Here is a 57,671-nt window from a genome sequence, read left to right on the forward strand (position 1 = left end):
TGAAAAGCCCGCCTTTACTTTTATACATCTAGATGAGCCAGATCATACAGGTCATGCTATTGGCCACGATACTCCTGAATATTACAGCGCTGTATCTCGTATAGATAAGCTGGTAGGAAACCTTTTAGAAGCCTTGGAAAAGGAAAATTTAATGCAAGAGACTATCATTATTTTTACCGCAGACCATGGTGGAATAATTACTGGCCATGGAGGAAAAACTTTATTAGAAACTCAGATTCCTTGGATCGCCTATGGAAAAGGAATATTGGGGAAAGGCGAACTTAAAAACACTATTGTTACCTATGATACGGCAGCTACCATTGCATATCTATTAGGGTTAAAAGTTCCAGAATCATGGCGTGGAAAACCGGTAACCGAAATTTTTACCCCCTAGATATTATATCAAAAAATAGTATTATAAAATAAGTATGTCGGAAACTAATTTAATTTAGGAGTTAAGATATGTTAGTTGCACAGGACGATAAAAAATCAATAAATAGGATATATATGAAAAATAAATTTTTAAAATTACCCTTTTCCCTAATGTTGGCAGGAATAACGATGATTCCTATGGGATGCAAACAGAAATCCATAAAAACAGAGAAACCGAAAGAAGCTACCTTTAAGGTAGAAACTCCCATAATTTCTGGTGAATGGGAACATATATTTAATCCAAATGATACCCGTTCTGAAATCGATACGACTTGGTACACCAACGACCATTGTTTTGCCAAGGGGCCAGACGGCAAATGGCATGCCTATGGTATTATTGGTCATAAACCCATTAACCCCTGGACCGGAGAAAATAAACTTTTCCATATTTCTGCTGATAGCATTTCCCAATTAAAGTGGGAAGACCACGATTATGCTCTTAAGGTAAAGCCTGGAGTTGAACGGGTGCTATGGGCACCCCATGTCTTTCAGGAAAACGGTAAAAATTACATGTTCTATAATATAGGCAATTTACAGGAAAATGCACCAAATTATGCCAGTTGGGGACAGTTGTGTATGGCAGAATCCGATGATATGTTTAATTGGAAACGGCATGAATTAAACCCTTTGTTTAGCGACCCTGGGCATGCCCGAGACTCGTATATTTTTAAAGACAATGGTATGTACTACTTTTATTATACCCGAACCTTCAATGAAGTGGATATTCGATCTTGTGTAGCAGTTAGAACCAGTCCGGATCTGAAACATTGGAGTGGACCAAAAATTGTTCACACCCAACCCTATGAAGCGGATTGGGGAGGTGATTCCGAGAGTCCCTTTATAGTAAAAAGAGATGGTTTATACTACCTATTTGTGTGTCTTGCACTCACCGATTATAATGAAACCCATGTATATTGGTCAAAAGACCCTACAAATTTTCCCATAGAAAATTTAGTGACCTCCCTGCCTTTGCATGCCCCTGAGGTAATTAAGGTTAGTGAAGATGAATGGTATATCTCCAATACTGGTTGGGATAAAAAAGGATTATCCATAGCTAAATTGGAATGGAAATAATTTTAGTATGAAGGATAATATAGATAGAAGAAGTGTTATTAAAAAATTAGGAATCGGAGCAGGTGCAATGTTGATGCCGCAACTCGGGAATTCACAAAAATTTGATGAGGAAGGCAATGGTAAAAAAGTGTTGACAATTGCACATATTACCGATATTCATATGCGACCAGAATTGAATGCTCCAATGCGATTTAGGCAATGTATGGCCAATATTAAATCACATAAAATTGACTTCTTTCTCAATGGGGGTGATACAATTTATGCTGCGGATTATGTTGATATTAGACGAGAACGGGTAGAGGAACAATGGAACCTATGGCAAGAATTAAGAAGTGAATTATCTGAATACGAAATTTATAGTTGTCTAGGGAATCATGATATGTGGTGGGCCGCTCCGGATAATATGGATAGAATGTATGGAAAGGATTATGTTGTGAGTCAATTGGGAATACCCAACAGGTATTATAGTTTTGACAAAGAAGGATGGCATTTCATTATTTTGGATAGTAATAATGGCAAGGCTGGCTCATTGGATGAAGAGCAGCGCGTTTGGTTACAGGAGGACTTAAAGTCGCTTGATCAAGGAAGCAATGTTTTAATAATGTCACATTATCCGATTTTGGGGGTTTGTACAATATTAGATGGTGGAAATCATACGGACAGTGCTGAAATTGCTTCCTTGTTTTATGAGCATCGGGACAAGAAGATAAATTGTCTAAGTGGACATGTACATTTGTTGGATACTGCTCAGTATAATGGAGTAAATTATTTCTGCAATGGAGCTCTTAGCGGATTTTGGTGGGAGGAAGGCAATGAGCAATCCAAAGGAAAATATTGGTATAAAGAAACGCCCCCAGGGTATGCAATTGTCAATCTATACCATGATGGTCTCATCGAAAATAAGTATTATCCTCATTCTTTCTAAGGCTAAAAATTATAGAGGTGAGATATTTTTAAGAACAATAGGGTACCTAATGAAAAAACCCAAAGGTTAAATTTTAATATATTTTTAGTAAAATATTATTGTTTTAATTTATTTTTTATACATTAGCTAAATCGAATTAGCGTAAGATAAGAGTATTTAACCGGATCTAACTACATAGATATTTTTTTAATTATTTTGCTAAATCGAATTAGCTTTATAATTAAAGGCTATTTATTATTAGGGTGTTTTTTTTTAAACTATTCGCTGAAACGGTTAAACTAAAATAGCGGTTTATTAAAATATCTGCGCGCCAGATAAAATTAAATATTAACCTATGAATAATTATATATGACATAAAATGTAAAAACAAAGGCCGATTCAAAAGAATAATGTGGCATGAAAAATTTGAAAATTATCAACCAACTACCAAAACTAAAATATGATGAAAAACTCTTGTTTTGATAAAAAATTACAATTCTTGCTAAACCAAGTAATAAGAAAGGGTATTCTCTTTTTATCTATCGCTTCGTTGACAAGTTTCAATGCACATGCAGAAAGCAATGTGAATATTCCGGTATTACGACAAAATTTATTGGTCAGTAATTCCATTTTAACAGACGCATTTAGCCTTTCTGACAATGTTCAAGACGGTATCGTTAAAGGTTCTATTACCGATGGAAGTGGAATGCCATTACCTGGTGCAAATGTTGTTGTTATAAGTAGTAATATAGGTGCAGTAGCAGATTTTGATGGTAACTACTCTATTAAGGCGAAAAGAGGTGATGTTCTGGAGTTTTCATATTTAGGAATGCATAAAAAATCTATTACTGTAGGAGACACTAATACTATTAATGTTGTTCTAGAAGAAGATGCCAACGCCTTGGAAGAGGTGATTGTGGTTGGGTATGGGACACAAAACAGAAAGACTTTAGCTGGTGCTGTGGACCAAATTGGTTCTCAAATTATTGAAGATAGACCAGTAAATAACATAACTACCGCATTGCAGGGGGCTATACCGGGACTAACAATCACTAAGAGCAGTGGACAACCTGGTAGAGAGAACTTTAATATTAACATTCGTGGTTTTTCATCTATTAATGGAGGTAATAATCCATTGGTTATTATTGATGGGATTCCTGGAGATTTAAGTTTGTTAAATCCTAATGATATAGCGAATGTTACGGTATTAAAAGATGCAGCAGCCTCTATTTATGGAGCTCGTGCTGCTGGTGGTGTCCTTTTAATTACAACTAAAAAAGGGAAAAAAGGAGGTAAACCAAAAATTGAGCTCAATTCTACTTACGCTATTAGCTCGCCAGCAAACCTATTTGAATTGGTAGATGTTAGGCAGTGGGCAGAAATGGAGATTGATGCCATAGCAAATGCTGGAGGAAGGTCTGATTGGGAAGATTGGATTGATGATATTGGTCCAGATACACCACCGTTATACTTAGATGCGGCTGGTAATGCTATCTTCTTCCAAACTACTAACTTAAATGATATTGTGTTTGAAAATGGACACCAACAACAGTATAACGCTAGCATAAGCGGAGGTGGAGAACATTCAGATTATTTATTTTCGGCGGGGTATGTGTTTACAGATGGTATTATTGCACCAGCATCAGACGATAATGAAAGATTAAACTTAAGAATGAATTATGGGTTTGATATTTCAAATAAATTAAGAATAGATACCCGTATATCTATAGAAGATAACAAAAGAAGAGAGTCTGCCGATGTACATACAGGAGCACGAACAAGTTCTATAGATAGAGCTTTAGAATCGGTTGTCTCAAATTATGTTTGGTTTCCTGCTTTAACTCCAGAAGGAAGACCGTTTGGTCAATGGGGTTGGGGTAGCCCGATTGGACAGTTTGATAATGGTCTTAAACAACAAAATACCAATGTTATTAGAACCAATGCCTCTGTTAAGTGGAAACCCATTAAAGGACTTACTGTAACTGGACAGGCAGGCATTACAAGTACAAACAGAAATACCAGTAATAGAACTAAGCAAGTGCCATTATATAATGGAAGAGATGAATTTGCTTATTTTGAATGGGGTACTAATATTCCTTTTGCGTATAAACAAAATGAAAAAACTACGTACAGAAACTATACTGGTTTTTTTGATTACGAAACTACGTTTGATGATAAGCATGAGATTAGTGTAACAGCAGGAGCAAGTCACGAAGAGCAAGAATTTCAGTGGTTTTTTGCGCAAAGACAAGATTTTTCTCAAGAGGAGCTATTTGCTTTAAGTTTAGGAGGGTCAGAAAATCAACAAGCTGCTGGTGGTGGTAACCACTGGGCAATTAAATCTTTTTTTGGTAGAGCTAGGTATGTGTTTGATTCCAAGTATATTCTTGAAGGAAACTTTAGAAGAGATGGAACGTCTCGTTTTTCGCCAGATCAAAGATGGGGTAATTTTTATGGAGTATTTGGAGCCTGGGTACTTTCGGAAGAAAGCTTTATGGCAAATCAAAATGTTTTTGATAACTTAAAGTTAAGGGCTTCATGGGGGCAAACAGGTAATCAAAGTGCTGGTGGACTATACGATTACTTGCCAAATATTAATTTAGGAATTAATAATTACCCATTTGGGGCTTCTCCATCAGCCACATTAGGTGCTGGCGAAGCTGGATTGGTTTCAACTATAAGAACATGGGAAAACCTTGAAACAACCAATCTTGGTATCGATGCTTCTTTCTTAAATTCAAGATTAAATGTAGGTTTCGATTACTTTATTAAGAATAACGATAATATGTTGGTAGGGGTTAATTTACCAGCTGTTTTAGGAGGTACACCACCAGCTCAAAACATAGGTGAGTTAGAGACTAAAGGTTGGGAATTAAACTTAGGTTGGAACGACCAAACAAGCTCTGGTTTTTCTTATGGTGTTAAGTTTAATTTGGCTGATAACACAAATAAGCTAATAGATTTAAATGGTGCTGATTTAGCTCGTTCAGGTTTAAATGGTGTTAGGGAAGGTTTTCCGATTAATACCTATTTTGGATATAATTTTACCGGTCTAATACAAAATCAGCAGGAATTAGATGCTTTTTCAAGCCTTGAAAACGTGCCGTCAAGTCAGTTAGGTCTGGGAGATTCAATGTTTGAAGATATAAATGGTGATGGAAAACTGTCTGCTGTAGATGACGATGGTAATGACGCTGATATCGTGCCTTTAGGAACCATACAACCAAGATATACCTTTGGTGTAAATTTAACAGCTGCTTACAAAGGCTGGGATTTTAGTGCCTTTATACAAGGGGTTGGCAAGCGAACACATTTCTATCAAGGTGATTTTGCCATACCATGGTCACAACCTTGGAGACCACCACTTAAAAGGTTCTATGGTAATACTTGGACACCAGAAAACACTGGTGCCCCATTCCCAAGATTAATACAAAACGATGTAAGATGGCATAACTGGAGACATTCTACGTTGTTCAAGGTAAATGGTGCTTATGCGCGATTAAAAAACGTAACTATAGGCTATACATTACCTAGTGATGTTATGAATAAAGTTGGAATTGAAAAAATGAGAATTTACTTTAGTGGAGAAGATTTATTCACAATAGATCATTTAGATGGAGGTTATGATCCGGAGAATAATGGAGCTTCTAATATTTATCCATTTACGAAGCGATACGCTTTTGGAATAAACATAACACTTTAAAATTATGAAAAAGATGATAAATAAAATTAAAACAATAGCGGTAATAGTTTTAGCTATAGTCTTAAATTCATGTGACAAAGACTTAGACTTGGCTCCTTTAGATCAATTGTCTCCCGCTACATTTTGGAAAAGTGGTGATGATTGGAGATCTTGGGCTAACAATTACTATGGGAACTTAGGAAGTCATGCTAGCGGAACCTTAGATCTTAATTCAGATTTTAGCATGGGACAGGGTTCTAATGGTGTAAGTTCAGGTAATATTCTTTTATCTCAATCAGATGGTGCTTGGAATGGTTCATACGAGGCTATTCGTTCTATGAATATTGCCATAGCGCAATATGATCTGGTTTCACCAGAAATTCAAGATGAAGCAGAAAGATATGTGGCAGAGATACGCTTTTTCCGTGCTTGGACCTATTTTGGACTTCTAAAGCGTTTTGGAGGTGTTCCTTTAGTAGATAAACCTTTAGATATCGATTCAGAAGAATTATTTGCTCCAAGATCAACTAGAGGTGAGGTGGCAGATTTTATAATAGCTGATTTGGATTGGGCCATATCAAGATTGCCTGGTCATAATGAAATAGGTGATAGCGAATTAGGTCGTATTTCTGCTGATGCTGCACAAGCCTTTAAATCTAGAGTAGGGCTTTTTGAAGGAACATGGCAAAAATACCATGGCGGTGGTGATAGTGGTCGCTTTTTAGATGCAGCTATAAATGGAGCTAATGCTGTTATTAATGGTGGTAACTTTGGTATCTATGATGATATGGGAGCAGACAGTTACTATTTCTTGTTTTTAGATGAAGGACAAGGTAGTTCAGAAACTATTTTAGCACGTAGATATGATGCTGGTTTAAACCAAACACATAATACATCGCGTTGGGTAGATACACAACATGCTGCACCAACTAAAAATTTAGCTGATTTATATGTGTGTACAGATGGATTACCAATAGAGGATTCTCCTTTATTTCAAGGCAAAGCTACTTTGAGTTCTGAATTTGAAAATAGGGATTTAAGAATGTTAGGAACTATCATGAAACCAGGTACTATTAGAAATGTTGACGGGAATGATGTTGAGCAGCGTCCGGTAATTGGAACAGGTAATGGGTTAACACCAACAGGATACCAGTCCAGAAAGTTTCTTGCTAATGGTGCCAATGCGACTTCTGGCCAACAAACTTATGATTGGATGGCTATTCGTTATGCTGAGGTACTGCTTAACCTAGCTGAAGCATTATACGAAAAGGACGGCAGTATTTCTGATGCAGATCTTAACAGATCTATTAACCATTTAAGAGCCAGAGCAGGTGTTGCCGATTTAACAAATGCTTTTGTAACTATTAATAGTCTCGATATGTTAGAAGAGATTAGAAGAGAAAGAAATGTTGAATTAGCTTACGAAGGATTTAGATACGATGACCTTAGACGTTGGAAAACGGCTCAGGATGTACTGCCAATGGCTTTAAGAGGCGTGCAGTTTGATGGAACCGAATTTGAGACAGAATATCCAGATGTTGTTGTTAATACGGATGGCGATGGATTTATTGTTGTAGATCCGGCGGCTACTAGATCATTTGTAGATCCTAAGAATTACCTATTTTCAATTCCTACGGATGAAATACAGCTAAATGACAATCTAGAGCAAAACCCAGGTTGGTAAAAATTTTAAATAATAGTAAAAGTTGTTTTAGTTTTTTTAATTGAGTTGAGTTTAGTTTTACGTTTAGTTAGCGTGAATATTAGGGAGCCGAAAGGCTCCCTATTTTTATAACTGATGTATACCATTTATGTCATAGAATAGTTGTGAAAACCAACTGGATATACATAAGTGTTAAATATTTACATATAATATAAAAATTTAAATACTAGAACTATATTGCTAAATCTATTTAGCAAATTGAATGTTATTGGGTCAAGCTATGAATATAATGACTATAGAGTGCAGTTAACGGATAAGTCATTTTGGCATTTGTCATTCTTTTCATCCATAAACTATTTTAGAATGAAGATACATATAGCTGTTCCGTTTTTATTGTTAATAGGTTCCGTTGCAGGACAAGAAATTGTTGCCAATCCGGATATAACCATAGCTACTCTTTTAGATGAAATGGTTAATAAGGATGAATTGGCAACGCTTCCCATGTATTCCTTTAAAACCTTACAAGCCAGTAGTTACTCGCGTCAGTCGATTGCAAAAAACAAGGAGGGTTGGTTTGATAATGCAGATGCTAGTCAGTTTGTACGTGCTGAAGTTAATGAAGGTCGTAAAGAACATGTTCTTATGGATGCGGAAGGTCCAGGAGCCATTGTAAGGTTTTGGAGCACTTGGCATGCACAAAAATTTTCTATGGGTACCCTTAGGATTTATTTTGATAATGCGTCAAGTCCACAGATAGAAGGTAGGATAGATGAAATTATCTCTTCAAATAAATATGTAGGTGCCCCTCTGTCGCAACGAGTAGCCTCGTTTCAGGAGAACGGGGGTTGGTTTGAAGGGCATAACCTATATTTTCCATTGCCCTATGCCAAACATTGTAAAGTAACGTACCAGAAGGAAGATGAAAGTGTAGACGATGTGCTTTATTATCAAATTAATTATCGGTAGTATACCTCTGAAGTATTGATGAAGTCTTATATAAAAGGAGATTGGGAAAATGGAAAATTTCAGAAGAACATAAGTATTACATCTCAAAAATTCGGACTTCACGAATCGACTATCAGCAACGGAAAGAAATCTTCATTTAGCGGTGTTTTAAAGGCAGGTGAATCCATATCAACTAGGGTCAATGGAGGTAGGGCAATAAGGAAGTTAGCTGTAAAGTTAAATGCAGTACATATGGAACAAGCCTTACGTGCTACAGTAATAGCTATGGAGTTTGATGGAAAAAACACTGTTTGGGTACCCGTAGGAGATTTATTTGGAACTGGTTACAAGATTTCACCATATAAAGGTTTGCTGAGTGAAGTAAATGAAGAGGGGGGAATGACATTGTATTTTCCGATGCCTTTTCAGGAATCAGCAAAAATTACGATTCATAATTATGGAAAAGAGGCTATTGAATTGGTGAAAATGGATGTGCACCATGCTTCTTGGGAATGGGATGAAAGAAGCCTTTATTTTCATGCTAACTGGCGTAATTATCCAAATATTGAAACTTCAGAAAAAAAGGATGTCAATTTTATTACTATTTCAGGAAAAGGCAAATATGTTGGAGATGTATTGACACTTTTTAACAATAGTTATCATTGGTGGGGAGAAGGTGATGAAAAGATTTTTGTGGATGGAGAAAAGTTCCCTTCTAATTTCGGAACAGGTACAGAAGACTATTATGGCTATGCTTGGTGTAGTGTTGCTGATTTTGAAGCACCATTTATTGCCCAACCTATTGGAGATGGCAATAGAAGCCCAGGGTTAACGGTCAATAGTCGTTGGAGATCGTTGGATGTAATTCCCTTTGAGAAATCGTTAAAGTTTGATATGGAAATTTGGCATTGGGCATCCACCCACATGGACTATGCGCCTACTACATTTTGGTATGGAACTAAAGATGCTAAAGCAGAATTTTCAGAAAGCGTAAAAAATGTTCAAATCCCGGTAAGATTTGCTGATAAATTCGAAGCCGAAGGTTTTGCTATTAATGAGGTAAGGGGAGGAGAAGCGATCATTCAAGCTTTTCTTTTGTTTGATTGGAGTGCTCGTAATCATTTGTTATGGAAGGGTATTAAAAAGAATGACGTATTAAAGACTGGTTTTTACTCTGAAAATGAACGTTTGGGTGAATTGACCATGGTATTTACCCATGCAGCCGATTACGTAATAGTTGACGTAATGTTGAACGATGAATTAATTTTTGAAAACTTGGATTTATATAATGAAAAGCTGAGTATTAAAAAACACCCTTTAAGGAATGGAAAAATAAAGAAAGGAAATAATACACTAAAACTAATAGTTAAAGGAGCTAATAAAGCTAACCCTAAGGCAGATAAATTGGGAGTCGATTATTTAATTGTAGAATAGTTTAAAAAATATATATAGGAATACTAAAAAGAGGTAGTTATGGGTTTTGATGGATTAAATATGTCATTAGGGAATTTAAGTCTGCTTTCAAATGCGCAATCACGCTGTATTACCGCAGAAAACCCTACAGGAGGAATTGGAGCAGGTGGAAGAGCAAAAAAAGGTTTTGCTGAAAAACAGGCCAGTGAGTTAGGACAAGGCTGGAAAGTAAACCCTGCAATCACAATTGCTCCGAAGGAAACTGTTGTGATAGCAGATATTCAAGAGATGGGTAATATTCAAAGTATTTGGATGACTGGTCTTATATCCAGAGATCTGATTATTAGAATCTATTGGGATAATCAAGAACATCCATCTGTAGAAGTGCCATTTCCAGATTTTTTTGCGAGTGGTTATATTGATAATACTGATATGTTGTTGGGTGGTGAATTCGACCCTTTGGTTTCAATTCCAGTAGCAGTAAATCCTTCAAATGCATTTAACTGTTTTTGGTCTATGCCGTTTAAGGAACGGTGTTACTTCACCATAGAAAACAGAAGTGATATTGATAGGGTTTTATATTATCAGATCAATTACCAATTAACACGAATACCTGAAAAATGTGCCTACTTTCATGCTTCATTTAGAAGATCAAACCCTGTTAAAAAAAATGAGGTTCATACTATTATAGACAATATAGAAGGAGAAGGTCATTATGTCGGTACAGCCATGAGTGTTGGTTTAAACGGTGCCGGTGGATGGTGGGGAGAAGGTGAAGTAAAGTTTTTTATCGATAAGGATGATGAATTCCCTACAATTTGTGGTACTGGCTTGGAAGATTATTTTTTAGGAGCCTTTAATTGGGAAACAAATAAAGGATACACAATGTATAATTCACCTTATGGAGGCTTCCATAAGTATGAAGCTCCAGATGGTTTATATAAAATTCAACCACGATTTTCATTGTACCGTTGGCATATACAAGATCCTATTCGGTTTAAAGGAAAATTAAAAGTTACTGTACAGGACCTTGGCTGGAAGAATTTCAATACAAAACAGTTTGACAACGTTGAAGAACGAAAGTATTTAATGCGTCAAGATGATATAGCTACAGTTGCCTTTTGGTACCAGACATTACCAAGTATTCAATTGAAAGCATTACCAAATAAAGAAGGACTGTCTATTCAATAAACATTTATAATAAATAATGAATTTGAACAAAAATAAAGATCAGGTAGGATTGCTTGAAAAAATAGGATATGGATTGGGCGATACTGCAGGTAACTTTGTGTATCAATCAGTATTATTATTACTTGGTTTTTTCTATACAGAAATTTATGGACTGAGTACAACTACAGTAGCCACCATTTTTTTAGTGGTAAGAATTGTAGATGCCGTTACAGATCCCATAATGGGGGCTATCGTTGATAGAACTAATACAAAATGGGGGAAATACCGTCCATATTTAATCATATTAGCGGTTCCTTATGCCATAGCCAGTGTGCTGGTTTTTACAGTTCCGGATTTGGGTCCTGAAGGAAAAGTTATTTATGCTTACGCCACATATACCACCTTAATGTTATTATTTACGGCTACTAATATACCTTATGGAGCCTTAACCGGTGTCATGACAAGTGATCCTAAAGAGAGAGCATCAATAAATGCAACTAGATTTATGTTTGCTACAGGAGGTGGGCTTATTGTAACATCCTTAGTGCTTCCTTTAACGAACTATTGGAGCGATCCGGCAATAGGATATAGAAATGCCATGATTTTAATGGCTATTTTATCTGTTATACTGTTTGTAATCTGTTTTGCTACAACCAAAGAACGTGTTAAAGGGCTGGCTTCAGAAAAAGGAAAGGGGAATTTTATTAAGGATATCAAATTTGTTTTTAAAAATGATCAATATCGTTTGGTAGCTCTGGCAACACTATTAATGGTGAGTGCACAAACAATTAAAAATACAACACAATTATTCTACATAACCATTTATGTTGAAGACGCAGTGGCCTATTCAGCTTTATTTTTATCCATTTGGATGGTTGGAGGAATGATAGGAGCACAGCTAGCAACAAAAGTGCTGGATATAATGGATAAAAGAAAGGCATATATTATGTTATTGTATATATGTGCTATTATGTCTGCAATTTCCTATTTCGTTGGAAACACAAATATCATTTTAATTATGGTAATACAGTTTTTTGTAGGATTCTTTAACCAAATGATTGCTCCTATATGGTTCACATTTACAGCAGATGCTGTTGATTATGGTGAGTTGAAATTTTACAAACGAATGGACGGATTAACACTTTCATTTACCTTGTTTTCTTTAAAATTAGGACTTTCGATAGGAGGTGCATTAGCCATGACGATTATGGGCTATTATGGATATGTAAGTGGAGGAGTTGAACAAACCCTTAAAGCTACGAATGGTATTCTATTTGTCTTCGCAATTGTCCCAGCAATTGTATTTGTATTAACTGCGTTGGTGGTGAGTTTATTTAAATTAAATAGCAAAACAATAGCTCTAAATGCTTTAAAACTTCAAGAGTTAAGAATTAAATAAAATGAATAATTAAATAAAAAATATATCAATAATGAATGTAAAAAAACAAAGAAAAATAAGCTTTTTATTAGTCTTGTTATTAGCAGGTATAAATAATGCGTTTGCACAATATACACAGTTTTATGTATCTCCTTTGGGTAGTAATTTCAATGTTGGTTCTAAAGAAAAACCATGGAAAACTTTAGAATACGCAAAAGATCAGGCAAGAAAAGTAGAAGACTATGTTGTAATAAACCTTTTTGATGGCATTTATACATTAAATAAATCATTAACACTAAGTAGTGAAGATTCTAATATTTCGTTTAAAGCTGTTGATGGTTCAAAACCAATAATTAGTGGTGGGGTAAAGATTACTAGATGGAAGGACACCAATAAAGATGGGATATGGACAGCAAAAGTGTCTTCAGGTTTAGAAGGAAGGCACCTATATATTAATGGTAAAAGAGCTATAAGGGCACGAACCGTTAATGCCGATGGATGGGAAAGAATAGCACACACACCTAAACAATGTGGATCTGTATCATGTAGAGATGATGAAAATACACCAAATGGATTTAAGGTGCCAAAAGATTTTCCTAAGCTGTCAAATGTAGCAGATGTTGAAATGGTGAACATTATGCGTTGGAAAATGTATAGAGGTAAACTTCATAAAATAGAAGATAATATCGCTTATGTCGATCAGAAATATTGGGATCTTGCCAAAATTGGACCTTTTGGACTTTTGAACAATAAGGCCACAGAAGCAGTTAACTGGTTGGAAAATGCCATTGAATTTTTGGATGAAGATGGAGAGTGGTATTTAGATAAAAAGAATGGTACTCTTTACTATAAACCTAGACAAGGAGAGCAATTAAATGAGTCTGATGTGGTCATCTCGAATGTTGAAAAACTTGTTAATGCTGACGGAGTAGAAAATGTATCTTTTGAAGGAATAACGTTTGCTTATGCAAATTGGAATCAACCTTCTACATCTCTTGGTTATGTGAGTATCCAATCTGGTGCTGTTCTCGCAGATCCAGATTACCAGTCTATCGAAGATGCTTTTGAAGGTTTGGTTGATATTCCAGGGAATGTTCATTTTAAAAATTCAAGAAATGTAGTGATGAAAGGAAACACCTTTCAGCATCTGGGAGGAACGGCTTTGAATTTTGATACGAATAACCAATATGTTAATATTTTCGGTAATACCTTCAACGATATTTCAGGTTCGGCCATTACGATTGGGAATTTACAAGATCATCATATTGTAAATGAAAAAATAAGCCGTGAAATTATTATCGACAATAATAGTATTAAAAATGTAGGTGTTGAGTACTGGGATGTTTGTGCTATTAAATGTTCGTTTGTGAAGGATGCAGCGATTGTTAACAATTCAATCAATGGATCTTCAGCAGGTGGAATTACCCTTGGATGGGGTTGGGGGCGTTATGACGTTGATAACTTCGATTTCTGGAAAGATGGTTCTGATAAAGCATACAACCATCCTACAGTTGCCGGCGGTGTTTTGGTAGCACATAATAAAATTACCAATGTAACTACAAAACTGGGTGATACTGCTGCTATATATAATTTAGGAGCTTCTCCAGACACAAAATGGTATGCCAATTATATTGAAAATGTGGCGCATCCAGAAGCTCGATTTTGTAGTGCCTATAGTCATGGAATCTATATTGACAATGGATCTAGAGGAATAGAAATTAAAGATAATATAGTAATAGGTAGTTCTCATGAACCTTATTTAGCAAACGGATCTCATGATTATAACATACGTGGTGAAGCCTACTATTATAAAGATGATGCTGGAGAATACCCGGCGTGGATAAAAGAAAAATCAGGTGTAAAACCTGAAATTTCAGAATTAAGGCATAGAGAGGAAATTGAAAAATTATTTCCTGAGGCCTTACCTGTCAATAATAAATTCTATATAGAAACAAAAGGTGTAGCTGTAGGTAGAAATATAATAGCTGTGGGTAGTGCTATAAACAGTAAAGCATCGTTTGCTACAGATGGCAAAACAGAAACTTACTGGAGAGGCAAAGGAAAAGAAGGAGAGTTGGTTTTAGATTTAGGTAAAGTATCTGATATATACTATGTGAATTCGGCTTTTGGCTACATTGAGCAAGGAACAAAAAAGGAAGTGTATTTCAAAAACGGTTACGAATTCGAGTATTTTACTTCTATGGATGGTATAAAATGGACTTCTTATGGTGAAGGGAAAAAAGTGTCAACACTTGCTATAAATCAACAATATGGTGAAGATCAAAAGCCCGTTGAAGCTAGATATGTGAAACTGAAAGTTCATAGTTCAGGAGATCATCAGTTAGGTGTATTACGATTTAAAGTGGTAGACCAAGAGCCTGTTTATGGAGGCCGTAAATTTGGACCACAATAGTGCAATTTTTTCTAAACAACATGTAAAAAAAATTATATAATCGGTACTATTATAAATTTTTAATTCCATCATATTATGTACAAACTCATATCATTATCATTAGTGATTGTTGTTTTCTCTAATGTTGGCTGTACATTAAAAAAGATACATGAAATAAATACTTATAAGATTATTCCTCAGCCTGTTAAACTTGTTATGGGCAGAAATTCAATTAATTAAATAGTTTAAATATTAAAATCAGATTAATGAAAAAAAAATTAAAAATTAAAGCGGTTTTTTTCCTGATTTCATTTGCTCTTTTTAGTGGAGTATGGGCGCAAAAGAAATCAAAAGTTAACATGGAAACACTTCTCAAGGAAATGACCTCTAGGGAACAGTTAACCCGCTTCCCAGATCCATCTTTCATTACTAAACACGTAAGTAGTTATGACCGTTCAAGTACCTCTCCTAAAGAGGGAAACTGGTTTCATAATTGGGATATGAATCAATGGGAAGGCATTGAGAAAACTAAAAATGGAAAAGAATATGTTCTAATGGATGTAAAATCACCAGGAGCCATTACCCATTTTTGGATGACTGGGGCTGGAGAAAATAGAGGACAAGGTATTTTACGAATTTATATTGATGGTAAAGAAGAACCAGTAATAAGTCAGACCATACGAAGTTTTATTGGGGAAAACAACGAAGTAGGCTATCCAATGAGTTGTTCTGTGTCTCCGGAGACTATAGCCGATGAACGAGGCCATAATTTATATTTGCCAATACCTTATGCAAAATCTTGCAAAATAACCTATCAGTCTGATTTGATCAAGGAAGGAAACCCTTGGGAAACAAAAAGTGAAATTTTATATTATAATATTGATTATAGAGAATATGCTGCAGGAGCAAAAATTGAAAGTTTCACTAAAAATTCCATAAGTCAAAATAAGTCAATTATTCAGGCAGCCAATCAAATGTTGTTAGATGGAAGGTTTAGTCAAGAAAGGAAGTTAAAGGAGCTTGATAATTTTCAAATAAAATTAACTCCTGGTGAAGAATTGGTTGTTTCTAAAAAAGATGCTGGAGCCGCTATTGAACAATTGAATATGCGTATTCAGGAAGATAACCCAACACAATCGTTAAGGTCTGTCATCATCAAATGTACTTTTGACGATCAACAAACAGTATGGGCTCCTTTAGGTGATTTTTTTGGAGCAGGTTATCGAATAGATGCTTTTGAAACAAGGTATAACAAAGTATCTGTAGACGGTAATTTGACCTCCAAATGGCTTATGCCTTTTAAAAATTCTTGTAAAATTACTTTAGAAAATATTGGAGAAACAACCATAGGAGTTAATGGATCGTTACAGTATTCTTCATATAAATGGAATAAAAACGCTATGCATTTTTATACATCATGGCACCAATATACAAAAGTAAATACTGGAGTTCCTAAAAATATGTTAGGAGGTGAAGGTGTTAGAGACGTAAATTTTGTAACTCTAAAAGGTAAAGGAGTATATGTGGGTGATGTATTAACATTGTTTAATGATAATTTGCCTATAGGAAAAACAAGTTGGACCAAAGAAGAGGGAACTTTTAATTATTGCTGGTGGGGAGAAGGAGATGAAAAAATATACATTGATGGTGAGCAATTTCCATCACATTTTGGAACAGGAACAGAGGATTACTATAATTATGCTTGGTGCAAGGGGGAAAAGTTTTCACACCCGTTTATTGCCCAGCCTTCAGGTGAAGGGAATATGACGCCAGGTTACACCGTAAACACAAGAGTTAGAGCCCTTGATGTGTTGCCTTTTAATACAAGTTTGAAGTTTGATATGGAGTTGTGGCACTGGAATAAGGCCACACTCAATTATGCTCCAACAACTTTTTATTATATGATGCCTGGTGGAGAATCTAATATAAAGTCCGATTATAAAGGTGCTAAAGAAGAAGTGTTATTGGATTTTGAAAAAATACACCCTGTTAAATAGTAAAAATTATTGGATAATAACTTATTCATGAAATAAAAAATTAAAGTTAAGGGTAATATAATTATTTGATAAGACAAAAATGATTATAGGTAAATAATTAATAATGTGATCGAGTTTATTAGGAATAAGAGATAAATAAGAGTTGTCAATAAATTATTTGCTAAATCGATTCAGCAAATAAATTATTTTTATTACATTTGAATCCTACGACGTTTATATAAGTTAAAAATTAAAGAAATTGGGATATATATAAGTTTAAAATGATGATAAAAATTAATTATTTATCGCTACTAATAGCTGTTTTATGTTTTAATTCTTGTAAACAAGTGCCTCCGCCTAAAGTTTTTGGGCCAGCACCTTCTGAGCGTCAAATGAAGTGGCATGAAATGGAGTATTATGCCTTTGTACATTTTAGCATGAATACCTTTACCGATATTGAGTGGGGCTATGGTGATAAAGATCCTGCTTTGTTCAACCCAACCAACCTTGATACACGGCAGTGGGTTAAAATTTTTAAAGAAGCAGGTATGAAAGGGGTTATCATCACAGCAAAACACCATGATGGATTTTGTTTGTGGCCATCAAAATATACCGAATATTCCGTTAAAAACTCGCCTTGGAAAGATGGTAAGGGAGATTTGTTAAAAGAATTATCTGAAGCTTGTAAAGAAGCCGGATTGAAATTTGGGGTGTATTTATCGCCTTGGGATCGCAATCATCCCGATTATGGCAAACCAGAATATATTACTTATTTCCGAAATCAGTTAAAAGAGTTATTAACGAATTATGGCGATATTTTTGAAGTTTGGTTCGATGGAGCAAATGGAGGTTCTGGATATTATGGAGGAGCCAATGAAAACAGAAATGTCGATAGGAAAATCTATTACGATTGGGAGAATACTTATAAAATTGTACGAGAACTACAGCCTGATGCCATGTTGTTTAGTGATGCTGGACCAGACACACGCTGGTGTGGTAATGAAGAAGGGTGGGTTGGTGAAACCAACTGGAACCTATTAAGAAGGGATGAAGTATGGCCTGGGTACCCTCATTATAAAGAATTGAGGTATGGTCATAAAGATGGGACCCATTGGGTACCAGCCGAAGTGGATGTATCTATTCGCCCAGGTTGGTTTTATCATAAATCCGAAGACCATAAAGTAAAAACAGTGCCACATTTATTGGATATTTACTATAATTCCGTAGGTAGAGGAGGAAGCCTATTGTTAAACTTTCCGGTAGATCAAAGAGGGTTGATACATGAAATCGACGAAAAGCAAGTTCGAGGTTTAGCTTCGGTATTGAGCGAAGATTTTAAAGTAGAATTGGTTAAAAATAAAAATGTTGAAGCAAGTAGTACTAGAGGTAATTCCTCTATATATGCCGCTTCTAATGTAAATGATGGCAACTTGGAAACCTATTGGACGACCGATGATAGCATTACTACAGCTTCATTGACCATTGATCTAGAAGAACCCATGGCGATCAATCGATTTTTAATTCAGGAGTATATTCAACTTGGCCAACGTGTGGAAGCGTTTACTGTTGAAGGCTTTATTAATGGAAAGTGGAGTGAGTTGGCTTCTCAGTCAACAATTGGTTACAAAAGAATTTTGAGGCTACCAACAGTTACTGTTTCAAAACTTCGTTTAATTATTAAAAAATCAAAGGCTTGTCCTGTAATTTCTAATATTGAAGTGTATAAAGCGCCTAAGGTTGTTGTAGCGCCTATAATTAAGAGGGATAAAGAAGGTGTTGTCACCATTTCCTCTCCAGATAAAGAATTAGAAGTGTATTATACAACAGACGGTTCAGAACCTACCGAAAAATCCAGTACATACGATGAACCATTCGAGTTTGATAAGAAATCGGTAATTAGATCAATAGTAGTAGACAAGCAATCTGGAAAGTCGAGTCCAATCGCTTCAGAAAGCTTTGATGTGTCAAAGAAGCTGTGGAATATTTTAAACATAAAAGATGAAAATGTTTTAAGGGTATTGGATGGGGAAACGTCCACATCTTGGGTGCTTACTGGAGAGAACATGCCATTAGACCTTATTGTAGATTTAGGTGAAAGTCATAGAATAAAAGGGTTCAAATATTTGCCCGATCAAAATAGGTGGTCATCCGGTATTATATTTAATTATGAATTCTATACGTCAAATAATGGTAAGGATTGGAGTTTACAAAGCAAGGGGGAATTTTCTAATATAAAGAATAGTCCTATTTGGCAAACTAAATTGTTTGATATAACCAATGCCCAATATATAAAGTTACGGGCCATTAACAATACAGATAATAATAACAAAGCAGGATATGCTGAACTGGAAATAATCACAGAATAATAAATAAATGATGAGAAAAATAGTTTTTAAAGCTTTAGTTATATGTTTGGTAGGAATCCAAACTAATTTTGCCCAGAAAAAGTATGAGGCAACTTGGGAGTCCATAGATAGCCGTCCGATAGCGCCATGGTTTGAGGATGCTAAATTTGGGATATTCATTCACTGGGGACCATATTCGGTTCCGGCATGGAGTCCTAAAGGAACGTATTCAGAATGGTATCAGCATTGGTTACAAAGTAAATCCCTTTTTGGTAATGGTAAGTTTACAGGAACTGAGGTATACGATCATCATGTTAAAACCTATGGACCTCATTTCAGCTATTATAATTTTGGAGAAATGTTTACTGCTCGAAGTTTTGATGCAGATAAATGGGCTAGGTTATTTGTAGATGCTGGAGCCAAATATATGATGATTACGTCTAAACACCATGATGGTTTTACACTATGGCCTAGTCAGGAAGCTAATAAAACTTGGGGTTTCCCTTGGAATGCAAAAGATGTTGGAGCAAAAAGGGATTTATTAAAAGAATTAGAAGTAGCAGTTAAAAAGACTGATGTAAAATTCGGAACCTACTATTCTTTATATGAATGGTTCAATCCATTGTGGAAAAAAGATAAAGAAAAATTTGCCTTGGAACATACGCATCCTCAATTCAAAGATTTAGTTGAAAATTACAAACCAGACCTAATTTGGTCAGACGGAGACTGGGATGCTAAACCCGAAACTTGGCATTCGCCTGAGTTGCTAAAATGGTTGTTCAATGAGTCAGCAGTGGCAGAATCTGTTGTGGTGAATGATCGTTGGGGAGATGGAATACGTTTTAATCATGGAGGTTATTATACAACTGAATATGGTTCAGAATTGGATGGAAGTAAACCATGGGAAGAATGTAGAGGAATTGGCTTTTCTTTTGGATACAATGCCAATGAAGATTCTTGGGATTATGCTTCAGACAGAACGCTAATTTATTTGCTATTAAATGTAGTAAGTAATGGGGGGAATTTATTGCTTGATATTGGTCCAGATGCAAACGGTAACATTCCACCAATTATGCAGGATAGATTATTAGCAATTGGTGATTGGTTAAAGGTGAATGGAGAAGCTATTTATGGTACAAGGAAATGGGAACGTGCTTGCCAATGGTCTAAAAATGGGAAAAAGGATTGGAAACCAGAAGGCGCTCATTACCTTCCTGCGGATTTCATTTTAAAACAAACCATTGATCCAGAGCCTGGATATGGGGTTCGTGAGATTTTCTTTACTAAAAAAGGAAAAGATGTATTTGCAATTGTACCAAAATGGCCTAAAGAAACATTGGTTATTAGAGATATTAAGGCAAGTTCAACTACCGAAATTATTTTAGTAGGAACTGATTTAAAAGTTGAATTTGTTCAAAAAGGAAAGAATTTAATTCTGAAAGTTCCAAATCTCACACCTGATGAATTACCATCAAAGTATGCTTATACCTTTAAAATTAGCAAAGTAGTAAAATAAAGAGGATAAAATTTTTGGTAGGGTTCTGTATTTGAGTGTTTACTAAGATTCAGAGATTAACAGAATTAAAATATTAATAAAGGAAAATAATAGATGTGAAGAAAGCAATAGAAAAATATATCATTCTTAGTTTCATTTTGATGCTAATATCGAATCAAGCATATTCTCAATCAAAAAAAGGTTTTTACAAGGGAGAAGGATCCAGACAAGTACATCTTGATTTTCATACTACTGAAAAACTGGAGAATATAGGAAGTAGCTGGAAGAAAGAAGAATGGCAACAAGCATTAAAAGAAGGGCATGTAAATTCCATAAATATTTTTGCCAAAGGGCATCATGGTTGGGCATATTATAATACAGAAGTTGGTAAACGACACCCCAATTTAAAATTTGATTTGCTTAAAGCTCAAATTGAAGCAAACAAAGAAATTGGAGTTTCATCTCAGGCCTATGTAACTGTTGGTTGGAACGTACTGGATGCAAGAGAACATCCAGAATGGGTATCGACAGGTAAAGATGGTAAAAATACTTTTGCTGAAATGGAGGCAAATTCAAAACCAGGAGAACATTTTTCTTGGGGATGGCCAACAATGTATCCAGAAGGTCCTTATATGGAACATTTGTTGAAGCATACTGAAGAAATTGTAAAGAATTATGATGTTGATGGTTTTTGGTTTGATATTGTACCTGTTGGAAATATCAATTACAATGCGTACAGTAAAAAAGATATGGAAGCCAATGGTATAGATTGGAATAATGAAGAAGAAGCATGGGCATATCATTGCAAAAAAATGCATAGGTATTTTCGGAAGACAAATGCACTTATAAAAAAATATAAACCTAACGCTACAATTTATTATAACTGGACGACTCCAATTAGCAATAAGCGCATTTTGGATGAACATTATGATCAATACAATACGAAACAAGATTTAGAAGATTTACCAACCACTTGGGCAGGTTATGATGTGTTTCCAGTAAGAGCAAAATATTATGCAAATACAGGTAAGCCTATTGTGGCGATGAGCGGTAAATTCCATTCGGCCTGGGGCGAGTTTGGAGGCTTTAAACATAAAGATGCTATCTGGTATGAAGCAGCGAGTATGCTTTCTTATGGCGCCATGGCTAATTTTGGAGATCAATTACATCCTACAGGGAAATTAGAAAAAGCAACTTATAATAATATTGGTCACGCTTATAAGTATATTGAAAAAATTGAAGATTATTGTTTAAACTCAAAACAGTTGGCTAAAACAGCCATATGGTTAAGTTTTACAGGAAGAGATAATGACTTGACCAAAATGTTGCTGGAAAAACAAGTGAATTTTGTGGTGGCAAATAATTTAAATGATTGGAGTGATTTAAAATTAATAATCTTACACAGTGGTGTTAAGTTAAATGAGGAAGAAACAATAAAGGTTCAAGCATTTATTGATAAGGGAGGGAAACTGTTTATTCTTGAAAAAGGAGCTTTTGAAAACGGGAAGTGGAAATTTGATATTGGAGCAACATATTTAGGAGATGCTATAACCGATGTTGATTATACATTAGTCTCAGATAAATTGACAGAAGATTTAGTACAATCACCATTTTTAAATCGTTTTCCTGCAGTTCGCGTTCAACCTGAAGTAACAACAGAAATACTGGCAAAAATTCACGAACCATATTTTAATCGAACCGTTGAGCATTGGACATCTCATGATAATACACCATATAATACAAAAGCAGCTGCTCATCCTGCAATTATTAGAAAAGGAAATATTGTATGGAGTGCCCATAGATTGGAAGAAAATTATGGAAAAGAAGGATCAAGAGTGCATAAGCAATTATTTTTTAACACCTTGAAACAGTTGCTTGAAGAACCTTTTGTAGAAGTCGATTTGCCAAGTAGTGGTCGTGTAAATTTATTACATCAATCGCAAGAAAATCGTTATGTAGTGCATTTAACATATGCTACGCCGCATCAACGCGGTCGAGCCCAAGTAATTGAAGATTTGGTGCCTTTATACAACGTGCCTGTACGTGTGGATTTTGAAAAAAAAATCAAAAAAGCGTATACCATTCCTGATATGAATAAATTAAAAATAAAAAAAGTAGGAAATAAATTAGAAGTTGTTGTTCCTGAATTTAGATGCCATACTGGTATTGTGTTTGAATATTAAAATCTAATAGCTTAGCTAGTAGTAAAATAAATTTAAGTAAGAATACTCTGTTCACAAATAATACATTAGAAATTAAATTGATTTTAATAACTACAGCAGAAACTGATGTAGTTATTGATTATAAGATAATAAATTAACAAATAAATAAATTACAATGAGACTATTAGTTATTCTATGCTTATATGTTTTAAGCATATCCTGTTCCAATAAGTATAAGGAGGCAGTTAATTCAGATAAAGATTATGCAATAATTCCAAAACCCTTAGCTATGGAAACAGCTAAAGGAAAGTTTTTAGTAGATAAAAATACCAAAATTTACGGAGAGGCATCTTTAGCAAAAGAAGGACAATTTTTAGCTGCTTTATTAGAAGCGGCTACTGGACAAGAAATTTTATTTACTGAAGGTAAAAAGGGAAATATTCAGCTTAAGTTAGATTCTTCAATTGATAATTCCGAAGGATATCACTTAGAAGTAACCTACAATAAAATTATAATAGCAGGTAAAAATGCTAAGGGTGTTTTTTATGGTATTCAGACCTTACGTCAATTAATGCCGGCGGCAATTGAGTTAGGTAATGGTAGTTTGAAAGAGTTAACGATACCAGCTGTAATTGTAAAAGATGCTCCAAGATATGTATATAGAGGCATGCATTTAGATGTAGCTAGACATTATTACCCCGTGGATTTCATTAAGAAGTTTATAGATTTAATCGCGATGCACAAAATGAATACCTTCCATTGGCACCTTACGGAAGATCAGGGATGGCGCATTGAAATAAAAAAATATCCAAAGCTTACAGAAATAGGCTCCAAACGCCATGGAACAATTATTGGCCATCACCCAGGTACAGGTAACGACGAAACGGAGTACGGCGGGTTTTACACTCAAGAGGAGGTAAAAGACATTGTTAAGTACGCTTCAGAAAGGCATGTAACCGTGATTCCAGAAATTGAGCTTCCAGGTCATAGTAGTGCAGCCATCGCTGCATACCCTTTTTTAAGTTGTTTTCCAGAAGAGCCAACAAAAATATATGGAGATATGGGGTCAAAAAAAAGTAAGCAATTCCAGGCCAATGGGACTCCTAAAGTTGTTCAGGAAACATGGGGAGTGATGGATGATGTTTACTGTGCCGGTAAGGATGAAACTTTTGAATTTTTACAAGACGTGTTGGATGAGGTGTTGCCGTTATTTCCATCCAATTATATTCATATTGGTGGCGATGAATGTCCAAAAAAGAATTGGGAAAGATGTCCGAATTGTCAAAAAAGAATTAAGGAAGAAGGTTTAAAAGATGAACACGAATTGCAGAGTTATTTTATTCAACGTATTGAAAAATATCTGAATTCCAAAGGAAAAAAAATTATAGGTTGGGATGAAATTCTTGAGGGCGGATTGGCACCCAATGCTACGGTAATGTCCTGGAGAGGCGAAGAAGGAGGAATTGAAGCCGCTAAGCAGCACCACGATGTGATTATGACCCCTGGACACTCCTGCTATTTTGATCATTATCAAGCTGAAGATAATGAAAATGAGCCTTTAGCTATTGGTGGAAAAACAACTGTGGCCGATGTTTATGCATATAATCCAACTCCAAAAGAATTAAACCAAGATGAACAAAAATATATTCTTGGAGCACAAGGTAATGTTTGGACTGAGTATATGAAAACAACTGATTATGTAGAATATATGATTCTACCACGAATGACTGCGTTGTCTGAGGTTGTTTGGTCTGATCTAGAAGTTAAGGATTGGAGTGATTTTAGAATTAGGCTCAAAGTCTTTTTAAATCGACTTGATGCGATGGGATTAAACTATGCAAAACATGTGGTTGAAGAGTAATCATATAGTGGTATTATATCCGTAATAATAATCCTCGAAATGGTTAAGTCTATACTAGGGTATATGGAGGTTGCGTTTATTTAAGTATAAATTGAAATCCTACTCCTTAAGTTTTATCGATTTAACTTTTTCGAGTTTTCAGTAATTAAATTGGACCATATAAAAGTAACAAAAAATTAGAGCAACAAGCGGCAGATAATATAGGAACCTAAGCTGTTGTCATGGTAGAAAGGCGAATGCGACGCCTAGAAGAACGCGGGTAGTTTCATCAACGAGATGTTGTGAAACAAGGAATGGCAAAGTTTAAAGCTTTTGCAAAAGCAGAGAAATTACATATTAATGAAATAACCCTCGATCTGCTAGTACGTTTTGAAGCCTATTTAAAAAATGAAAGGGGACGAGCACATAGAACTACGGTGAATTATATGATTGCTATTAGAACTATATACACTATTGCGATAGGAGAGAAGTGGGCAGAACGCAATCATTACCCATTTGGTAGAGGCGGTTATACAATTAAATTTTTGGAGTCTCTAAAAATAGGGCTCACTATGGAAGAAAAATAAATCTGTTTGAATAGAGCTAAAACTAAGAGACACCATCAATTCTTATGCTTTAGATATTGAGAAACTTAAAGCCCAGCCAATTAGTAGCACAATAATTCAAGAATATCTAATCGAACTATTAGATTATATATTTGGATTAACCGACAAGGATACATTAATTTTAAATACCAATTATTCACTTATTCATAATGAAGATATAGAACTTGTCAAATTTTTAAGACAAAAGGGGGAATTGAGAAAATATGTAATTATTGATGAACACATGATTACTTTAAAGCTCTCTGATCTTCAATTAAATTCTCAATTAGCAAAATTTTTAGTAGCAATTTTAAGTTATTCTCATTTCAGTCAGCCACATTTTAATTGTCTTTGTCATCCTGAATTTAGAGAGAAATATGAATTTGATTTATTATCTGAAGGAAGTAAAAAAATAACTAAAAAATTACCAGACCCAGAATACATTAGATGGTTGGTAAAAGGTGAATTATCAAATAGAATATCTGTTGAAGATTTTGAAGTCTTAAAAGAATACACTATTTATTATCCTCACTTATTTTTAAAACAACAGCATCAATCTTCCATTGACTACACTAAATTTCAGTCAATTCACTATCAAATGTTAACTCTTATTATTTACCCTGAAAAATAAGAGAGGAAGTAGAGTACAATATTAAAGTTTTAAACAAATGTTCAAATACTGATTTACAAATACAAAAATATTAAGTAGATTAGAATAGTCCCCCTTATCGAAAAAAAAAGATTATTTTTTCAAAATGTGAAAAGACTTATACTTTGGAGGATAGTCCACACTTCCAGCACATACTCCTTCCTTCGTTCCGCAGGCTACACTCCATCTCTTGTAAGAGCTTTCAGGATCACACATTACTCGTTGTAGCCATTGCGCACCTGTCTATCGGACAGACGCTACATGGCCACAACCAGTATTTTTTGCCTACGCGCAAATAGCGATTTCATGAAACATTTGAAAAGAGCCTATTAATTTAAATACGGACACAATTACCTTTCCCATAAAATTATAAAATTGATACCTAACGGATGGCATAATCAGGTTCATGCTTCACTCTTTTTATACATCCTTAATACGTATAAATTTTAAGTAGACGGCATTGGAAAAGGTAACAGTGAAGGCGCTATAGGAAGTAAGTGAATAAAATTGAAATGAGCCCTAATCTGTATCATTTTGATATAAATAAAACTTGGAGATAACTAGAGAACATACTATTCCACCCCAATTGAAAAGGAAAACGCTCAAGATATAATAAGTATGTGATTTTAAAAGAAAATAGATGTCAAATTATATCAAAATAAACCATCTTTTATGAAATATTAAAATGGTTTAATTAATTGATTGTCAAGTCATTGAAATTATGTAAGTTCAATTTATTACTAAAAAAGTTTAGGGTTAAATGTGCTTAAAATACCGTTCTAGCTTTGAATGAAAAGTAGGAACATCCCGAAAATGTAATGAAGGGATGGAGTAGCAAGAGGGTAACACGCTACGCGATGTTTCTACTCCTAATTTTTATGGAATCCCTTGCTATTGCTAGGATTCACTATTTTTTATTTTCATCAGCCTTCGACTTTTTTACTAAAAAACGAATTTAACCCAATGGAAGCAACATTTAATTTACTAAAAAATGGATAGAGGATACGAAAAAGAACGATTTGTGACCATAAAAATCAAATCCTCGGTAGCACGAAAATTTAAACAGTTTTCTAAACGAATGTCAAAATCACAATCGATGACCTTGCTTTTAATGCTCGATTTTTTTGAAGTGAATGGCATCTCACCATCAGAAGCAATTGGACCGCAAATGGTAACCTTAGAAGCTAAGCTTGCAATGCTTATTAAAAAGCGAATGAATGGCATGATTGCCATACTAAAAGACATAGAAAAAACGCAAACCAAACCTGCAGCAGCCATGCTATACGCTCTTTTTGAACAAGCAGAACAGCCCCAAAAGAAATTAATACTAGAAAAAAAATTCGTAAAGGAGACCAAGCAGGTTCGTTTTCGTGAAAAGAACAGCGATAGCACAAATACATAACCAATGGGAAAAGTAAATTACATCATCCATATGAATGCAGCATTCGAACGTTTCGACAATGATGCTCGAATTAAACAGGGTCATATTACGCTTTATCTTGCATTCTTTCAGAAATGGAATCGAGAATTTTTTAAAGATACGCTGACGATAAATAGCGCACTTATTATGGAGAGTGCTAAGATCAAGTCTAAAACAACCTATCATAACTATCTTAAAGATTTAAATGATTGGGGGTATTTGCACTATTTTCCTTCTTATCACCCTGCAAGAGGTTCCATAGTGAAGATGCCCATATTCGGGACAACTGATGGGACAGGTACGGTCCAAAAATTGGCCAACAGCGTCCCAGAACCAGGCCAAAATATGGTATCTTTTTATAAACATAAAACAAAAGAAAACTTAAATAAACAGGCCACGCCTTTTAATGAATTTGAAGTTTTACTTTTTTTTAAAGAAAACAAATGGAATGCTGATGAAGGAAAAAAATTCTATGCCCATTATCGATCTAGAAATTTGGAGCTGGGTAGAGGACAAAAAATGCAAAACTGGAAAACTGCCGCGCGGCGCTATGTAGAAGAAGGTTTTGTGCCGATACAGGAACGAACCAATCCAATTTCTGGCTTTCTGGATAATTTAAAGTCTGGTAGAAACAAAAATTATGATGAACCACTCTAATTCCCAAAAATTCAGACTCATAACCTGATCAATTGAACTTGTATGCTTTTGGTGGATTTTGACTTTCTCGAATGTTAAAAAATGTTAATGTTTTACCTATGTTGTACCTAGACAAAAAAAAGCAGCTACAAATTAATGTAACTGCCTGATAATCAAGTAGCGAGAGCGGGGCACGATCCCGCGACCTCCGGGTTATGAATCCGACGCTCTAACCAACTGAGCTACCTCGCCATAATTTAAGGCTGCAAATATAAAAACAAAATTAATGTTCACAAACATTAAAGCCATTAAAAACCACATTAAATTATTTTCTATCAATTTGTTTTTAAACTAAACAATTAATTATATATTGAGCGGGCTAACAAAAAACATCTATGGAAGAAAAAATAAAATTTGAATTGGAATTTCCTATCCATTCATCTCCCCAGCTTTTATATCAATATATATCGACACCGTCAGGCCTATCAGAATGGTTTGCTGACAATGTCAACTCACGAGGAGAACTGTTTACCTTTATTTGGAATGACAGTGAGGAAAAGGCAAAGTTACTAAGTAAAAAAAGTGGCGAACGTGTAAAGTTCAGATGGCTCAATGATGATGAAGATGGTCAATCGTATTATTTTGAAATTAGAATACAGGTAGATGAGATCACTAAGGACGTCTCAATTATTGTGACTGATTTTATTGATGAGGATGAAGTGGATGAAGCTAAAATGCTTTGGGAAAATCAAATTTCAGATTTGAAACAGGTTTTAGGATCTGCCTAGGAAGACTCTTTTTTAAATGGTATATTTGTCTCGATTTTTTTAAAACTTCGAGACTTTTTTTATGGTTAATTTTAACGGTACACTTCACGATTCTTCATCTCATTTATTATCAATTGAAAATAGGGGCTACGCTTACGGCGATGCACTTTTTGAAACCTTAAAAGTGGTGCACGGTAAAGTGTTGTTTTGGGAAGATCATTATTTCCGACTTATGGCGTCTATGCGCATTATGCGCATGGAAATTCCGATGAATTTTACGATGGAATTTCTTGAAAGTGAAATTTTAAAAACCATTGAAGCCAATCACCTCTCCAAAGCGACCGTCAGAGTCCGCGTCAATGTACACCGCATTGAAGGTGGAAAATACGGTCCAATCTCCAATGATATTAACTACAATATGGTTGCGGAGCGCATTGAAGCCGATTTTTACACATTGAATGAGGCGCCCTATACGGTTGAACTCTACAAGGATTTTTATGTCGCTCCAGGCTTATTGTCAACTTTAAAACACAACAATAAAAGTATTAATGTGCTTGGGAGTATTTTCGCCAAAGAAAATAAGTTCGATAACTGCTTGCTTTTAAACACCAATAAAACTGTTGTAGAAGCGCTTAACGGGAATTTGTTTTTAGTAAAGAATCGTGCAATCAAAACGCCGCCTTTAACTGAAGGATGTCTTAAAGGAATTATGCGTAAACAACTTATGGAGCTTATAGAAAAGTTGGAAGGCTACACTTTGGAAGAAGCGCCAATTTCGCCATTTGAATTGCAAAAAGCAGACGAACTGTTTATCACAAATGTGATTACCGGCATTCAACCCATTACTAGGTATAGAAAAAAAGATTTTACAACTGAGGTGTCGCAGTTGTTATTGGAAAGACTGAATACGAAGATAAGACTCTCTTAATTGTAACTGGGGTTTTCAGGTGCATTAGACCAAATACTGTAATCGCCACCAAGTTCGAGCATTTTTTCTTTCCAGAAACTGCTGTCCTTTTTCTCAATTATAGATTTTTCGTAGACGTTTTCTGATACAATCCAGGAATTTGTCTCTAGTTCTTCTTCTAATTGAAAAGGTTCCCAGCCCGAGTACCCTAAAAAGAACCGGATATCTGAAGGTTTGATTTTTCCTTGGTTGATTAGGCTAAGCACGGTGTCAAAATCTCCTCCCCAATAAATACCTAATGATATTTCAATACTTTCTGGAATAAGTTCTGGTACTTTATGTATAAAATAGAGATTGTCCTGTTCTACTGGCCCGCCGTTATATACCTTAAACGCAACCAAAGTATCAGGAACCAAATCGCGCAACGTGTATTCCAAGGGTTTATTTAAAATAAATCCAATAGACCCTTCATTGGTATGGTCTGCTAATAATACAACGGAACGATTAAAGGAATTGTCGCCGATTATTGAAGGTTCGGCTATTAATAGATGTCCTTTCTTTGGCTTGATTGTAATCATAAATCATGATTTGGAAATAAATCTAAAACATATTTGTTAAAAAAACAACAGATTTGTTAAAAAATACTAAAAAAAAAGTCTGCCCCAAAAGAGCAGACTTTTCAATATATACGGTAACTTATTAGTTTACAGCACCACTTAAATCAGAACCAGCTTTAAACTTCACAACGTTTTTAGCTTTGATGTTTATAGTTTTTCCAGTTTGTGGATTTCTTCCTTCTCTTGCAGATCTTTTAGAAACTGACCAAGATCCAAATCCTACTAAAGATACTCTATCACCTTTCTTTAAGGAACCTTCGATATCAGTTAATAAAGAATCCAATGCTTTTTTTGCTGCTGCTTTGGTAATTCCAGCGTTTTCAGCCATTCCATTGATTAAATCTGTTTTGTTCATAAAATTAAATTTTAATTATTAATTAATAGTTGGGTTAAACATTTTGTTAAATCCTTCTACAAATTTATACGGATTATTCATTCACGCAAGTAATAGCAAGGGAAATCCAAAATAATGTTAATAACTTCGACCATTTGTTAATAAAGTGGACGGGCATTAAGGTTTTTTTCGTAATATCAGTGTTCACAAGGGTTTAGAGCATTTTGTCTCCTTCAGAAAAACGATAACCGTTCAAAAGCGACTTTATGTCCATTTTTTTCTTCCCAGGTAACTGCATTTCCATAATCTTGAGATAACCGTCTTTGACTGAAACTTTTAACTCAGTTTTGGTTGCTATGAGCGTTCCAATAGCCTCTGATGGTGCAGCGTGTTCTTTTTCAACACCAAATAATTTTACACTCACAATGCCAGCATCTGTTTTAAGCTCACTCCAGGCTGCAGGAAATGGGTTTAAGCCTCTTATCTTATTGTAAATAGCATCTAAACTGTTAGTCCAATCAATTTTACAATTGTCCTTATTCAGCTTGTAAGCCGTTTTAGGCTGCTCTATCTTGGGTTGTATTGTGGTGGTTATGGTTCCGTTTTCAATATGTGTTAAGGTGTCTATCACCAATTGGCTGCCAATATCCTTTAGCCTATCATGAAGTGTACCAACGGTCTCATCGTCTTTAATAGCCACATCCTTTTGCAGAATAATGGCTCCGGTATCAATCTTTTCGTCAATAAAGAAGGTGGTAACACCAGTTTTTGATTCACCATTGATAATGGCCCAATGTATAGGGGCAGCACCTCGATAATCAGGAAGTAGGGAGGCATGTAAATTAAAAGTGCCGTATTCCGGCATTCGCCATACCACCTCAGGGAGCATTCTAAAAGCAACGACAATGTGTACATTGGCATTTAAGGACTTCAGTTCTGCCAAAAACTGTTCATCTTTTAAATTGGTAGGTTGTAATACTTTGAGATCTTGTGATAAGGCATATTTTTTAACATCCGACTGGTGCAACTTTTGTCCGCGTCCCGCAGGTTTGTCAGGGGCGGTTATAACACCAACTATCGTGTAATTGTGTGCTACCAATAATTTTAAGGTACCCACAGCAAATTCTGGGGTGCCCATAAATACAATTCTTAGGGGGTTCTTTGTCATGAGTGTTTAATTTTATACGAATTGTTTGTAGTAATTTCAAGGATGTTATTGGAGAGCATTAATTTTAAAGTGTTTAATATGTCCTTTTCAGAATAGTCCAATTGCTCAACCAATGCCCTTGAGGTGAGTGGTTGTGTTTCTAAAAGCAAAATAATGGCATAGGAAATGTTCTTAGGCTTTTCAGGTTTGGCTTGCTTTGCTTTGCCCAGGCATACGGTACAAATGCCACACGGCGTACTTTTTAGCTCCCCAAAATAATCTAAAAGCTGCATGCTCTTACAGATCTCATCATCCGTAATATAGTTTATTACAGCATCTATCTGACTTTCTTTAAGGTCTTGTTGTTGCTCTATAATATTAGCAATTCTATTTATTGTTTTATCATCCTCTCGTGGTTGTAAAAAGGTCAATTCAGAGTCTGTATTGGTATGGTGAAAATCGACCACCCCATCTTTCTCCAATTGCTGAAGCACATGGATGATTTTATCTTCTTGTACTTGAGATTTTTCAGATATTAACGCAAGATTGATTTTCATGTTCTGATCAAAAATCCCACCATAGGTTCTCAAAATAGCTTTTATGATGGGCTCAAATACTTTATGTGTATTTAAATAACCGAATAACGCTTGACTGCTAATTAAAAATTGCAGCTTAGTTTGATAGTTAAACTGTTGGGCCAAACTGATAATACTGTTTCTGTCTAGAATTTGAACGGCATTATAAGCCGTACTTGTTGGAAAACCATAGGTTTTGCAAAAGACATTAAAGTTAAACTGATGTTGGGTCAAAAAACCTTCACCGTAAGAAATTTGAAAGTAATTACAGAGTTTACGGTATACTGTTTTAATAAAGTCTACTGAAGGCAGCGCGCTTAAGTACTGATGTTTTAACTGTTGCTCATCAGTTGAATTTTTTAAAATTACTGCGAAGGCTTTCTCATTATTTCGTCCTGCTCGGCCTGCCTCTTGATAATAACTTTCCAAACTTTCTGGTAAATTAACATGAATGACGGTTTGGACATCAGGTTTATCAATGCCCATGCCAAATGCCGTGGTGGCTACCATAACCGTTTTTTGATTATTGCTCCACTGCTCTAAATGCTCATTCTTTTCTTTGGCGCTGATGCCACCGTGATAATAGGTAGCCGACATGCCTTTCGATTCCAAATATGTATGCAACTCCAATGTGGCACGTCGGGTTCTGGCGTAGATAATGGATGGTCCAGGATATTTGCTTAAAATTTGTCCAATTTTATAATGTTTGTCCTGTGTATCCAAAACCATATAGGCAATATTGGGTCTTTTAAATGAGGCTTGAAAAACTTTTGGCGCCATATAATCCAATTCAGTCATAATTTCCTGTACCACATTAGGTTTTGCAGTAGCTGTCAGTGCAATCACGTTTACGGAGGGATGCAATTGGCGCAGCACCGCTATATTTTTATAAGCTGGGCGAAAATCATTGCCCCATTGGCTGATACAGTGTGCTTCATCTACTGCAATCAAATTGACAGGCATTTGCTGAATTCGATCTTGAACCAAAGTCTGTTGTAGTCTTTCTGGAGAGAGGTATAAAAATTTATAATTGCCGTAAATACAATTATCCAATAGGGTGTCCAATGTTTTATAGGGGATACCGCTTGTAATTGCCATCGCTTTAATGCCTTTGGCTTTCAATTGGTCCACCTGATCTTTCATTAAGGCAATTAATGGCGATACTACAATACATATCCCATCTTTAATTAAAGCGGGAACCTGAAAACAAATAGATTTTCCGCCACCAGTTGGTAGTAATACAAAGGTGTCTTCATTATTTAAAACAGCATTGATAATCTCCTCTTGCAATGGCCTGAAGGATGTATGATTCCAATAGCGTTCTAGAATAGTGATTGGATGTGCCATCACTATAAATTTAAGGAATCTATAATGAAATCTGCACGTTTTGCAACAGTATCAAAAGGAATGTCAATTAAAGTGTAATTAAAGCGGTTATAGGTTTTTAAAAGGTGTTGATGGATAAGCTCTGACTGCTCAAAAGTTTCATAGCGCACACTGTCACTTTTAAAAATTTCTTTCCATGGTGCCAAAATAAATACAGCATCATAAGTGTTGTTTTGTGAGATCTGTATAAAATCTTCGGGGTACGCACTGCCAAAATAGTCCATATAGGCCAACACATCAGGAAGGCCTCTATCTAAAAAAACGGTACTATTTTTATAGTTATTTGCTTCAACAAATTGTTTGGCTCTGCCTTCTAACAGCATTTGACTGAAGAGTAAGGGTTGGGTCAAAAAGAGCTGATCTACCCCGCTTTTTCTAGCCTCAAGGGTTACTTGTCTCGATATTTCATCAAAACAAATGTGTCCCCTTTTCTTTAATTCGTCTATAATTGAAGACTTTCCAGTTCCTGGGCCACCCGTAATAACAATCTTTTTAGTGTTCAATTTGGCAAGGTTTTGGCAACAAAAATCGTAATTTTAATAGGAATTAAAAAATGTAAAGTAAAATGTATCTTTGCAGCTGAATCAGAATCAATATGAGCACAGATAAATCACAAGAAGAATTTTATAGTAAATTAAGGACGCAACTTTATGAAACTTCAAGTTGGCCCTCAGAATATCTTTATAAATTTATAGTCAAAACGGATGCCCAAAAAATAGAAAAAATAGAATCTATATTTAACAATATGGGTGCCGTTATTAAAACCATCCCTTCAAAAAATGGAAATTATACCAGTGTTTCCATTAATGTACAGCTACCAACTCCTGAAGTGGTCATTGAGAAGTACAAGGAAGTGACAGATAAGGTGGAAGGCGTTATTACTTTGTAAATCATACAAAACGTTATAAAATTGTAAACCAACCTAATTGGACTAAGCACAAAATCTTGGCTCGTTTGTGCTTTAAAGCTACGCGCCATGGGGTCAGTATACAGCTCTTTACATAAATATCAGGTCAGGATCAGGGCAAGTTAATTTACCTATTCAAGAAACTTTTAAACCACAATTAATATTTCTTTATTTTTTTTCGTATTTTGCAGACTTGCACAACGTACTCCGCTGCAAAGCAATTAACACTACACCATTTATATTTTGATAGACAATTTAGAATACAATACTGAGCGTGAGCATTTGATCATTCCTGAATACGGAAGACATCTACAAAAAATGATCAATTACGCCAAAGAACGTCCTACCATTGAAGAACGTAATGAGGTGGCCAAAGCCATCATTTCTGTAATGGGCAATTTACAACCTCATTTAAGAGACGTGCCCGATTTTCAACACAAATTATGGGATCAGCTGTTTATTATGGCCGATTTTGATTTGGATGTTAATTCACCCTATCCCCAACCTTCAAAAGAGGAATTGCAAGCTCATCCAGACCCTTTAGAATATCCGCAGAATTTCCCAAAATACCGATTCTATGGAAACAACATCAAAACTATGATTGACGTTGCGAATACCTGGGAAGAAGGTGATTTAAAGGAAGCTCTGATTTATACCATTGCCAACCACATGAAAAAATGTTTCCTAAACTGGAACAAAGACACTGTGGAAGATGATGTGATATTTAATCATTTGTACGAATTGTCTGGGGGTAAAATCAATTTAAAGGTAGAAAATGAAGATTTATCTGATGCTTCTACATTAATGCGAAACAAGAAGAAGTACACCAATACCAGTAACAAAAAAACACACAGTAAAAAAAGCAATACCAACCGCAACAGAAAACGCTACTAACCATACATGGCAACATTTATAATTGAAGGAGGTCATCAATTAAAAGGAAGTATCCAACCTCAAGGTGCAAAAAATGAAGCATTACAAATCTTATGTGCTGTTTTATTAACACCAGAAACTGTCACTATACATAATATTCCAGACATCATAGATGTCAATAAACTCATTTCGCTGTTAGAAAAATTAGGTGTCAAAATCGAGAAGATTGGTTCTGGCTCTTATACGTTTAAGGCTGATGAAGTCAATATGAAATATCTCGAATCGGCCGAATTTAAGGAAGACGGTAAAGGATTGCGAGGTTCCATCATGATTGTTGGTCCGCTTTTAGCGCGTTTTGGAAAAGGGTATATCCCAAAGCCTGGAGGTGATAAGATTGGGCGACGAAGATTGGACACCCACTTTGAAGGCTTTATCAATTTAGGAGCAAAATTCCGTTACAACCGTGAAGAGCATTTTTATGGCGTAGAAGCTGACCGATTGAAAGGCGCATATATGCTGTTGGATGAAGCATCAGTAACAGGGACGGCCAATATTGTAATGGCTGCCGTTTTGGCAGAAGGCACAACTACTATTTATAATGCCGCCTGTGAGCCTTATTTGCAGCAATTATGTAAAATGCTCAACAGGATGGGCGCTAAGATCAGTGGTGTAGGCTCAAACATGCTTATTATTGAAGGTGTGGATAACTTAAAAGGTACTGATCATAAAATGCTTCCAGACATGATTGAAATTGGAAGTTGGATAGGATTGGCTGCCATGACCAAAAGTGAACTGACCATTAAAAACGTGAGTTGGGATGATTTGGGACAAATTCCGGATGTGTTCAGAAAATTAGGAATTACCGTTGAACGTAAAGGGGAAGATATTTACATCCCTGCGCATAAAGATGGTTATGAAATACAGAGTTATATTGACGGCTCAATATTAACGGTTGCTGATGCGCCTTGGCCTGGGTTTACGCCAGACTTGTTAAGTATTGTATTGGTTATTGCTACACAGGCTAGAGGTTCTGTGTTAGTGCACCAAAAAATGTTTGAGAGCCGATTGTTCTTCGTGGATAAGTTAATTGATATGGGGGCAAAAATTATACTTTGCGATCCGCATCGTGCCACCGTGATTGGACATGATTTTAAATCGAGTTTAAAAGCCACTACCATGACCTCGCCAGATATTAGAGCTGGGGTTTCCTTGTTAATTGCCGCTTTGTCTGCAAAAGGAACATCTACCATTCATAATATTGAACAAATTGATCGTGGCTATGAGCGTATTGATGAGCGCTTAAGAGCCATCGGTGCAAAGATTACTAGGGTGAGTTAATTGATCAAACCATAATCATACTATAAAAAAAACACCTCAAAGTATTGGGGTGTTTTTCGTTTTCTTAGGTACGGTGGGTGTAAAGTTAATTCGATTACGCACCGTAATTGTCTTAATTTAAAGCACGCTTATAAGTTGCTAAACAGCGTTCGCGCGCTTCTTTATGGTCTACCATTTTATCAGGATACGTCAATTCCTGAAATTCTGGGACCCATTTACTAATGTATTTTAAATCTTTGTCAAACTTTTCAATTTGTGTTGTCGGATTAAAAATTCTGAAATAAGGTGCGGCATCCACACCGCTACCCGCAACCCATTGCCAATTGCCAACATTGCTCGATAGTTCATAATCGTGCAGTTTTTCTGCAAAATAGGCTTCACCCCAACGCCAATCAATGAGTAAGTGCTTGCACAAAAAGCTGCCCACTAGCATACGCACACGGTTGTGCATAAAACCTGTGGCATTTAATTGCCGCATCCCAGCATCTACTAACGGATAGCCCGTAGTGCCATTGCACCATTTTTTAAATTCAGCTTCATTATTGCGCCATTCAATCCGGTCATATTTGGGTTTAAAACTTTCCTCAACGGTATGAGGGAAATGCCATATTATTTGCATAAAAAATTCACGCCAAATCAGTTCTTGCCAAAAGATTTCATTGTGTTCTGCAATGGCTTTTTTCATCATCTTACGCACGCTCACCGTCCCAAAGCGTAAGTGTGGTCCTAAACGGGAGGTGCCATCTTTAGCGGGAAAATTCCTTGTTTTTTCGTACGTTTGAATAAGTGTGGGTGTCACATCGTAGGGTTTGATCTCTTGAGAAGATTTTTTAAAACTCATATCAGATAAAGTCAAATTAGGTAGACGTGTGTTTTTAACTAAATTGTCAAGATAGGAATTGGTATAAAAAATCTCCAAATCAATGGTTTTGAACTTTTCCTTCCATACTTTCATATAAGGCGTATACACCACATACGGATCACCATCTTTCTTTACAACCTCATTTTTTTCAAAAATGACCTGATCTTTAAAGGTTTTAAATACAATGGAATGCGTGTTGAACAATTCCGCTAGTTCGGCATCCCGTTTGGTGGCGTAAGGCTCATAATCGTGATTGGTAAACACGGCAGAAATTTCATAGTCTTCAAGGAGCTGTTTATAAACCTCTAGAGGCTTCCCGTGAAACATGGCCAAACAACTCCCGTGGTCATTTTGAAGCGTATCGCGCATACGTTGTACAGTATCGTAAATAAACGTAACCCGTGCATCATCTTCAGGAAGTTCATCCAAAATATCAGTATCAAAAATAAAAATAGGCAAAACAGGTTGTTCCGATCTTAAGGCTTCATAGAATCCGACATTATCATCCAATCGTAAATCACGACGGAACCAGAAAATGGTCAAGGGAGTTTGCATATTAATGGTGTTTTCTCATGTTATAGACTCCAAACAATTCCTCTAATTTTTGTGTCCGATAATTAAAAATCTCTTCCAATTTTGGTTTCACCAGTAGAGGATGCACCAACTGTCCTAAACTACCGAAAGGAAGCTTATAGTCGATTATATCTTCCATTTCTACGCCTCCATCTATAGCTTTAATAAAGTGTTTGTGGTGCCACAGGTCATAAGGTCCAAAACGTTGTTCATCTACAAAATATTGATTGGTAACACTATGGGTAATTTCCGTTACCCATTTGGTTTTGATACCTAATATGGGTGTTACAATATACTGAATAATTTGGCCTGCAAACATAGGTCGGTCAGCACCAGAAAGAATATCAAAGCCCATATAATCTGGAGTAATGGTTTTTAGATTCTTCGGATTTGATAAAAATTCCCATGCTGTTTCAATACTTATAGGAAGTTTTTGAGTTTTATGAAGAGTGTATATTTTCATAGCAATGTTGATGTCCTTTAATTATTGATAAGGATGTATAGGTTGAGTGAGGTGGCTACAAAAATCCAAATGACGTAGGGGAGGATAAGGATGTTTTTAATTTTCATCACCTTAAAATAGGTGACTAAAAAAACGGTAATGATAAACGTCAGTGCGGTTATGATGATAAAACCTATAAAGAGCTGATATTGATTGAAAAAAACAAAATTCCAAGCCACATTTAATACCACTTGCAGTGCAAATAAGGTGATGACTTTTTTAGTGGGCTGCTTTAAGTAGAGGAGTGCCATATATAAGGAAAAACACAACATAATAAGCGTCCAGGCGGCACCAAACATCCAATTGGGTGGTGTCCACGGGGCTTGATTTAGTGAAGTGTACCATTGGCTGGTGGCACCGTCTCCCATCAAGAAAACGCCTAGGCCTAACGCACTGAAATTGATGACAAGAAAAAGAAGAAAGAACTTTAATGATTTCATCAGTAGGCCTTACTTTAAATGCTTCGTGATTTTGGTGCTGGAGGGCTTCGTCAAGGAGTAAAAGTAATCAATCAACCGCCCTTCCTGATCAATCAAATACTTCTGGAAATTCCATTTCACTGAGGCGTTTTTGACGCCATTTTTTTCTTTGCTAGTCAGATATTGGTATAGTGGATGCTGCTGTTTGCCTTTCACGTCAACTTTTTCAGTCATCAAAAATGAGACCCCATAATTCAGATCACAAAAGGCGTTGATGTCTTTTGCATCACCCGGTTCTTGACCACCAAACTGATTGCAAGGCACGCCAATAATTACCAATTGATCCTTAAATTGCTCATATAAAGCTTGCAAATCTTTGTATTGCGGTGTAAAGCCACATTTGGAAGCCAAGTTTACAATAAGTATATACTTGCCTTTATAAGCACCTAAATTAATGGGCAAGCCCTGCAAACTATTAATTTGAATATCGTAAAATGAGGTCAAAGTGAGTTAGGTTTTAAGAAATTAATATAATACGACATAAGCTATAATGGCAATGATCGGAAGCTGTTATCGTTGCAACCTCAGTACAATAACTAAAAAGTGGTGAGTTTGCCTGACTACTTATAGCAGCTGCCTCCTCACCACCTTGATAATTTATTGCGTCCAATAGATGTTTTGTTGACGCTAAGGCGCAGGATATGTCACGAAAATCTCCATAGAAAAACTGTCAATCTAACAGGTCTATGCTACTAAAGGTTTTCCGTTTAAGCGTTTTTCAACTTTGCGTTTTATAGCGGTCAAACGCTTCATGATGTCCATGATCTGTTCATCCTTCTTGCGTTTATAAATTTCATTTAAGCCTAAAATTAATGTTTTAGCTTGTCTAGAAATTTCGATACGATCACTAGTGGATAGTGACTTCAATTTTCGTTGTTCAAATTCAAGTGCTTCATTAATAATGTCCATAATCTTAATCTTTTAAATAATTTTGCAATTCGGCAATTTTTTGCGGTGTGCCAAATTTTCCACCGTAATGTGACGTTACTGTTGCAGACGCTTCATCTTTAATGCCTCTTGAGGAGACACATAAGTGTTTTGCATCAATAATAACAGCAACATCTTCAGTACCTAAAATATGCTTTAGTTCTTCTGCAATCTGATTGGTCAAACGTTCCTGTACTTGCGGACGTTGTGCGTAATACTGCACAATACGATTCAATTTTGAGAGCCCAATCACTTTTCCCGAAGAAATGTAAGCCACGTGTGCTTTTCCAAAAATGGGTACAAAATGATGTTCACAATTGGAATAAAGTGTAATATTTTTTTCAACCAACATCTGATTGTATTGATATGAATTCTCAAACAAAGTAATTTTTGGTTTGTTGGCTGGATTTAAACCTGAAAAGATTTCATCTATATACATTTTGGCAACGCGCTGTGGCGTGCCTTTTAACGAGTCATCACTTAAATCCAATCCCATCACATCCATAATTTCCTCAAAAAGTAACGCAATGCGTTGCTTCTTTACTTCATCAGAATGTTTAAAAGCATCAGGTTTTAATGGGGTTTCCAATCCTGTATAGAGATGGTCATCACCAATGGTTTCTAGGCTAAATCCATTTAAAGGATTGATCGGGGAAACTGTTAATTCTTCTTTGATACTCATGTATTGTCTTTTTTTAGTGCTGTCCTTTAATATTTTTGGCAAGGCAAAGCAACATTGGGATGCTAGATGGAACCATAATTATTAACCCTCCTTATCCACTTTATTAATAGTATAACTTTATGGAAGTACGTCGTATTGCGAGTGATACTTCACTTTTGCGTCCAATAGCTTGTCAAAAAAAGCTTTATTTTCTTTAAAGGTTGTATTTTGTTTAAAATGAATAAATTTACCTTGTGCATGTATGCTACTGCCATTGGTTTTGTAAATGACCAATTGGTAATAGGGGATGACCCAAGTAAAGTTTTTTAAGCCTTTATTTATCCGAATTAATACGCCATTGGGACGCAATTCCAAATTAGCGTAATTTACATCATCAACCTTATTTAAATACTGCTGCATGTTTGGGCTTACAGCCTCAACAATCATTCGTTTAGATCCGACACCGCCCATTTTTATAGCGTTTACCAATCCAAAAGATTTACCAACTAAATCATCAATGAGTTTGTTGTGGTCTTTATTGGTGTGCGTCGTATCCAAAATCATTTGACTAATATAGTAGATTTAAATCATTGTTTAAGTTTAGATGTAAAACATTAAACAATTTTTAACATTTAAAATGATATTGGTTCTGGTGCTGGATCTTAGTAGGCAATTGACCTCATTACTTACATTTAGCAATACGAATTATAGCGACCTATTTTTAAGAAAATTTGAGATGATATTCGCCAAGTAATGCAATGCGATACGCTGTATGTGAATCAATTTAAAAAAAAGGAGCATTAGGTGTTGATTACATGGGTGTTATCTACTTCTACCAATTTATTGATCATGCCTCTAAAAATAAAGCCGTGAAATGGCAATACACTATACCAATACAAGCGTCCAGCCAATCCTCGTGGTCTAAATGTTGCGGTTTGTTTAAGTAATCCGTCTTCAATTTTGAATTCTAGCCAAGCTTCGCCCGGAAGTTTCATTTCAGCATATAATAGGAGTTTACGTTCCTCTCGATCACTAAAAATAACGCGCCAAAAGTCTAAGGCATCTCCAGCATCTAATTTGGACAAATGGGTTCTGCCTCGGCGCAATCCAATGCCGCCAAATAATTTGTCTAAATGGCCCCTAATTTTCCATAAATAGGTGCCATAGTACCAACCTGTTGAGCCACCAATAGACCAAATTCGATTTACCGTGCGCTCCATATCCACAATTTTACGTTCCTTATAATCTGTAAAGCAGCCGTAGGTTGGAACGTTGATGTATTTATGGAGACTGTTTTGAAGGCGACCACTGCTTACCATAGAATCTTTCCAACTGGACACAATGCTGTTTTGCTCAATCTTTTCAAAAGCCAATTCAACTGCTTCGCGATAAGTTATGGGCTGTACATCTAGAATGTGGTTGATATCACTTTTTTTGCCAATTATTTCAATCCCCATACTATCCACCAATGATGTGGCGAGTTTATAGGAGGTTGATGTGACAAAATAGAGCCAATAAGAGGACAGTTTTGGAGTCATTAGAGGCACTGTGAGGATGTGTCGTTTGAGTTTTCTAATCTCAGCAAATTTTAATAACATCTCCTTATAGGTCATCACTTCAGGACCAAAAATATCGAAGGATTTATTGTACAATTCTTCCCGTCCTTTTGCTTTTGACAAAAAAGCCAATACATCTCTAACCGCTAAAGGCTGCGTTTTGGTATTCAGCCACTTTGGCGCAATCATCACCGGTAATTTTTCGACCAGATCCCTTATAATTTCAAATGACGAGCTGCCAGACCCTACAATAATGCCTGCCTTAAAAATGGTCAGTGCATAATGTTGAGAAGACAATAAATCTTCAACATTTTTACGTGACTGTAAATGTTTTGATAGATTTTTATCATTGGTAATGCCACTCAAATAAATGACTTGTTTTACTTGTGTGGTAGAAAAATAGGCTTCAAAGTTTTCAGCACAGGTGGCTTCCAATTTTTCAAAATCCTTTGACGTATTGGACATGGAATGAATGAGGTAATACGCCACATCGATGTCTTTTGGGATGTTTTGAAGCGTTGCTGGTTTTAAAAAATCGGCTTCAACAATGGTGATGTTGGCATCTTCCCGATAAGTTTTATCCACGCGCATTTTATCACGGACTGCACACACCACTTCATGGCCTTCATTAATTAATATAGGAATGATGCGCTTGCCAATATAGCCTGTAGACCCAGTAACGAGTATTTTCATATAAAATTTTTATGATGTTGGTTAAGACCTTGGGATGCTAGTAAGCCCGAAACGTGCTATTTAAAGGTAGTAAAATTATTAATAACAATGTTTTTTGCTTTTAAATCGAACATTAAATTATAAAGTCCAAAAAAAGTTCGGTTCATATAAATAAAATGTTTTGAACCTCTATTGCCGTTCATTTTTCTGAGCTCAGTATTTTTAGAATAGCGTTGGCCAAGTTCTGTTATCTTACCAAAGAACTCGCCATCTGAAAAGTCGAAGGTCTCGGCATGAAACGGTTGGGTGAATAAACTCATTAGTTGGTGGAACATTTCAGTAAAAAATGCTACCTCTTCTTCAGAATCATCGTCTCTCAGAATCTCCAACTGATAGAGTTTCTCCACAAAAAATGCTTTGTTGGATATCAGTTCTGGTTTTGCCAATTCAAAGTACGGCGTGTAAAAATCGTCCGGAATCGTTTTCATGCATCCAAAATCTAGAGCCACCAATTGCTTATCGTCAGACACCAAAAAATTGCCTGGATGAGGATCTGCATGAACTTTTTTGAGTACATGAATTTGGTACATATAAAAGTCCCATAGTGCCTGACCTAATGTATTGGCAATTTCCTGATTGTGATTGTGTGAGGTAAATTCAGAAAGATGCTCACCTTTCATATAATCCATGGTGAGGATGCGTTCTGACGACAATTCCTCGTAATATTCAGGGAATTGTAAATTTGGAATGTGCGCACAGGCTTCAGCAATTTCTTTGCTCTGTTGCAGTTCCAAAATGTAATTGGTTTCCTCAATGAGCTTTCCTTCAACTTCCTTAAAATATTTGTCAGAATCTTTCCCTTTAATATTAAACATTTTCATGGCAATAGGTTTTACAAGGGCCAGATCTGACGAAATACTTTGTGCAACTCCGGGATATTGGATTTTCACAGCAAGTTTCTTCCCATTTTTTTCTGCACTATGTACCTGACCAATACTTGCAGCGTTTACAGAAGTTGTGTTGAAGGAGTCAAAAAGCTCATTAGGTAATTTGCCAAAGTAGGTTTTAAACGTTTTTAAAACCAAGGCTGGCGATAATGGCGGCACTGAAAATTGGGCCAAAGAAAATTTTTCTACATAAGCTTGTGGCATGATGCTTTTCTCCATACTCAACATTTGCGCAACTTTTAAGGCGCTCCCTTTAAGTTGTTTTAAGCTGTCATAAATATCTTCTGCGTTGGTTTCATTAAGTTTGGAGCGCGCTTCACGTTCGGTCTTTGTCAGTTTATCACCGTAATATTTAAGATAATTGACACCTACCTTAGCACCTGTAGAAACTAATTTAGACGCACGCTGAATTTTCGATACTGGAATCTTATTTATGGTTTTCATTTAGGCATAGGTATTTTTTCCTTGAAGAGAAACTTTCCAAGGTCAATTACGCTTTTTAAGGGCGTTATATTAAGAACATCAAAACTGGTGTTGACTGATTTCTCGATGAAAATGTCCGTTTTTTCAAAAGAAGGCGAACTATCGTCCATCCAAAATTTAAGGGTCACCAACAATTGAACCCATGCGGACTCCTGTAGTGCCCGACGCTGTAATTTATTAATGCGTTCTTCTTTAATATCTAAAGTTTCTATCTCCAACTCATTGATATAGTGTGCAAAACTCTGTTTAAGTTCAGAAAGTAAGGCGAGTCCTTTTAATTTGTTTTTGTGTTGATTTAGCACAAAGAGCACATAGCTTCTATTGGCAGTCAAATTTTCAAAAAAGGTAAAGTAGAAACTTAACAGTTTATTGCGGGCGTCAAATAATTGATACTCCTCACTTTGATCCAATACCATTACAGTGTTGTCAAAAAAAGCTTTGAAAACCTGTTTTTCAATCGCCTCAAAGGAACCAAAATGTTCGTAAAATTTCGATTCTTCAAAGTTGTTCTTTTTTGTAAATGCATAAACAGAATTAGGTTGTGTGCCGTGTTCTAAAACATAATCCATATAATAGGAGATAATCTTTTGTTCGGAAATTTTGTTCTTTTTTGCCATGATTATAAATTATATGTAAAGATACAGAATGTTTAACTTTTTATTGTTTAAGTTAAACAAAGTTTAACAGCTATTTGTGATTTGCCAAGGGTTATCTAATGTGATGACTTGTAGGCATGTAACTCTTAATGCTTATTTTATTTAAGATTTCATTAACAATTGAGGGGTTAAAAAGCTGTAATTTTACGTAATAGTTAAAATAACCATCTAAAAAATAGATTATTATGAAAAAAATTATGCTTTGTCTTGCTGTTATTGGACTGACTTTTTCAGTTCATGCTCAAATTGATACACCACAACCTAGTGCCTTTTCTACCATAGAACAAAAGGTGGGTTTGACTGATGTAACTTTAGAATATTCGCGTCCTAATATGCGAGGCCGTACCATATTTGGAGATCTTATACCTTATGGTCAAGTATGGCGTTTGGGGGCTAATCAGAATACGAAGATTACCTTTAGTACAGATGTAACAGTAGCTGGTAAAACCCTAAAGGCAGGATCTTATGCATTATACGCAACGCCTAATGAGAAATCTTGGGATGTAATGTTTTACACAGATGCCAACAATTGGGGAAACCCTGCAAAATGGGACGATTCTAAAGTTGCTGCTAAAGTGACGGCAGAAGCTTATTCGTTACCAATGGACATTGAGACCTTTACCATGTCGTTTGACGATTTGTCTAGCAGTGGTGCTACTCTTGGTATGATGTGGGCTAATGTTTATGTGGGTGTCAAATTTGAAGTGCCTACAGATAAGATAGTTTCTGCCTCAATAGAAAGGGTAATGAACGGTCCTAATGCAAATGATTATTATGCTGCCGCGGTTTATTATTTACAGGAAGGCAAGGATATCAAAAAAGCTAAGGAATGGATTGATAAAGCGATGGCTTTGAGTCCAAAACCAATGTTTTACCAATTGAGACAACAATCCTTAATTTATGCTAAGGCAGGCGACAAAAAAGGGGCTATTGAAATTGCTAAGAAATCATTGGCGGCATCAGAAGCTGCGGGTAATGCTGACTATGTTAAAATGAACAAGGATTCCTTGAAAGAATGGGGGGCCATGTAAACGCACAACTATTCTAATTAATCATTAATAAATGAGCCTCACAGACTTTTGTGAGGCTTATCTATTTTATAAACTTGATCTGTTGGTTTATGAGCGCTAGTCGTATCGTAAGTTGAGTAGATGCCTAACATCATCTAAAAGAAACATTAAGGTTTTACTGAAATTGTGGGTCATTAACGGACTTTCAAGTTGGTTGTTGCGCAACAATTCATTAAAATGTTCAATTTCATAATTGTAACCAATCGTTTTATAATCAAAATCGTGTGTCGTGGACTTCCCATTATGGATGATGGTGACGGTAGATGGCTGATGAAATCTGGTATTGATTTTAATGATGCCGTGTTCACAATAGAAAATTGCTTCGGTTGGCGTTTCTTCTAAAAGTGTACTTTTTAAAAAAGCCTTTACGCCATTATTATAGTTGAAAATAACATCACATGTAGCATCTGCACCATTGTCAAAAAATGTGGCCTTGGCTTCAATATCCACAGGTTGTCCTAGGGTAGATAAAGCAGCGAAAATAGGGTAGATGCCAATATCTAAAAGGCTGCCGCCACCGAGTGATTTTTTAAACACCCGTGATTCCATATCTATAGTAGGTTGAAAACCAAAATCAGCTTCTAATTTGTGGATCGCACCATATTTATCTGATTTTAATTCATTTAAAACAAACTGGTAGTGCGGCAAGAAATACGTCCATAGCGCCTCCATGAAGAGCACGTTATTTGCTTTGGCAGCGGCAATCATAGCTTCCACATCTGGGAGATTCAAGGCTAACGGTTTCTCACACAACACCGCTTTATTATGGGTCATACACATAATGGCATGTGCCTTATGATAACTGTGCGGCGTGGCAATGTAAATGGCGTCAACATTAGGGTCAGCCGCCAACGTCTCGTAAGAATCGTAGGCTTTTGTAGCGTTGTATTGCTTCGCAAAAGATGTTGCTTTTTCCTGATGTCTGGAGGCCACAGCATACAGTTGACAATTGTTGATTGTCTGAATATCTTTTGCAAATTTATTGGCAATCTTACCAAGACCAATAATTCCCCAACGTATATTTTTAGGCGCGTTCATGTCTTAATGTATTGAAAGTTTGAATTATAAAGGCAATCCCAATAACTAAAGCGCATCCGAATAAATTAAGCCATAAATACGGCATCCAGTCATACCACCAGCCCATGATTACAATAGTTTGGGTTAAAAGGGCGGCTATAAATACCGCATTGCCTTTAACGTATTTAAAAAAGAATGCTAATAAGAAAATGCCAAGCACATTGCCATAAAAAATGGACCCGATAATATTGACCAACTGAATTAAATTATCCGCCAAATAGGCAACGGAAGCGATAATAATAGCTAAAATACCCCATGCGAGGGTAAACCACTTGGACGCCTTTAGGTAATGCTGTGGACTTTCATCTTGTGCAAAGCTACGTTTGTATAGATCCATAGTTGTGGTTGAAGACAAGGCATTAAGCTCACTTGCGGTGCTAGACATGGCCGCGCTTAAAATGACTGCCAACAACAAACCTATAAGTCCGCGCGGGAGATTGTTTAAGATAAAATGAATAAATACATAATCTTTGTCATTAGATTCTACAGAGAGTACACGTTCTGTATTGGCTTTCTTGATCAATTCTTTTGCTGCATTTCTATTGGCTCTATCTTCATCATTAAAACCTGCTATTTTAGTGGCAAGAGTTTCATTCTTGGTCTCAGCATATTGAAGCATTACCTCTTTTTTATTTTCAAAAATCGCATGCTGCTCACTTTGCAATTCGCTGTATGCATCGGCATATGATGAATTCATCACCGTTTCTGTGGCAGCTGGATTAAAATTGATGGGCGAGGTGTTAAATTGGTAAAACACAAAAACCATCACCCCAACTAAGAGAATAAAAAACTGCATGGGTACTTTAAGTAGACCGTTGAATATTAATCCCATTTGCATTTCCTTGACCGATTTACCAGAAAGATAACGTTGTACCTGACTTTGATCTGTCCCAAAATAGGAGAGCGCTAAAAAGGTACCCCCAATAATACCACTCCAAAACGTGTAACGGTTATTGAAATCAAATGAAAAATCAAGAATGTCCATTTTCCCGCTCGCACCAGCAATCTCTAAGGCTTTTGTAAAGGTAATATTGTTTGGCAGGTAGCTTACAATCAGAAAAAACGCAATAAACATACCGGTGAAAATAACTGCCATTTGTTGTTTTTGTGTGATACTTACCGCTTTAGTACCGCCAGAGACTGTATAAATTATGACCAAAACTCCTATAAAAATGATCAGTAAATTGAGGTTCCATCCCAATACCGCCGAAAGAATAATGGCTGGTGCATATATGGTAATACCCGCTGCCAAGCCACGTTGGATTAAAAATAAAATGGCGGTAAGACTTCTGGTTTTTAAATCAAATCGATTTTCAAGAAATTCATAAGCGGTGTACACTTTGAGTCGGTAGTACAATGGAATAAACACCAAACAGATGATGATCATGGCTATGGGCAAACCGAAATAAAATTGCACAAAGCCCATCCCGTCATGAAATGCTTGCCCTGGTGTTGATAAAAATGTTATGGCACTGGCCTGGGTTGCCATAACACTCAGCCCTATAGTCCACCATTTGGCCTCATTCCCACCTTTTAAATAATCTTGTACATTTTTGCTGCCGCGTGTTTTCCAAGTGCCATAAATAACAATAGCTAACAATGTTCCAATAAGGACAATCCAATCTAATAGCTGCATGTTAGAAGGATTTCATGATAAAATAAAACAGGACAATATAAATGGCATTAGCCACTAAGACTAAGGTGTACGATTTTTTCCAGCGTTCTTTTGGTGGTTGTGGCCTCATAAGTTGTTTATTGTTTTAATGGTTGGTTGGCAATTATTTTTTCTTTTCCTATGGAAAGCATATTTGCAAATAGTCTAAAAGAACCTGCAACACCCTCTGGGAATTCCCTAAAAAAGCTCAATCCCGTATAAATATAATGTCCTTTTCCATATCTTGCCACTAACAAACTACCTTCTTTGGGGGTTTCTCCTTTATCATGCATGGACAATAGTGGCGTAAACTCTTTAGACCATTGATCCGGAAAATAAAGTCCACGTTCTTGGGTCCAACCTTCAAAATCCTTTTGGGTAATTTTGTTAGGTGAATTGAGCAATTCATGCTCTGGATTTAAAAATTTAACGTCTGAATTCTCATCCGTTACACGGTCTCTAGACAAAGTTAATGGATAAGGTGCCAAGTCTTCTGTCACCAAACCGCGACTCGTATTATATTGCACAATTAGATTGCCACCTTGTTTTACAAATTCAAACAATTGATCTTGCTTAAATTTTAGTATGTCTAGAGTATTGTAAGCCCTGATACCCACCACTATGGCATCAAACCTTTTTAGCTTATCTACAGTAATATCTTCTGGTTTGATAAGGACAACATTATACCCAATTTGTCTTAAACTCTCAGGTACGACATCTCCGGCACCTTCTATATAGCCTATGTTTTCGCCCTTCTTTACAATGTCCAAGCGCACAACCTTACTTTCGCTTGGTTCTAAAACCAGTTGATATGGAATATGGTCATAATCTATAGCAGTCAGGTGTTTTGTAAATACCTCATTGCCAATATGTACCATCGGACTTAGTAAACCTTCACTTTGATTTTTAGGCGGAATAACGCTAAAGACTAAGGTACTTTCTTCTCCTTTACGTGAAAGAGTAATCTTTTGTTTTTCTGGATACACATTCCAACCTTTTGGATGTGCCAATTGCACAAAGCCTTCCAAATGGTCACGATGGGCCTTAACGATTACTTGAATGTCCTTTTGTTGATCATCCGCGAAAATGATGACAGGTTCAGTAATAGATGCAGAAACTTTGGGGACGATTTCAAATGGTTTGTAAACCTCACCTTTTACGGGGTCGTTAGTTTTATAAATGACAGGCCTGGCAAAGGGAATAATCTGGCCATTAATTGTCACATTAAATGTGGCTATGATATTTCGAGGCGTTTCAGGTAAACCGATGCGTTGTTGATCTTTAACATTATACATGCCCAAACTGCCTTTGGTGTCTAGCCAATATGGGGTTGAATAGGAGGTTTTAGCAGGAATGGACATCTCAGTTGTAAAACGAAGTGACGCGTTGTTTTTTAACTCTGTCAGTTTTTGAATGGTGGTTCCATTTGTCAAATCAACCGACTTGAGTGTTATGTGTTGTGGGCTTCGATTAATGGCTTCCAAACTTAGATCTACAACACTATTGGGTGTTGCAGTATTGGAGGCGGCGGCGGCTTCAAGATATAAGCCCGCACAACCGGCGATAACTTCTTTAATGGCTTCAGATTTCACAATTTTCCAATGCTGGTCTTCCAAAGTTTGAATTAACTTGTAGGCTTCAACCAATTTTGGAATGGACGCTGATGGGTTATTAAAATCATATTGTTCCTGTACACTTTTTAGGATTTGGCCCACAGCTTTACCGCCCTTTACACGATTCCAACTGGTGTCTATACCCTCAAATATGTTGGTATGGTCTGTAGTACTGTCGCCTTTTATCAATTCTAAATATTCAGTCTCACTGCCGCGAGTACCTGTATTTCCAAAACCTTGAGATTGGTGGGCACTTCTGCTCAATGCTGCAATTTCAGAATTGGATAAACCAAGTGCAGGGTAGAAGTTACCCACTTCCAATTCATAAAAATTTGTTTTATCGGCAGCATCAAATTTTTCTTGGCTGCCATAAAACCACCACGACGGATTGAAAAACTCGCGTTTTGTTTGCCAGACCTTTACATGTTTAAGTTGTTCAGGATATTTTGTAGGATCTGCAGCTGCATCAAAAGCTTCAAAACTAAGCATTGCAGAACTGGTATGATGACCGTGGGTAGAGCCTGGACTGCGATGATCAAAACGGTTAATGATGACATCTGGTTGAAATTTACGAATTGCCCAAACCACATCACTCAACACCTCGTCCTTGTTCCAAATAGCCAAGGTTTCATCGGGATGTTTAGAATATCCAAAATCATTAGCTCTAGTAAAAAACTGCTCTCCACCATCAATTTTACGCGCAGCAACCAACTCTTGGGTTCTGATAACGCCCAACAATTCTCTAAGTTCTGGACCAATCAGATTTTGTCCACCATCACCTCGGGTTAATGATAAATAAGCTGTTCGTGCCTTAACAGCATTAGACATGTGCGAGATGAGTCGCGTATTTTCATCATCAGGATGTGCCGCTATATACAAGACAGAGCCAAGAAAATTAAGTTTTTCTATGGCTTCATATAATTCTGAACTTGTTGGTTTTTTTGGCTGTTGGGCTTGCACTGTAAAACAGTACAAGAAGGTGATTAATGACAATAATAAAGGTCTGAACATTTGTTGTGCATTTGCATGAACTTCAAATATAAAAAAGAAGCACCGCATATTTAATGTTTAGATTTTTTTTAACTAGAAATTGTGCTGAGAGGCTTGAATAAGAATTGAAGTGAAGAAAAAGCTATGGTTAAAGGACATAAGATAAAATGGAATAATCCTCAAGGCCTAAACCATGTCTGTGTTATCTTCAAATAATTCATCAATTGCATCCTTTTTAATTAATGTGACTGCCTTTTGTAACATTAAGTTATTGGGGTAGGTTACCAAATCGCCATTTTCAATACGCAAATGTAACTGGAAGGCCCTGATGTCTTCGATAATGCCTTCCAGCGGAAAATCTTTATCGTGAATTTGTATTTTATCACCAACCTTGTAAGGGAAAGAGAAAAACATAATAATACCCGAGGTGATATTGCTAAGTATGGACCAAATGGCGAATAAACCAATCCCGATGACCGCAAATATAGAAGAGAATAAAAACATTAAATCTTTGGCTTCCGTACCAAAAATAAAAGGAATGATCAACAAGGCAATAATAAATAGGGCAACACTAATATAACGCTGCATCAAATGGACTCGTGCAATGTTAATGCCCTGTTTTCTGGAAACCTTACCGATAACCTTATTGATAAAAAACCGTATGATCAGTAAAAATATAAGAAGAAAACCTGTATAGATCAACCCTTGTTGATAGCTTTCTAGTTGATAGCTTTGAAAAAACATAGATTCGTATAAAATTGATTAATGGTAAAGATACATAGAATAAGACTGTGTTTATGGTAATCTGAGGCTTTCTCTTAGGCCGGAATCGGCATTGGTGTTTTTGTTCCAATAGTCGGATTTGATGGTTTCAATTCGCGTTGCTTTTGTGGTCAGTTCTTTAGCCTTTTCTCCTTGTCCACTAATGAAGGTTTCTTCCCATGAAACAATATCAAATGGAAATTGCGGATTAAATGTAATTTGCAATGTTCTATTTAATTCTGGATATGTAAGTTTGTATTGATTCTGAGTCAATTCTGCGGAAGCGCTATATGCCTTAAACGGAATGTGACGGAGGCGTAAAAATTCGAAAGCCGGAATAATATCGACATTGCCCGTAGGCAAGCTTTTAGGATTGATTCGTAACTGAGTCCACAGTTGGTTTTCGAGTATGCCTTTATTTAAACTAAACTCTTCGTCAGCTTCGCCTTCAAAATAAGAGTGCGAGCGTACTTCAAAATCTGTTCTGTTATTGAGTTGGGTATAGACCTGGCCACACCATTCCTGCACTGAACAAGCAATTTTCAGGGCATGTTGATTGTTGGCAACTGGATAGAACACACTCTGCATAATACTATAGGGGTAAATGCCGGTGTTAAAATTTTTGGTCGCATTTAGTTTTAAAACTGACATGTTTTTGGATGACGCTTGGTCCGCTTTGACCTGTTCTGATTTTAAAAATGGTTCAGTTACAAACACAAGAACTGCATTGCCTTTACGGATTTCGCCATACCGAGCTTGCTCTAACTTGTAGCTCGTAATTTCAGCTTCACCTTGATACCAATAAGCTTTAAATGCTTCAGATAATGGCTCAGGTTTTGGTAGTTGTTCCACTTGTGGTTCTGCTGTTGCATGGTCAGCCTTTTGCATAGATTTATGATCATCGCAGGAGCCTAAAAAAAGGATGAAAATATAAAATAAAGATGAGGTTAACTTCATAAAAAATAGTTTATATGAAATTACAAAGTTAAATGCTTTTTGCCATATCATTTAACGTTTGATATACCAAATGTGTAGGGAGGCCCATAACGTTAAAATAGGAGCCTTCAATTTTTGTAACACCTATTTGGCCAATCCATTCCTGTATACCGTAGGCGCCTGCCTTGTCAAAAGGTTTGTAGGTGTTAATATAATAGTTGATCTCTTCATCAGTTAAGTGCTTAAAAGTGACTTTAGTGACAGAGTTTACGGTAATTTCAGTATTGGTTGAAGTAAAACAAACTGAAGTAATCACTTCATGGGTTGTATGGCTCAAGGATTTAATGAGTTCAAAGGCTTCAGCGGCATTTTTCGGTTTACCCAAGGCCTTTTTTTGGTGCCATACTATAGTATCGCTCGTAATTAGAATGTCTTTAGGCCCCAATTCAGTTTTATAGGGGAGCGCCTTTAATTGGGCCAAATAATCGCTGATTTCAAAATGACGCAACCGTTCTGGATATTCCTCTATTACCGGTTTTAGCCGAATTTCAATGTCTAATCCCAAATCTTTAAAAAACTGTTGTCTCCTGGGCGATTTGGATGCCAATATGATGTGGTGTTCTTTAAGGGTTTCGTTGAGCATGGGTATTGGTTTTTAATTTCTAGTCCTGGTATGTGTGAATTGTGAATCAAAAATCGACAATCGACAATCGACAATCAAAAATCTTCAATCGCTTCTTATTTCAATACAATAGGGTACAATACTAAAGACAACATCCCGAAAAGCATCACTAATTTAAGCATATTACTAATATGAACATAGTCTTTCTTGGATTTCGCGTTAAATGTTCTTACCCCACTATAAATGAGGGGTGCGATAATGAAAATTATGAAATAGCCAATAAATAGTTCATATTTATAGAGATAGGTGGCCACATAATATATAGAGCCAAAGAGAGGGAGAAGAAGAATTGCGAAAGCAACTTTAGAGGCCCTTGAGCGTCCTATAGCAATGGGTAAGGTGTTCATGCCCGCCTTATAATCGCCATCAACATCTATGAGGTCCTTGACAATTTCTCGGACCAAATTAATTAAAAATGCAAAGAGCGCATAATCCAGTAAAATTTTGAAGAAAGTGAGTTGTGTAGCTTGATTTTGTGTAGTAATAACTGGGATCAACTCAAAAAGGCCAACGATTAGAATACTCAACGCCACTAAGATTGAAATGACAAGATTGCCCAGTAACAATGTAGGCTTTAAATAAGTAGCATAGACGTAAAGTAAGGCAGAGATTATCACAAAAATGGCAAAGAAGCCACTGCGTCCTACGAGGTTTGATAGGTAAAAACCAATTAAAACACCAATCACATTAAAGATGACGAATAAGATATAGGCGGTCTTTTCAGAAATTTTAGAACCTACAATAATTTTTTTTGGTCTGTTGATGATGTCCGTATCTACATCATAAATATCATTAATGATGTTGCCTGCCGCAGCAATGCATAGGGTTGACAACACTAATAGTCCAAACCCAAAACCATTTAAGGTAATTGTAAGATTTGTAGTTTCTAAGAAAGGTTGAAAAAGAGCGTATTTTATCAGTAGTTGCACAATGGCAATCATTAATAAGTTTTTCCAGCGGATTAAGTTGAGTATGTGCAAGGTGTATGGTGTTGGTTGTGTTCAGTATTGATTATTAAGTATTAAGTATTGAGTAACGAGTATTAGGTTATGAGAATTCAGTATTCATTAGTCATCTTTTAGTCTTCAATCTTCAGTATTCAGTCTTGATTCTTGACTCTTTCATCAGCAATCATCAATCATCAATCATCAAATACCATTCGTTAAGTTTTTAGTTTTCAGTCTTCAGTCTTCAGTCTTCAGTCTTGATTCTTTAATCTTGATTCTTACTTCATCAATAACCAATCACCAATCATCAATCATCAATTCCTCTAGTCATATTTAGCTCCAAAATTTCCATTCCATTTCTCCTGTACCTTTAAAACTTGTTCAATAACATCTCTGACGCAGCCTTGACCACCGTTTTTATGAGAGATGTATTTAGAAATTGCCTTAATTTCCGGTACTGCATCTTGGGGGCAAGTAGGTAAGCCCACACGAGTCATTACCGGATAATCTGGGATATCATCTCCCATATAGAGCACGTTATCGGCTTTGATATCATGTAACGTCATATACGCTTCCATTTGTTCAATTTTGTTGTGCGCTCCCAAATAAATATCGGTAACACCTAATCCCTGTAAACGCTGGCGGACACCTTCATTGCTGCCCCCCGAAATTATACAAATGTTAAAGCCTTCCAATAACGCGGTTTTCATGGCAAAGCCATCTTTGGTGTGCATGGTACGTAACATTTCACCACTCGTAGTTAAAGAGATCGTGCCGTCTGTAAGGACGCCATCAACATCAAAAATAAAGGTGGTAATATGTGTTAGGTATTCTTTATAACTTTTTTCTTCCATGTGTAAGTTGAATGCTTGTTGTTAAAAGTTCATAAATGTCTTTATGATGATCATTTTCCAACAATTTTAAATGTTTCTTTATTGTCTTTTTATCGTTGCGTTTAGCTGGTCCAGTTTGTGCCGTGTAGGGCGAGTGGTCTTGAACTTTTTTAGCAGTTTCTAAAATGAGGGGTTTTAAAATATCAAATTCGACACCCTTGGCTTCGGTAATTTCATGTGCCACGCGGTACAATTGATTGGTAAAATTATTAACATATACAGCTGCTAAATGGAGTGCTTTCCGTTGGTCTGTATTAACCTTATGAGCTTTACTGCCAATAGCTTTAGCCAAAACCTTTAAAATTTTTAAATCTGCTTTATCCAATACTTCTAAACAAATTGGCACATGGGCAAAATTTACAAAAGCTGTTTTACTAAATGTTTGTAAGGGATAAAAGACACCACGTCGGTTTTTCTTGTCCAAATCATGAACATTAACTGAACCTGATGTATGAACCACTAACCTGTTTTCAAAAGGTAATTTTGTTGATAGATGGGCACTAACATCATCGCTAACAGCAAGAATATAGACATCGGCCTCCTCTAATTTTGAGAGATCATCTGTGATGCTTACTTCGGTTTTGTAGGACTGTAAGTTTTTTATAGACCTATTATACCATTGTGTCACCTTTACTTGCTCTGATTTTGCAAATGCCTTATAGAGATGGGTGGCGACATTACCCGCGCCAAGAATAACTACTGAGATCATGCCGCTAAATTAATGAAGAAATAAGACATACGAATTAAGAATTTGCATTTTTCATATCTAGTGAAGATGATAAAACGTTTCAAAATTTCGCATAATTGTATAAAATTTTTATTTAGAGAACTACTTTGCGGTCAATTATGGCCAATGCATTAGTCTTTTCAAGCTTTTTTATGGCCCTGATGACTGTTTCTACACGTAATCCGGTCAATTCAGATATTTGTTGACGCGTTAAAGGCACTTCAAAGTGGTGCGTTACTTTAGCATTGGATTTTAAGTGGTGTAATAGAGTTAATATGCGATGTTCTGGGGGGTAGATAGATACTTCTCGTGCTATTTTTGCTTTGTAAATCATACGTTTACAAATCATTTTTGTAAAATTCAAATGGATGTCTGGATGCAATTTCAACAGATCAAAAAATGCAGCTTTAGGTAAAAGATAAATGTCAGAATCTACTAAGGTCAACGCGGTTGCGGGATATTTAAAATCGCCAAATAGAGGAGGCTCTCCAAATGAATTGCCGCTTTCAAAAAAACCTTGTACAAATTCCTTTCCCTCTTCTGTCAAATTGAACATTTTAACATGTCCTGTTTTGAGCTGATAATAAAAATCAGCTTGTTCGCCTTCATTAAAGATGGGACGCTCTTTGGAATACTGCTTTAGAGTAGCACCAAAATTAAGAATGATGTTTTCCGGAATCATGGGTATATGATTTGAATCATAAAAATACGAATAATGGTTTAGGAACTTTGTATAAACAATAAATACTATTCTCATGACATTATACACTAAAGGATTAGAAGATTTTAAAGAGCATCTTACACTATACGTCCCTTTGAGCATAATTTTTCAAAGCTGTATAGGTTCTATTGCCGCAATGCTCATTTTGATGAACAGCAGTAGCACATTTCATTTTTTAGATTTAACAATGGTTGTCGTTTTTGCTATGGCTTATAACGGATCATTGTACGCCCAAATGAAGCCGAAAAT

The 57,671-nt window shown here is 36.0% G+C and carries 51 protein-coding genes and 1 tRNA gene (2 of these 52 running past the window's edge); 26 read left to right on the forward strand and 26 right to left on the reverse strand.

What is annotated here, in order from left to right; translation table 11 throughout:
• From BXY82_RS08950 to BXY82_RS09040, 19 genes are all read left to right on the forward strand, one after another.
• On the forward strand, positions 1-394 hold the end of the coding sequence (locus BXY82_RS08950; protein ID WP_243835765.1) for an alkaline phosphatase. It extends 533 nt beyond the left edge of the window; 394 of the gene's 927 nt are visible here — the last part of the coding sequence; its start codon lies beyond the left edge, outside the window; the stop codon is at positions 392-394.
• Between the two features lie 113 nt (positions 395-507).
• Complete coding sequence (locus BXY82_RS08955) at positions 508-1,506, forward strand: family 43 glycosylhydrolase (RefSeq protein ID WP_166643281.1); 999 nt, start codon at positions 508-510, stop codon at positions 1,504-1,506.
• Between the two features lie 7 nt (positions 1,507-1,513).
• Positions 1,514-2,431 (forward strand): metallophosphoesterase family protein, encoded by a 918-nt coding sequence (locus tag BXY82_RS08960; protein WP_133757859.1) that lies wholly within the window; start codon positions 1,514-1,516, stop codon positions 2,429-2,431.
• 439 nt (positions 2,432-2,870) lie between these two features.
• Positions 2,871-6,113, forward strand: a complete 3,243-nt coding sequence (locus BXY82_RS08965; protein ID WP_133757860.1) for a SusC/RagA family TonB-linked outer membrane protein — start codon at positions 2,871-2,873, stop codon at positions 6,111-6,113.
• Positions 6,114-6,126: 13 nt separating this feature from the next.
• Entirely contained in the window at positions 6,127-7,776 is a 1,650-nt protein-coding gene (locus tag BXY82_RS08970) for a RagB/SusD family nutrient uptake outer membrane protein (RefSeq protein WP_166643282.1), read from the forward strand.
• A 342-nt stretch (positions 7,777-8,118) separates the two neighbouring features.
• Positions 8,119-8,721 carry a DUF2961 domain-containing protein gene (locus BXY82_RS08975; protein ID WP_133757862.1) on the forward strand — a complete coding sequence of 201 codons (603 nt, stop codon included), beginning with the start codon at positions 8,119-8,121 and terminating at the stop codon, positions 8,719-8,721.
• A gap of 18 nt (positions 8,722-8,739) precedes the next feature.
• Positions 8,740-10,134: a glycoside hydrolase family 172 protein gene (locus BXY82_RS08980; RefSeq protein WP_133757863.1), complete on the forward strand. Its 1,395-nt coding sequence runs from the start codon at positions 8,740-8,742 to the stop codon at positions 10,132-10,134.
• Between the two features lie 39 nt (positions 10,135-10,173).
• On the forward strand, positions 10,174-11,304 hold the full coding sequence (locus BXY82_RS08985) for a glycoside hydrolase family 172 protein (RefSeq protein ID WP_133757864.1): 1,131 nt from the start codon (positions 10,174-10,176) through the stop codon (positions 11,302-11,304).
• 22 nt (positions 11,305-11,326) lie between these two features.
• A complete protein-coding gene (locus BXY82_RS08990) occupies positions 11,327-12,682 on the forward strand; it encodes an MFS transporter (protein WP_166643283.1) in 1,356 nt (451 codons plus the stop codon).
• A 31-nt stretch (positions 12,683-12,713) separates the two neighbouring features.
• A complete protein-coding gene (locus BXY82_RS08995; protein WP_133757866.1) occupies positions 12,714-15,074 on the forward strand; it encodes a discoidin domain-containing protein in 2,361 nt (786 codons plus the stop codon).
• 245 nt (positions 15,075-15,319) lie between these two features.
• On the forward strand, positions 15,320-17,050 hold the full coding sequence (locus BXY82_RS09000; RefSeq protein ID WP_133757867.1) for a glycoside hydrolase family 172 protein: 1,731 nt from the start codon (positions 15,320-15,322) through the stop codon (positions 17,048-17,050).
• A gap of 263 nt (positions 17,051-17,313) precedes the next feature.
• Positions 17,314-19,395, forward strand: coding sequence for an alpha-L-fucosidase (locus BXY82_RS09005; RefSeq protein WP_133758632.1), 2,082 nt, complete (start codon positions 17,314-17,316; stop codon positions 19,393-19,395).
• 7 nt (positions 19,396-19,402) lie between these two features.
• Positions 19,403-20,890 (forward strand): alpha-L-fucosidase, encoded by a 1,488-nt coding sequence (locus BXY82_RS09010; protein WP_133757868.1) that lies wholly within the window; start codon positions 19,403-19,405, stop codon positions 20,888-20,890.
• Between the two features lie 95 nt (positions 20,891-20,985).
• Positions 20,986-23,052, forward strand: a complete 2,067-nt coding sequence (locus BXY82_RS09015) for an alpha-amylase family protein (RefSeq protein ID WP_133757869.1) — start codon at positions 20,986-20,988, stop codon at positions 23,050-23,052.
• Positions 23,053-23,206: 154 nt separating this feature from the next.
• Complete coding sequence (locus BXY82_RS09020) at positions 23,207-24,892, forward strand: beta-N-acetylhexosaminidase (protein WP_133757870.1); 1,686 nt, start codon at positions 23,207-23,209, stop codon at positions 24,890-24,892.
• 281 nt (positions 24,893-25,173) lie between these two features.
• On the forward strand, positions 25,174-25,458 hold the full coding sequence (locus BXY82_RS09025) for a phage integrase SAM-like domain-containing protein (RefSeq protein ID WP_133757871.1): 285 nt from the start codon (positions 25,174-25,176) through the stop codon (positions 25,456-25,458).
• A 262-nt stretch (positions 25,459-25,720) separates the two neighbouring features.
• On the forward strand, positions 25,721-26,107 hold the full coding sequence (locus tag BXY82_RS09030) for a hypothetical protein (protein ID WP_133757872.1): 387 nt from the start codon (positions 25,721-25,723) through the stop codon (positions 26,105-26,107).
• Between the two features lie 1,009 nt (positions 26,108-27,116).
• Complete coding sequence (locus BXY82_RS09035) at positions 27,117-27,527, forward strand: BfmA/BtgA family mobilization protein (protein ID WP_208293691.1); 411 nt, start codon at positions 27,117-27,119, stop codon at positions 27,525-27,527.
• A gap of 3 nt (positions 27,528-27,530) precedes the next feature.
• Positions 27,531-28,202 (forward strand): hypothetical protein, encoded by a 672-nt coding sequence (locus BXY82_RS09040; protein WP_133757873.1) that lies wholly within the window; start codon positions 27,531-27,533, stop codon positions 28,200-28,202.
• Positions 28,203-28,359: 157 nt separating this feature from the next.
• On the opposite strand, the gene BXY82_RS09045 is transcribed toward BXY82_RS09040, so the two are convergent.
• Positions 28,360-28,433 (reverse strand) — tRNA-Met (locus BXY82_RS09045).
• A gap of 143 nt (positions 28,434-28,576) precedes the next feature.
• Here BXY82_RS09045 and BXY82_RS09050 point away from each other — a divergent pair.
• Positions 28,577-28,969, forward strand: a complete 393-nt coding sequence (locus BXY82_RS09050) for an START-like domain-containing protein (RefSeq protein WP_133757874.1) — start codon at positions 28,577-28,579, stop codon at positions 28,967-28,969.
• Positions 28,970-29,030: 61 nt separating this feature from the next.
• Positions 29,031-29,876: an aminotransferase class IV gene (locus BXY82_RS09055; protein WP_133757875.1), complete on the forward strand. Its 846-nt coding sequence runs from the start codon at positions 29,031-29,033 to the stop codon at positions 29,874-29,876.
• Here BXY82_RS09055 and BXY82_RS09060 read toward each other — a convergent pair.
• The 5 genes from BXY82_RS09060 to BXY82_RS09080 form a co-directional block, all read right to left on the reverse strand.
• Positions 29,873-30,433, reverse strand: coding sequence for a YqgE/AlgH family protein (locus BXY82_RS09060; RefSeq protein WP_133757876.1), 561 nt, complete (start codon positions 30,431-30,433; stop codon positions 29,873-29,875). The two genes, BXY82_RS09055 and BXY82_RS09060, sit on opposite strands and share 4 nt — an antisense overlap.
• A gap of 121 nt (positions 30,434-30,554) precedes the next feature.
• A complete protein-coding gene (locus BXY82_RS09065; protein ID WP_133757877.1) occupies positions 30,555-30,827 on the reverse strand; it encodes an HU family DNA-binding protein in 273 nt (90 codons plus the stop codon).
• Positions 30,828-31,020: 193 nt separating this feature from the next.
• Positions 31,021-31,974 carry a methionyl-tRNA formyltransferase gene (fmt, locus tag BXY82_RS09070; protein WP_133757878.1) on the reverse strand — a complete coding sequence of 318 codons (954 nt, stop codon included), beginning with the start codon at positions 31,972-31,974 and terminating at the stop codon, positions 31,021-31,023.
• On the reverse strand, positions 31,971-33,875 hold the full coding sequence (locus BXY82_RS09075; RefSeq protein ID WP_133757879.1) for a RecQ family ATP-dependent DNA helicase: 1,905 nt from the start codon (positions 33,873-33,875) through the stop codon (positions 31,971-31,973). The genes fmt and BXY82_RS09075 overlap by 4 nt, the downstream gene beginning before the upstream one ends.
• Before the next feature lie 2 nt (positions 33,876-33,877).
• Positions 33,878-34,417: an AAA family ATPase gene (locus tag BXY82_RS09080; protein WP_133757880.1), complete on the reverse strand. Its 540-nt coding sequence runs from the start codon at positions 34,415-34,417 to the stop codon at positions 33,878-33,880.
• A gap of 92 nt (positions 34,418-34,509) precedes the next feature.
• On the opposite strand from BXY82_RS09080, the gene BXY82_RS09085 reads away from it, so the two are divergent.
• The 3 genes from BXY82_RS09085 (at position 34,510) to murA (ending at position 37,032) form a co-directional block, all read left to right on the forward strand.
• Positions 34,510-34,803, forward strand: coding sequence for a DUF493 family protein (locus BXY82_RS09085; protein WP_133757881.1), 294 nt, complete (start codon positions 34,510-34,512; stop codon positions 34,801-34,803).
• Between the two features lie 261 nt (positions 34,804-35,064).
• Complete coding sequence (locus BXY82_RS09090; RefSeq protein ID WP_133757882.1) at positions 35,065-35,715, forward strand: DUF4290 domain-containing protein; 651 nt, start codon at positions 35,065-35,067, stop codon at positions 35,713-35,715.
• 6 nt (positions 35,716-35,721) lie between these two features.
• Positions 35,722-37,032, forward strand: a complete 1,311-nt coding sequence (gene murA / locus BXY82_RS09095) for a UDP-N-acetylglucosamine 1-carboxyvinyltransferase (RefSeq protein WP_133757883.1) — start codon at positions 35,722-35,724, stop codon at positions 37,030-37,032.
• Between the two features lie 112 nt (positions 37,033-37,144).
• On the opposite strand, the gene BXY82_RS09100 is transcribed toward murA, so the two are convergent.
• The 10 genes from BXY82_RS09100 to BXY82_RS09145 form a co-directional block, all read right to left on the reverse strand.
• Positions 37,145-38,449 (reverse strand): cryptochrome/photolyase family protein, encoded by a 1,305-nt coding sequence (locus tag BXY82_RS09100; RefSeq protein WP_133757884.1) that lies wholly within the window; start codon positions 38,447-38,449, stop codon positions 37,145-37,147.
• A gap of 1 nt (position 38,450) precedes the next feature.
• Complete coding sequence (locus BXY82_RS09105) at positions 38,451-38,930, reverse strand: SRPBCC family protein (protein WP_133757885.1); 480 nt, start codon at positions 38,928-38,930, stop codon at positions 38,451-38,453.
• Between the two features lie 17 nt (positions 38,931-38,947).
• A complete protein-coding gene (locus BXY82_RS09110; protein ID WP_133757886.1) occupies positions 38,948-39,409 on the reverse strand; it encodes a TspO/MBR family protein in 462 nt (153 codons plus the stop codon).
• Between the two features lie 9 nt (positions 39,410-39,418).
• The gene (locus BXY82_RS09115) at positions 39,419-39,892 is read right to left on the reverse strand and encodes a glutathione peroxidase (RefSeq protein ID WP_133757887.1); all 474 of its coding nucleotides are present in this window, start codon (positions 39,890-39,892) and stop codon (positions 39,419-39,421) included.
• Positions 39,893-40,132: 240 nt separating this feature from the next.
• Entirely contained in the window at positions 40,133-40,357 is a 225-nt protein-coding gene (locus BXY82_RS09120) for a hypothetical protein (RefSeq protein WP_133757888.1), read from the reverse strand.
• Between the two features lie 4 nt (positions 40,358-40,361).
• Positions 40,362-41,057 (reverse strand): GTP cyclohydrolase I FolE, encoded by a 696-nt coding sequence (folE, locus tag BXY82_RS09125; protein ID WP_133757889.1) that lies wholly within the window; start codon positions 41,055-41,057, stop codon positions 40,362-40,364.
• 117 nt (positions 41,058-41,174) lie between these two features.
• On the reverse strand, positions 41,175-41,600 hold the full coding sequence (locus tag BXY82_RS09130; RefSeq protein ID WP_133757890.1) for a hypothetical protein: 426 nt from the start codon (positions 41,598-41,600) through the stop codon (positions 41,175-41,177).
• 236 nt (positions 41,601-41,836) lie between these two features.
• Positions 41,837-43,285: an SDR family oxidoreductase gene (locus BXY82_RS09135; protein ID WP_133757891.1), complete on the reverse strand. Its 1,449-nt coding sequence runs from the start codon at positions 43,283-43,285 to the stop codon at positions 41,837-41,839.
• Between the two features lie 56 nt (positions 43,286-43,341).
• Complete coding sequence (locus tag BXY82_RS09140) at positions 43,342-44,655, reverse strand: ABC1 kinase family protein (RefSeq protein WP_133757892.1); 1,314 nt, start codon at positions 44,653-44,655, stop codon at positions 43,342-43,344.
• Positions 44,652-45,311, reverse strand: coding sequence for a TetR family transcriptional regulator C-terminal domain-containing protein (locus BXY82_RS09145; protein ID WP_133757893.1), 660 nt, complete (start codon positions 45,309-45,311; stop codon positions 44,652-44,654). The genes BXY82_RS09140 and BXY82_RS09145 overlap by 4 nt, the downstream gene beginning before the upstream one ends.
• A gap of 224 nt (positions 45,312-45,535) precedes the next feature.
• On the opposite strand from BXY82_RS09145, the gene BXY82_RS09150 reads away from it, so the two are divergent.
• Positions 45,536-46,381: a DUF2911 domain-containing protein gene (locus BXY82_RS09150; RefSeq protein WP_133757894.1), complete on the forward strand. Its 846-nt coding sequence runs from the start codon at positions 45,536-45,538 to the stop codon at positions 46,379-46,381.
• A gap of 96 nt (positions 46,382-46,477) precedes the next feature.
• Here BXY82_RS09150 and BXY82_RS09155 read toward each other — a convergent pair whose 3' ends face one another.
• The 10 genes from BXY82_RS09155 to BXY82_RS09200 all read right to left on the reverse strand — a co-directional run bounded on the left by BXY82_RS09155 (position 46,478) and on the right by BXY82_RS09200 (position 57,383).
• A complete protein-coding gene (locus BXY82_RS09155; RefSeq protein WP_133757895.1) occupies positions 46,478-47,458 on the reverse strand; it encodes a Gfo/Idh/MocA family protein in 981 nt (326 codons plus the stop codon).
• Entirely contained in the window at positions 47,445-49,133 is a 1,689-nt protein-coding gene (locus BXY82_RS09160) for a sodium:solute symporter (protein ID WP_133757896.1), read from the reverse strand. Before BXY82_RS09160 ends, BXY82_RS09155 begins: the two co-directional genes overlap by 14 nt.
• A gap of 116 nt (positions 49,134-49,249) precedes the next feature.
• Positions 49,250-51,823, reverse strand: a complete 2,574-nt coding sequence (locus BXY82_RS09165) for a PIG-L family deacetylase (protein WP_394345931.1) — start codon at positions 51,821-51,823, stop codon at positions 49,250-49,252.
• Between the two features lie 117 nt (positions 51,824-51,940).
• Positions 51,941-52,498, reverse strand: coding sequence for a mechanosensitive ion channel family protein (locus tag BXY82_RS09170; protein ID WP_133757897.1), 558 nt, complete (start codon positions 52,496-52,498; stop codon positions 51,941-51,943).
• Between the two features lie 51 nt (positions 52,499-52,549).
• Complete coding sequence (locus BXY82_RS09175) at positions 52,550-53,473, reverse strand: septum formation inhibitor Maf (RefSeq protein ID WP_133757898.1); 924 nt, start codon at positions 53,471-53,473, stop codon at positions 52,550-52,552.
• 28 nt (positions 53,474-53,501) lie between these two features.
• Entirely contained in the window at positions 53,502-54,095 is a 594-nt protein-coding gene (locus tag BXY82_RS09180; RefSeq protein WP_133757899.1) for a Maf-like protein, read from the reverse strand.
• 95 nt (positions 54,096-54,190) lie between these two features.
• The gene (locus BXY82_RS09185) at positions 54,191-55,114 is read right to left on the reverse strand and encodes a geranylgeranylglycerol-phosphate geranylgeranyltransferase (protein ID WP_133757900.1); all 924 of its coding nucleotides are present in this window, start codon (positions 55,112-55,114) and stop codon (positions 54,191-54,193) included.
• Between the two features lie 290 nt (positions 55,115-55,404).
• Positions 55,405-55,935, reverse strand: coding sequence for a KdsC family phosphatase (locus BXY82_RS09190; RefSeq protein WP_133757901.1), 531 nt, complete (start codon positions 55,933-55,935; stop codon positions 55,405-55,407).
• Entirely contained in the window at positions 55,916-56,683 is a 768-nt protein-coding gene (locus tag BXY82_RS09195) for a Rossmann-like and DUF2520 domain-containing protein (RefSeq protein ID WP_133757902.1), read from the reverse strand. The genes BXY82_RS09190 and BXY82_RS09195 overlap by 20 nt, the downstream gene beginning before the upstream one ends.
• Positions 56,684-56,795: 112 nt before the next feature.
• The gene (locus BXY82_RS09200) at positions 56,796-57,383 is read right to left on the reverse strand and encodes a Crp/Fnr family transcriptional regulator (RefSeq protein WP_133757903.1); all 588 of its coding nucleotides are present in this window, start codon (positions 57,381-57,383) and stop codon (positions 56,796-56,798) included.
• A gap of 73 nt (positions 57,384-57,456) precedes the next feature.
• On the opposite strand from BXY82_RS09200, the gene BXY82_RS09205 reads away from it, so the two are divergent.
• Positions 57,457-57,671, forward strand: the 5' portion of a protein-coding gene (locus BXY82_RS09205; RefSeq protein ID WP_133757904.1) for a hypothetical protein. The gene runs 76 nt beyond the window's last position; 215 of the gene's 291 nt are visible here — the first part of the coding sequence; it begins with the start codon at positions 57,457-57,459; its stop codon lies beyond the right edge, outside the window.

Origin of the sequence: Gelidibacter sediminis, assembly GCF_004364975.1 — a bacterium.
GTDB classification, from domain to species: domain Bacteria; phylum Bacteroidota; class Bacteroidia; order Flavobacteriales; family Flavobacteriaceae; genus Gelidibacter; species Gelidibacter sediminis.

Excerpts from the sequence above, each read along its gene's own strand:
- fmt (WP_133757878.1), bottom strand. The coding sequence starts at position 31,974 with ATGACAAAGAACCCCCTAAGAATTGTATTTATGGGCACCCCAGAATTT.
- BXY82_RS09110 (WP_133757886.1), bottom strand. The coding sequence starts at position 39,409 with ATGAAATCATTAAAGTTCTTTCTTCTTTTTCTTGTCATCAATTTCAGT.
- BXY82_RS09060 (WP_133757876.1), bottom strand. The coding sequence starts at position 30,433 with ATGATTACAATCAAGCCAAAGAAAGGACATCTATTAATAGCCGAACCT.
- BXY82_RS09175 (WP_133757898.1), bottom strand. The coding sequence starts at position 53,473 with ATGAAGTTAACCTCATCTTTATTTTATATTTTCATCCTTTTTTTAGGC.
- murA (WP_133757883.1), top strand. The coding sequence starts at position 35,722 with ATGGCAACATTTATAATTGAAGGAGGTCATCAATTAAAAGGAAGTATC.
- BXY82_RS08995 (WP_133757866.1), top strand. The coding sequence starts at position 12,714 with ATGAATGTAAAAAAACAAAGAAAAATAAGCTTTTTATTAGTCTTGTTA.
- BXY82_RS09120 (WP_133757888.1), bottom strand. The coding sequence starts at position 40,357 with ATGGACATTATTAATGAAGCACTTGAATTTGAACAACGAAAATTGAAG.
- BXY82_RS09150 (WP_133757894.1), top strand. The coding sequence starts at position 45,536 with ATGAAAAAAATTATGCTTTGTCTTGCTGTTATTGGACTGACTTTTTCA.
- BXY82_RS09165 (WP_394345931.1), bottom strand. The coding sequence starts at position 51,823 with ATGCGGTGCTTCTTTTTTATATTTGAAGTTCATGCAAATGCACAACAA.
- BXY82_RS08965 (WP_133757860.1), top strand. The coding sequence starts at position 2,871 with ATGATGAAAAACTCTTGTTTTGATAAAAAATTACAATTCTTGCTAAAC.
- BXY82_RS09000 (WP_133757867.1), top strand. The coding sequence starts at position 15,320 with ATGAAAAAAAAATTAAAAATTAAAGCGGTTTTTTTCCTGATTTCATTT.
- BXY82_RS09160 (WP_133757896.1), bottom strand. The coding sequence starts at position 49,133 with ATGCAGCTATTAGATTGGATTGTCCTTATTGGAACATTGTTAGCTATT.
- BXY82_RS08980 (WP_133757863.1), top strand. The coding sequence starts at position 8,740 with ATGAAGTCTTATATAAAAGGAGATTGGGAAAATGGAAAATTTCAGAAG.
- BXY82_RS09135 (WP_133757891.1), bottom strand. The coding sequence starts at position 43,285 with ATGAAAATACTCGTTACTGGGTCTACAGGCTATATTGGCAAGCGCATC.
- BXY82_RS09010 (WP_133757868.1), top strand. The coding sequence starts at position 19,403 with ATGATGAGAAAAATAGTTTTTAAAGCTTTAGTTATATGTTTGGTAGGA.
- folE (WP_133757889.1), bottom strand. The coding sequence starts at position 41,057 with ATGAGTATCAAAGAAGAATTAACAGTTTCCCCGATCAATCCTTTAAAT.
- BXY82_RS09190 (WP_133757901.1), bottom strand. The coding sequence starts at position 55,935 with ATGGAAGAAAAAAGTTATAAAGAATACCTAACACATATTACCACCTTT.
- BXY82_RS09040 (WP_133757873.1), top strand. The coding sequence starts at position 27,531 with ATGGGAAAAGTAAATTACATCATCCATATGAATGCAGCATTCGAACGT.
- BXY82_RS09030 (WP_133757872.1), top strand. The coding sequence starts at position 25,721 with ATGATTACTTTAAAGCTCTCTGATCTTCAATTAAATTCTCAATTAGCA.
- BXY82_RS09130 (WP_133757890.1), bottom strand. The coding sequence starts at position 41,600 with ATGATTTTGGATACGACGCACACCAATAAAGACCACAACAAACTCATT.
- BXY82_RS09170 (WP_133757897.1), bottom strand. The coding sequence starts at position 52,498 with ATGTTTTTTCAAAGCTATCAACTAGAAAGCTATCAACAAGGGTTGATC.
- BXY82_RS09035 (WP_208293691.1), top strand. The coding sequence starts at position 27,117 with ATGGATAGAGGATACGAAAAAGAACGATTTGTGACCATAAAAATCAAA.
- BXY82_RS09065 (WP_133757877.1), bottom strand. The coding sequence starts at position 30,827 with ATGAACAAAACAGATTTAATCAATGGAATGGCTGAAAACGCTGGAATT.
- BXY82_RS08985 (WP_133757864.1), top strand. The coding sequence starts at position 10,174 with ATGGGTTTTGATGGATTAAATATGTCATTAGGGAATTTAAGTCTGCTT.
- BXY82_RS08955 (WP_166643281.1), top strand. The coding sequence starts at position 508 with ATGAAAAATAAATTTTTAAAATTACCCTTTTCCCTAATGTTGGCAGGA.
- BXY82_RS09075 (WP_133757879.1), bottom strand. The coding sequence starts at position 33,875 with ATGGCACATCCAATCACTATTCTAGAACGCTATTGGAATCATACATCC.
- BXY82_RS09050 (WP_133757874.1), top strand. The coding sequence starts at position 28,577 with ATGGAAGAAAAAATAAAATTTGAATTGGAATTTCCTATCCATTCATCT.
- BXY82_RS09200 (WP_133757903.1), bottom strand. The coding sequence starts at position 57,383 with ATGATTCCGGAAAACATCATTCTTAATTTTGGTGCTACTCTAAAGCAG.
- BXY82_RS09020 (WP_133757870.1), top strand. The coding sequence starts at position 23,207 with ATGAGACTATTAGTTATTCTATGCTTATATGTTTTAAGCATATCCTGT.
- BXY82_RS09140 (WP_133757892.1), bottom strand. The coding sequence starts at position 44,655 with ATGAAAACCATAAATAAGATTCCAGTATCGAAAATTCAGCGTGCGTCT.
- BXY82_RS09180 (WP_133757899.1), bottom strand. The coding sequence starts at position 54,095 with ATGCTCAACGAAACCCTTAAAGAACACCACATCATATTGGCATCCAAA.
- BXY82_RS08975 (WP_133757862.1), top strand. The coding sequence starts at position 8,119 with ATGAAGATACATATAGCTGTTCCGTTTTTATTGTTAATAGGTTCCGTT.
- BXY82_RS09100 (WP_133757884.1), bottom strand. The coding sequence starts at position 38,449 with ATGCAAACTCCCTTGACCATTTTCTGGTTCCGTCGTGATTTACGATTG.
- BXY82_RS09055 (WP_133757875.1), top strand. The coding sequence starts at position 29,031 with ATGGTTAATTTTAACGGTACACTTCACGATTCTTCATCTCATTTATTA.
- BXY82_RS09105 (WP_133757885.1), bottom strand. The coding sequence starts at position 38,930 with ATGAAAATATACACTCTTCATAAAACTCAAAAACTTCCTATAAGTATT.
- BXY82_RS08970 (WP_166643282.1), top strand. The coding sequence starts at position 6,127 with ATGATAAATAAAATTAAAACAATAGCGGTAATAGTTTTAGCTATAGTC.
- BXY82_RS09005 (WP_133758632.1), top strand. The coding sequence starts at position 17,314 with ATGATAAAAATTAATTATTTATCGCTACTAATAGCTGTTTTATGTTTT.
- BXY82_RS09155 (WP_133757895.1), bottom strand. The coding sequence starts at position 47,458 with ATGAACGCGCCTAAAAATATACGTTGGGGAATTATTGGTCTTGGTAAG.
- BXY82_RS09085 (WP_133757881.1), top strand. The coding sequence starts at position 34,510 with ATGAGCACAGATAAATCACAAGAAGAATTTTATAGTAAATTAAGGACG.
- BXY82_RS09195 (WP_133757902.1), bottom strand. The coding sequence starts at position 56,683 with ATGATCTCAGTAGTTATTCTTGGCGCGGGTAATGTCGCCACCCATCTC.
- BXY82_RS09145 (WP_133757893.1), bottom strand. The coding sequence starts at position 45,311 with ATGGCAAAAAAGAACAAAATTTCCGAACAAAAGATTATCTCCTATTAT.
- BXY82_RS08960 (WP_133757859.1), top strand. The coding sequence starts at position 1,514 with ATGAAGGATAATATAGATAGAAGAAGTGTTATTAAAAAATTAGGAATC.